At 71.3% G+C, this 55,342-nt stretch carries 58 protein-coding genes (2 of these 58 running past the window's edge); 21 read left to right on the forward strand and 37 right to left on the reverse strand.

Annotated elements, in window-relative coordinates:
- The 5 genes in view from paaE to paaA are tightly spaced (at most 55 nt apart) and all read right to left on the reverse strand, a layout consistent with a single transcriptional unit that may run on beyond the window.
- On the reverse strand, positions 1-280 hold the beginning of the coding sequence (gene paaE, locus O7620_RS23195; RefSeq protein ID WP_278125116.1) for a 1,2-phenylacetyl-CoA epoxidase subunit PaaE. The gene continues 830 nt to the left of window position 1, outside the view; 280 of the gene's 1,110 nt are visible here — the first part of the coding sequence; the start codon lies at positions 278-280; the stop codon falls past the left edge of the window.
- The gene (paaD, locus tag O7620_RS23200; RefSeq protein ID WP_151489177.1) at positions 277-753 is read right to left on the reverse strand and encodes a 1,2-phenylacetyl-CoA epoxidase subunit PaaD; all 477 of its coding nucleotides are present in this window, start codon (positions 751-753) and stop codon (positions 277-279) included. The genes paaE and paaD overlap by 4 nt, the downstream gene beginning before the upstream one ends.
- Positions 747-1,472 (reverse strand): 1,2-phenylacetyl-CoA epoxidase subunit PaaC, encoded by a 726-nt coding sequence (paaC, locus tag O7620_RS23205; protein ID WP_151489176.1) that lies wholly within the window; start codon positions 1,470-1,472, stop codon positions 747-749. The genes paaD and paaC overlap by 7 nt, the downstream gene beginning before the upstream one ends.
- 55 nt (positions 1,473-1,527) lie before the next feature.
- Positions 1,528-1,812, reverse strand: a complete 285-nt coding sequence (gene paaB, locus O7620_RS23210) for a 1,2-phenylacetyl-CoA epoxidase subunit PaaB (RefSeq protein WP_151489175.1) — start codon at positions 1,810-1,812, stop codon at positions 1,528-1,530.
- Positions 1,809-2,888, reverse strand: a complete 1,080-nt coding sequence (gene paaA / locus O7620_RS23215; RefSeq protein WP_278125119.1) for a 1,2-phenylacetyl-CoA epoxidase subunit PaaA — start codon at positions 2,886-2,888, stop codon at positions 1,809-1,811. Before paaA ends, paaB begins: the two co-directional genes overlap by 4 nt.
- A 372-nt stretch (positions 2,889-3,260) precedes the next feature.
- Between paaA and O7620_RS23220 the strand changes: the two genes are divergently transcribed.
- A complete protein-coding gene (locus tag O7620_RS23220; RefSeq protein ID WP_278125121.1) occupies positions 3,261-4,238 on the forward strand; it encodes a hypothetical protein in 978 nt (325 codons plus the stop codon).
- Positions 4,238-5,206, forward strand: a complete 969-nt coding sequence (locus O7620_RS23225) for a hypothetical protein (RefSeq protein WP_278125122.1) — start codon at positions 4,238-4,240, stop codon at positions 5,204-5,206. The genes O7620_RS23220 and O7620_RS23225 overlap by 1 nt, the downstream gene beginning before the upstream one ends.
- A gap of 63 nt (positions 5,207-5,269) precedes the next feature.
- On the opposite strand, the gene O7620_RS23230 is transcribed toward O7620_RS23225, so the two are convergent.
- Genes O7620_RS23230 through O7620_RS23240 form a run of 3 tightly spaced genes read right to left on the reverse strand, consistent with a single transcriptional unit; the run spans position 5,270 to position 6,720 of the window.
- The gene (locus tag O7620_RS23230; protein WP_278125124.1) at positions 5,270-6,121 is read right to left on the reverse strand and encodes a menaquinone biosynthesis protein; all 852 of its coding nucleotides are present in this window, start codon (positions 6,119-6,121) and stop codon (positions 5,270-5,272) included.
- A gap of 56 nt (positions 6,122-6,177) precedes the next feature.
- Positions 6,178-6,396 (reverse strand): hypothetical protein, encoded by a 219-nt coding sequence (locus tag O7620_RS23235; protein WP_278127240.1) that lies wholly within the window; start codon positions 6,394-6,396, stop codon positions 6,178-6,180.
- A 48-nt stretch (positions 6,397-6,444) separates the two neighbouring features.
- Positions 6,445-6,720: a hypothetical protein gene (locus O7620_RS23240; protein WP_278127241.1), complete on the reverse strand. Its 276-nt coding sequence runs from the start codon at positions 6,718-6,720 to the stop codon at positions 6,445-6,447.
- Between O7620_RS23240 and O7620_RS23245 the strand changes: the two genes are divergently transcribed.
- A complete protein-coding gene (locus tag O7620_RS23245; RefSeq protein WP_278127119.1) occupies positions 6,631-6,993 on the forward strand; it encodes a transposase in 363 nt (120 codons plus the stop codon). The two genes, O7620_RS23240 and O7620_RS23245, sit on opposite strands and share 90 nt — an antisense overlap.
- An 804-nt stretch (positions 6,994-7,797) precedes the next feature.
- Here O7620_RS23245 and O7620_RS23250 read toward each other — a convergent pair.
- On the reverse strand, positions 7,798-8,073 hold the full coding sequence (locus O7620_RS23250) for a hypothetical protein (RefSeq protein WP_278127242.1): 276 nt from the start codon (positions 8,071-8,073) through the stop codon (positions 7,798-7,800).
- A 223-nt stretch (positions 8,074-8,296) separates the two neighbouring features.
- Here O7620_RS23250 and O7620_RS23255 point away from each other — a divergent pair, with 223 nt between their 5' ends.
- The 3 genes from O7620_RS23255 (at position 8,297) to O7620_RS23265 (ending at position 12,684) form a co-directional block, all read left to right on the forward strand.
- A complete protein-coding gene (locus O7620_RS23255) occupies positions 8,297-8,491 on the forward strand; it encodes a hypothetical protein (RefSeq protein ID WP_278127244.1) in 195 nt (64 codons plus the stop codon).
- 1,079 nt (positions 8,492-9,570) lie between these two features.
- Entirely contained in the window at positions 9,571-10,128 is a 558-nt protein-coding gene (locus O7620_RS23260) for a transposase family protein (RefSeq protein ID WP_278125125.1), read from the forward strand.
- Between the two features lie 279 nt (positions 10,129-10,407).
- Positions 10,408-12,684 carry an AAA family ATPase gene (locus O7620_RS23265; protein WP_278125126.1) on the forward strand — a complete coding sequence of 759 codons (2,277 nt, stop codon included), beginning with the start codon at positions 10,408-10,410 and terminating at the stop codon, positions 12,682-12,684.
- A 26-nt stretch (positions 12,685-12,710) separates the two neighbouring features.
- On the opposite strand, the gene O7620_RS23270 is transcribed toward O7620_RS23265, so the two are convergent.
- The 4 genes from O7620_RS23270 to O7620_RS23285 are packed head-to-tail and all read right to left on the reverse strand — an operon-like array spanning position 12,711 to position 14,997.
- The gene (locus O7620_RS23270) at positions 12,711-13,325 is read right to left on the reverse strand and encodes a hypothetical protein (RefSeq protein ID WP_278125127.1); all 615 of its coding nucleotides are present in this window, start codon (positions 13,323-13,325) and stop codon (positions 12,711-12,713) included.
- A gap of 4 nt (positions 13,326-13,329) precedes the next feature.
- Positions 13,330-13,668 carry a YbaB/EbfC family nucleoid-associated protein gene (locus O7620_RS23275; RefSeq protein ID WP_151492866.1) on the reverse strand — a complete coding sequence of 113 codons (339 nt, stop codon included), beginning with the start codon at positions 13,666-13,668 and terminating at the stop codon, positions 13,330-13,332.
- 10 nt (positions 13,669-13,678) lie between these two features.
- On the reverse strand, positions 13,679-14,605 hold the full coding sequence (locus O7620_RS23280; RefSeq protein ID WP_278125130.1) for a WXG100 family type VII secretion target: 927 nt from the start codon (positions 14,603-14,605) through the stop codon (positions 13,679-13,681).
- The gene (locus O7620_RS23285; RefSeq protein ID WP_278125131.1) at positions 14,602-14,997 is read right to left on the reverse strand and encodes a type VII secretion target; all 396 of its coding nucleotides are present in this window, start codon (positions 14,995-14,997) and stop codon (positions 14,602-14,604) included. The genes O7620_RS23280 and O7620_RS23285 overlap by 4 nt, the downstream gene beginning before the upstream one ends.
- Before the next feature lie 134 nt (positions 14,998-15,131).
- Between O7620_RS23285 and O7620_RS23290 the strand changes: the two genes are divergently transcribed.
- The 5 genes from O7620_RS23290 to O7620_RS23310 all read left to right on the forward strand — a co-directional run bounded on the left by O7620_RS23290 (position 15,132) and on the right by O7620_RS23310 (position 18,615).
- A complete protein-coding gene (locus O7620_RS23290; protein ID WP_278125132.1) occupies positions 15,132-15,773 on the forward strand; it encodes a transporter in 642 nt (213 codons plus the stop codon).
- Positions 15,770-16,081, forward strand: coding sequence for a transcriptional regulator (locus tag O7620_RS23295; RefSeq protein ID WP_278125134.1), 312 nt, complete (start codon positions 15,770-15,772; stop codon positions 16,079-16,081). Before O7620_RS23290 ends, O7620_RS23295 begins: the two co-directional genes overlap by 4 nt.
- Positions 16,078-17,004, forward strand: a complete 927-nt coding sequence (locus tag O7620_RS23300) for an ABC transporter ATP-binding protein (protein ID WP_278125135.1) — start codon at positions 16,078-16,080, stop codon at positions 17,002-17,004. Before O7620_RS23295 ends, O7620_RS23300 begins: the two co-directional genes overlap by 4 nt.
- A 13-nt stretch (positions 17,005-17,017) precedes the next feature.
- The gene (locus O7620_RS23305; RefSeq protein ID WP_151492860.1) at positions 17,018-17,755 is read left to right on the forward strand and encodes an ABC transporter permease; all 738 of its coding nucleotides are present in this window, start codon (positions 17,018-17,020) and stop codon (positions 17,753-17,755) included.
- Between the two features lie 95 nt (positions 17,756-17,850).
- Positions 17,851-18,615 (forward strand): VOC family protein, encoded by a 765-nt coding sequence (locus O7620_RS23310; RefSeq protein WP_278125138.1) that lies wholly within the window; start codon positions 17,851-17,853, stop codon positions 18,613-18,615.
- A gap of 300 nt (positions 18,616-18,915) precedes the next feature.
- Here O7620_RS23310 and O7620_RS23315 read toward each other — a convergent pair whose 3' ends face one another.
- The 4 genes from O7620_RS23315 to O7620_RS23330 form a co-directional block, all read right to left on the reverse strand.
- A complete protein-coding gene (locus O7620_RS23315) occupies positions 18,916-19,683 on the reverse strand; it encodes an ABC transporter ATP-binding protein (RefSeq protein ID WP_278127120.1) in 768 nt (255 codons plus the stop codon).
- 35 nt (positions 19,684-19,718) lie between these two features.
- Entirely contained in the window at positions 19,719-20,807 is a 1,089-nt protein-coding gene (locus O7620_RS23320; protein ID WP_278127121.1) for an iron ABC transporter permease, read from the reverse strand.
- Between the two features lie 76 nt (positions 20,808-20,883).
- Positions 20,884-21,813 carry an ABC transporter substrate-binding protein gene (locus O7620_RS23325; protein WP_278125139.1) on the reverse strand — a complete coding sequence of 310 codons (930 nt, stop codon included), beginning with the start codon at positions 21,811-21,813 and terminating at the stop codon, positions 20,884-20,886.
- 351 nt (positions 21,814-22,164) lie between these two features.
- Positions 22,165-24,042, reverse strand: a complete 1,878-nt coding sequence (locus O7620_RS23330; protein ID WP_278125141.1) for a M14 family zinc carboxypeptidase — start codon at positions 24,040-24,042, stop codon at positions 22,165-22,167.
- Positions 24,043-24,253: 211 nt separating this feature from the next.
- On the opposite strand from O7620_RS23330, the gene O7620_RS23335 reads away from it, so the two are divergent.
- A complete protein-coding gene (locus O7620_RS23335; RefSeq protein WP_278125143.1) occupies positions 24,254-25,591 on the forward strand; it encodes a C39 family peptidase in 1,338 nt (445 codons plus the stop codon).
- Positions 25,592-25,664: 73 nt separating this feature from the next.
- Here the strand turns inward: O7620_RS23335 and O7620_RS23340 are convergent, their stop codons facing one another.
- From O7620_RS23340 to mqnE, 3 genes are read right to left on the reverse strand one after another with little or no spacing between them, the layout of a single operon-like run.
- Positions 25,665-25,946 carry a DUF4229 domain-containing protein gene (locus O7620_RS23340; RefSeq protein ID WP_278125144.1) on the reverse strand — a complete coding sequence of 94 codons (282 nt, stop codon included), beginning with the start codon at positions 25,944-25,946 and terminating at the stop codon, positions 25,665-25,667.
- A gap of 60 nt (positions 25,947-26,006) precedes the next feature.
- On the reverse strand, positions 26,007-26,444 hold the full coding sequence (locus tag O7620_RS23345) for a hypothetical protein (RefSeq protein WP_151492710.1): 438 nt from the start codon (positions 26,442-26,444) through the stop codon (positions 26,007-26,009).
- 23 nt (positions 26,445-26,467) lie between these two features.
- Positions 26,468-27,637, reverse strand: a complete 1,170-nt coding sequence (mqnE, locus tag O7620_RS23350) for an aminofutalosine synthase MqnE (protein ID WP_151492711.1) — start codon at positions 27,635-27,637, stop codon at positions 26,468-26,470.
- Positions 27,638-27,875: 238 nt separating this feature from the next.
- On the opposite strand from mqnE, the gene O7620_RS23355 reads away from it, so the two are divergent.
- The 4 genes from O7620_RS23355 (at position 27,876) to O7620_RS23370 (ending at position 33,828) form a co-directional block, all read left to right on the forward strand.
- Positions 27,876-29,408, forward strand: a complete 1,533-nt coding sequence (locus tag O7620_RS23355; protein ID WP_278125146.1) for a C40 family peptidase — start codon at positions 27,876-27,878, stop codon at positions 29,406-29,408.
- A gap of 114 nt (positions 29,409-29,522) precedes the next feature.
- Positions 29,523-30,938, forward strand: coding sequence for a hypothetical protein (locus O7620_RS23360; protein WP_278125147.1), 1,416 nt, complete (start codon positions 29,523-29,525; stop codon positions 30,936-30,938).
- 264 nt (positions 30,939-31,202) lie between these two features.
- The gene (locus tag O7620_RS23365; protein WP_278127122.1) at positions 31,203-33,098 is read left to right on the forward strand and encodes a DEAD/DEAH box helicase; all 1,896 of its coding nucleotides are present in this window, start codon (positions 31,203-31,205) and stop codon (positions 33,096-33,098) included.
- Between the two features lie 109 nt (positions 33,099-33,207).
- On the forward strand, positions 33,208-33,828 hold the full coding sequence (locus O7620_RS23370) for a putative glycolipid-binding domain-containing protein (RefSeq protein WP_151489299.1): 621 nt from the start codon (positions 33,208-33,210) through the stop codon (positions 33,826-33,828).
- Between the two features lie 16 nt (positions 33,829-33,844).
- Here O7620_RS23370 and O7620_RS23375 read toward each other — a convergent pair whose 3' ends face one another.
- The 3 genes from O7620_RS23375 to O7620_RS23385 are packed head-to-tail and all read right to left on the reverse strand — an operon-like array spanning position 33,845 to position 36,313.
- Positions 33,845-34,936, reverse strand: a complete 1,092-nt coding sequence (locus O7620_RS23375) for a PLP-dependent cysteine synthase family protein (RefSeq protein WP_278125149.1) — start codon at positions 34,934-34,936, stop codon at positions 33,845-33,847.
- The gene (locus tag O7620_RS23380; RefSeq protein ID WP_278125151.1) at positions 34,933-35,799 is read right to left on the reverse strand and encodes an SDR family oxidoreductase; all 867 of its coding nucleotides are present in this window, start codon (positions 35,797-35,799) and stop codon (positions 34,933-34,935) included. The genes O7620_RS23375 and O7620_RS23380 overlap by 4 nt, the downstream gene beginning before the upstream one ends.
- Before the next feature lie 55 nt (positions 35,800-35,854).
- A complete protein-coding gene (locus O7620_RS23385; RefSeq protein WP_278125153.1) occupies positions 35,855-36,313 on the reverse strand; it encodes an Lrp/AsnC family transcriptional regulator in 459 nt (152 codons plus the stop codon).
- Between the two features lie 269 nt (positions 36,314-36,582).
- Between O7620_RS23385 and O7620_RS23390 the strand changes: the two genes are divergently transcribed.
- Positions 36,583-36,849 (forward strand): BldC family transcriptional regulator, encoded by a 267-nt coding sequence (locus tag O7620_RS23390; protein ID WP_278125155.1) that lies wholly within the window; start codon positions 36,583-36,585, stop codon positions 36,847-36,849.
- A gap of 100 nt (positions 36,850-36,949) precedes the next feature.
- Here O7620_RS23390 and O7620_RS23395 read toward each other — a convergent pair whose 3' ends face one another.
- Entirely contained in the window at positions 36,950-37,579 is a 630-nt protein-coding gene (locus O7620_RS23395; protein WP_151489295.1) for a UbiX family flavin prenyltransferase, read from the reverse strand.
- Positions 37,580-37,728: 149 nt separating this feature from the next.
- On the opposite strand from O7620_RS23395, the gene O7620_RS23400 reads away from it, so the two are divergent.
- The gene (locus O7620_RS23400; protein WP_151489294.1) at positions 37,729-38,712 is read left to right on the forward strand and encodes a terpene synthase; all 984 of its coding nucleotides are present in this window, start codon (positions 37,729-37,731) and stop codon (positions 38,710-38,712) included.
- Here O7620_RS23400 and mqnP read toward each other — a convergent pair.
- Entirely contained in the window at positions 38,701-39,675 is a 975-nt protein-coding gene (mqnP, locus tag O7620_RS23405; protein ID WP_278125158.1) for a menaquinone biosynthesis prenyltransferase MqnP, read from the reverse strand. The two genes, O7620_RS23400 and mqnP, sit on opposite strands and share 12 nt — an antisense overlap.
- Positions 39,675-41,135, reverse strand: coding sequence for a menaquinone biosynthesis decarboxylase (locus O7620_RS23410; protein ID WP_278125159.1), 1,461 nt, complete (start codon positions 41,133-41,135; stop codon positions 39,675-39,677). Before O7620_RS23410 ends, mqnP begins: the two co-directional genes overlap by 1 nt.
- 310 nt (positions 41,136-41,445) lie before the next feature.
- Between O7620_RS23410 and O7620_RS23415 the strand changes: the two genes are divergently transcribed.
- A complete protein-coding gene (locus O7620_RS23415) occupies positions 41,446-41,685 on the forward strand; it encodes a hypothetical protein (protein ID WP_278125160.1) in 240 nt (79 codons plus the stop codon).
- Here O7620_RS23415 and O7620_RS23420 read toward each other — a convergent pair.
- From O7620_RS23420 to hemL, 7 genes are all read right to left on the reverse strand, one after another.
- Entirely contained in the window at positions 41,670-43,151 is a 1,482-nt protein-coding gene (locus O7620_RS23420) for an ATP-binding protein (RefSeq protein WP_278125162.1), read from the reverse strand. The two genes, O7620_RS23415 and O7620_RS23420, sit on opposite strands and share 16 nt — an antisense overlap.
- A gap of 63 nt (positions 43,152-43,214) precedes the next feature.
- Complete coding sequence (gene ccsB, locus O7620_RS23425; RefSeq protein WP_278125164.1) at positions 43,215-44,192, reverse strand: c-type cytochrome biogenesis protein CcsB; 978 nt, start codon at positions 44,190-44,192, stop codon at positions 43,215-43,217.
- Positions 44,192-45,847, reverse strand: a complete 1,656-nt coding sequence (locus tag O7620_RS23430) for a cytochrome c biogenesis protein ResB (protein WP_151489288.1) — start codon at positions 45,845-45,847, stop codon at positions 44,192-44,194. Before O7620_RS23430 ends, ccsB begins: the two co-directional genes overlap by 1 nt.
- Positions 45,847-46,668 (reverse strand): cytochrome c biogenesis protein CcdA, encoded by an 822-nt coding sequence (locus O7620_RS23435; protein ID WP_278125166.1) that lies wholly within the window; start codon positions 46,666-46,668, stop codon positions 45,847-45,849. Before O7620_RS23435 ends, O7620_RS23430 begins: the two co-directional genes overlap by 1 nt.
- A complete protein-coding gene (locus O7620_RS23440; RefSeq protein ID WP_278125167.1) occupies positions 46,668-47,237 on the reverse strand; it encodes a TlpA disulfide reductase family protein in 570 nt (189 codons plus the stop codon). Before O7620_RS23440 ends, O7620_RS23435 begins: the two co-directional genes overlap by 1 nt.
- Positions 47,237-47,884, reverse strand: a complete 648-nt coding sequence (locus tag O7620_RS23445; RefSeq protein WP_151489285.1) for a histidine phosphatase family protein — start codon at positions 47,882-47,884, stop codon at positions 47,237-47,239. The genes O7620_RS23440 and O7620_RS23445 overlap by 1 nt, the downstream gene beginning before the upstream one ends.
- A gap of 6 nt (positions 47,885-47,890) precedes the next feature.
- Positions 47,891-49,231, reverse strand: coding sequence for a glutamate-1-semialdehyde 2,1-aminomutase (gene hemL / locus O7620_RS23450; protein ID WP_151489284.1), 1,341 nt, complete (start codon positions 49,229-49,231; stop codon positions 47,891-47,893).
- 166 nt (positions 49,232-49,397) lie between these two features.
- On the opposite strand from hemL, the gene O7620_RS23455 reads away from it, so the two are divergent.
- Positions 49,398-49,733 (forward strand): STAS domain-containing protein, encoded by a 336-nt coding sequence (locus O7620_RS23455; protein ID WP_007454492.1) that lies wholly within the window; start codon positions 49,398-49,400, stop codon positions 49,731-49,733.
- 100 nt (positions 49,734-49,833) lie between these two features.
- Here O7620_RS23455 and O7620_RS23460 read toward each other — a convergent pair whose 3' ends face one another.
- Positions 49,834-51,447, reverse strand: coding sequence for an ABC transporter permease (locus O7620_RS23460; protein ID WP_278125172.1), 1,614 nt, complete (start codon positions 51,445-51,447; stop codon positions 49,834-49,836).
- Positions 51,444-52,340, reverse strand: coding sequence for an ABC transporter ATP-binding protein (locus O7620_RS23465; protein WP_151489282.1), 897 nt, complete (start codon positions 52,338-52,340; stop codon positions 51,444-51,446). The genes O7620_RS23460 and O7620_RS23465 overlap by 4 nt, the downstream gene beginning before the upstream one ends.
- Positions 52,341-52,431: 91 nt before the next feature.
- On the opposite strand from O7620_RS23465, the gene O7620_RS23470 reads away from it, so the two are divergent.
- Positions 52,432-52,929 carry a MarR family transcriptional regulator gene (locus O7620_RS23470; RefSeq protein ID WP_278125173.1) on the forward strand — a complete coding sequence of 166 codons (498 nt, stop codon included), beginning with the start codon at positions 52,432-52,434 and terminating at the stop codon, positions 52,927-52,929.
- A gap of 10 nt (positions 52,930-52,939) precedes the next feature.
- On the opposite strand, the gene O7620_RS23475 is transcribed toward O7620_RS23470, so the two are convergent.
- On the reverse strand, positions 52,940-53,494 hold the full coding sequence (locus tag O7620_RS23475; protein WP_278125175.1) for a response regulator: 555 nt from the start codon (positions 53,492-53,494) through the stop codon (positions 52,940-52,942).
- A protein-coding gene (locus tag O7620_RS23480) for a HAMP domain-containing protein (RefSeq protein WP_278125177.1) crosses the window boundary here: on the reverse strand, positions 53,491-55,342 show its 3' end. 2,516 nt of this gene lie beyond the right edge of the window; 1,852 of the gene's 4,368 nt are visible here — the last part of the coding sequence; its start codon lies off the right edge, out of view — the gene reads right to left on this strand; the stop codon is at positions 53,491-53,493. Before O7620_RS23480 ends, O7620_RS23475 begins: the two co-directional genes overlap by 4 nt.

Here is a 55,342-nt window from a genome sequence, read left to right on the forward strand (position 1 = left end):
CACCGGGAATCTCCCGCACCCCGATCCGCAACCGGCCGTGCCGGGCCAGGTCGTCGGGGGTGGAGCAGATCGAGTACGACCGGCGCACGTCCGTGCCGTCCTCGGCGACTCGCCGCACGGTGAGGTGCTGACCCGCGCGGAACGCGAAAGTCTCCCGCAGATCCTCGGGTACGGCGAAGGTGACCGCCACCGAGTCGTCGGTGAGGCGGTCGACGGCGGAGACCGGCAGCGGGTGGAAGACCGGCCGACGGCGGACCGGACGGGTGATGGTGACAGTCACAGCGCCTTCAGGTGGTCGAAGGGTTCGGCGCAGGAGCGGCAGCGCCACAACGCCTTGCAGGCGGTCGAGCCGAAGCGGCTGACCTGCTCGGTCTCCGGTGAGCCGCACTGCGGGCAGCGGACCGCGAGGGTCAACGACACCACGCCGGCGGTGGGCACCGGGGCCGGCGGGGCGATCCCGGCGGCGGCGAGCTTGGCCCGGCCGCCCGCGGAGATCCAGTCGGTGCTCCACGGTGGGCTGTAGACGGTCCGGACCTCCGCGTCCGGGTGCCCGGCCACCGCGAGCGCGCGGCGGATGTCCGCCCGGATCACGTCCATCGCCGGGCAGCCGGTGTAGGTCGGGGTGATGGTGACGGTGACCCGGCCACTGGCCGGATCCTCCTCGACCGCGCGCAGGATGCCCAGCTCGTCGATGGTGATCACCCGGATCTCCGGGTCCACCACCGACGCGGCCGCGTCCCTGGGGTTCACCACCGCGCCCCGGGGTGCGCGCGGTGCAGCACCTGCATCTCGGCGAGCAGGTAGGACAGGTGCTCGGTGTGCACGCCGTCGCGCCCGCCGGCCGGCGCCCAGGCACCCTCGGGGCGGGTGAGCGTCGCCTCGGCCAGCACCGCGCCGACCGTCTCGTCGAACGCCGGCCGCAGGGTGGACGGGTCGACCGGCGCCGCCGGGTCCGCGCCGAACAGCTCGTGCGTGTACGGCCACACCTCGTCGACGGCCGACTGCATCCGGCGGTGCGACTCCTCGGTGCCGTCACCGAGCCGCTTCACCCACAACGCGCCGTGGTCCAGGTGGTACGCAGACTCCTTGCGGGCCTTCGCGCCGATCGCGGCCAGCCGCTCGTCGGCGCAGCCGGCCAGCGCCGTGTAGAGCGGCACCTGGTACGCCGCCAGGAAGAACAGCTTCGCCACCGTCACCGCGAAGTCGCCGTTGGGCAGCTCGACCAGGAGGGCGTTGCGGAACTCGCGGTCGTCACGCAGGTACGCCAGCGCGTCCTCGTCACGGCCGGCGGCCTCCAGCTCCCCCGCGTACGACAGCAGCAGCCGGGCCGCGCCGAGCTGGTCGAGGGCGATGTTGGCGAGCGCGATGTCCTCTTCCATCTCCGGCGCGCGGGTCGTCCACTCGGCCAGTCGCTGCGCCGCGATCAGCGCGTCGTCACCGAGGCCGAGGGTGAAGTCGAAGGGCCCGTTCACGCCGCCACCTCGCCGCGCTCGGCGGCCGCGCGGCTGAGCTGACTGGTTCGCTCGCTCACAGGTGTGCCACCCCGTCCGGCACCTCGTAGAAGGTGGGGTGGCGGTAGACCTTGTCGGCCGCCGGGTCGAAGAAGGCGTCCTTCTCGTCGGGGCTGGTCGCGGTGATCGCGGCGGCCGGCACCACCCAGATCGACACGCCCTCCTGCCGGCGGGTGTAGAGGTCCCGGGCGTTGTGCAGCGCCAACTCGGCGTCCGGGGCGTGCAGGCTGCCGACGTGGGTGTGCGACAGCCCACGCCGGGCCCGCACGAACACCTCCCACAGCGGGGTCTGTTCCGTCATGCCGCCACCTTCTCCCTGTTCTCCGCCCGCTTGGCGGCGTACGCCGCGGCGGCCTCACGCACCCAGGCGCCGTCGGCGTGGGCGGCCCGCCGGTGAGCCATCCGCTCCCGGTTACACGGCCCGTTGCCGGAGATCACCCGCATGAGTTCGTCGTAGTCCGGCTGGCTGTAGTCGTACGCCTGCCGTTCCTCGTTCCAGCGCAGGTCGTCGTCGGGGATGCGTAGCCCGAGGACCTCGGCCTGCCCGACGCACATGTCGACGAAGCGCTGGCGCAGGTCGTCGTTCGAGAAACGCTTGATCTTCCAGGCCATCGACTGGGCGGAGTGCGTGGAGTCGCCGTCCGGCGGGCCGAACATGGCCAGCGACGGGTACCACCAGCGGTCCACCGCGTCCTGGGCCATGGCCCGCTGCGCCGGCGTGCCGTGGGCCAGGGTGTGCAGAATCTCGTAGCCCTGGCGCTGGTGGAACGACTCCTCCTTGCAGACCCGGATCATCGCTCGCGCGTACGGGCCGTAGGAGCAGCGGCACAGCGGCACCTGGTTGACGATCGCCGCGCCGTCCACCAGCCACCCGATCGCGCCCACGTCGGCCCAGCTCAGGGTGGGGTAGTTGAAGATCGAGCTGTACTTCTGCCGCCCGTCGAGAAGTAACTGGACCAGCTCGTCGCGGCTGATGCCGAGAGTCTCGGCGGCGGCGTAGAGGTAGAGCCCGTGGCCGGCCTCGTCCTGCACCTTGGCCAGCAGGATCGCCTTGCGCTTGAGCGACGGCGCCCGGCTGATCCAGTTGCCCTCCGGCTGCATGCCGATGATCTCGGAGTGGGCGTGCTGGGCGATCTGGCGGATCAGCGTCCGGCGGTACGCGTCGGGCATCCAGTCGCGCGGCTCGATCTTCTGCTCGGAGCCGACGACGTCGGCGAAGTACGCCGCCAGGTCCTCGTCCGGCGCGGGTCCGCCGCGTCGCTCGCGTGCGGCGGCCGCGCGCAGCTCCGCCTCGGCCGCCTCGACCTCACCCAGCAGACCGCCGCCGGGGGTGTCGTCCGAGGCGTCCGTCGGTGCGGAGAAGTCGTTGCCATACATGAGGACAAGTGTTACAGCTTGCGCCATGATGCACCAGGGGGTGTAACAGGAAACCCGTGTCACCTTCGGTCACCTTTAGGCGGTTGTTCCTCACGTTGCGCGGCCGCGTCGGCTATGAGGTAGCTCACGATGCAAAGATGAACCCGCCCAGAAGCCGCATACCATCTCGATATCCCGTCTTCATCGCAAGTTGCCAGGTGTCGAGTTCTGGCGAGTCGCCAGTCCGGACGTAGACTTTTGCTGGTCACACGATCGGCTGCCCAGAATCGCCGTCTCCACAGAGGCCACCTCCCCCGGCCTCGGCGATCGCACCGGTCGCCCCGGACAACAAAGCCGGTCCCCCGGCCCTGACATCTGGAGCTCACCCACATCATGCGATCCCGCGTGACCACGGTGCTCGCCGTCGCGGCGACCCTGCTCGGTGGCGTCCTGCTGGTTCCCGCCGCGTACGCCCGACTGGCCGACGACACCAGCAGCGGAGGCGGAGGCGGCGGTGCCGCCTCGACCGTCCCCGCGCCCACCCCGCCACCGCCAACCCTGGCGGCGGGCCCGGTGTCGGTGAGCTTCCAGGGCGAATTCTTCTCGTGGGCGCTGATGGACCGGAAGACCGGCAAGATCTCCGGGTCGTCGAACATGACCTCGACCAGCTCCACCGAGTCGATGATCAAGGCGTGGATCGTCTCCGACTACCTGCGGCAGCTCGGAGACAGGGAGCCTCCCGCAGCGCTCAAGGAGGCGGCGCGGCTCGCCATCATCGACAGCGACGACGTCGCGGCCAACAAGATCCACGCCGCCGCGGGCGGCTCGTACAAACCCTCGACGAGCAGCACGCCCGACGCGGTGATCCAGCGGGCGATCAAGATCTGCGGGCTGACCGACACCAAGCGTGGCAACGTCGCTCCGTACACCGGGTACTGGAGCTTCACCCGGATGTCACCGCGCGACGCGGTCCGGCTCGGCGACTGCATCGCCGACGGCAAGGCCGCCGGCCCGAAGTGGACGAAGTGGGTGCTCGACCAGATGAGCGAGGTACGCGGCAGCGTCAAGGAGCAGAAGAAGACGTCCGGTGGTGGCCGCTGGGGGATCATCGACGGCCTGCCCAAGTCGATCACCGCTCAGGGGCCGGTCAGCATCAAGAACGGGTGGACCCCGATCGCGTACGACAGCAACTGGCACGTCAACTGCCTGGCCGTCAACGGAAAGTGGAGCCTCGCGGTGATGTTGCGCTACCCGCTCCGGAGCGGACTGAACTACGGTGCCCAGGTCTGTTCCAGCGTGGCCACCCAGTTGGTCACCCCGCAGCCGGGCGCCGCGCTCAAGGTCCCGCAGCAGCCGGTCGGGAAGCTTTGATGGCGGGCAGCCGTCGGGCGGACCGACGCGGCGACGGCGAGACGTCGTCCCCCCTGCGGCTGGTCGCCATCGCGGTCATCCTGATCGGGCTCGCGCTGGTGTCGCTGCGGCTGCTGCCCGGGTCGCCGTTCGAGTCGTCCGCCGCGGCCAAGTGGGGTCACTCCGGCACGGTCAGCGACCGATCCACCGGTACGGCCACCGACCGCAGCGCCCGCAAGCCGGCCTCGCCGTCGCCGAGCCCCAGCCCCAGTCCGTCGCTGGAACCGCTGCCGTTCGTGGCCAAGGGCCTCAACCTCAACATCAAGGGCTGGTACTCCTGGAGCGTGCTGGACCGGCGCACCGGGAAGATCATCGGTTCGAACAACATGGGCGAGACCAGCACCACCGCCTCGATGATCAAGTCTTGGATCGTCGCCGACTACCTGCGCCGCGCGGCCGACGCCGGCCAGACCCCGAGCGACGCGAAGCTCGCCGACGCCACCCGGATCATCCGGGACAGCGACAACACCCGGGCCGAGCAGTTCTACAACACGGTGGGCCGGGCAGCCTCGATCAAGCGGCTGATCTCCATGTGCAAGCTCACCGACAGCAGCGTCGCACCCGACGGCGGTTGGAGCCGCACGGCGCTCTCCCCACGGGACACCGCCCGCCTGGGCAACTGCATCGCCACCGGCACCGCCGCCGGGCCGAAGTGGACCAAGTGGCTGCTCAACGAGATGAAACTGGTCCGTGGCGCCGGTGACTTCGGCATCCGCAAGGCGTTCCCGGCCGCCGAGCAGAAGCAGATCGCCATCAAGAACGGGTGGATCGACCGGACCAAGGAGCAGGAGATGCACGTCAACTGCCTGGCCATCGGCGACACCTGGACGATGGGCGTGATGGTCAGGTACCCGATCGGCATGGGCTACGACTACGGGATGCAGAACTGCGAGAAGATCACCGAGGCGCTGCTCCGGCCCGGCGTCTGACGCCCGGCGTCTGGGGCCCGGCGCAGCGCGGCCCGCCGCACAAGCGTGCCGCACGCCGGCGGCTCAGCCGGCGAAGAACTCGGGGCCGCCGTCGGGCAACGCCGGTGTCTCGCCGATCGCGGCGGCGCGGCGGGCGAACTCCCGCAGCCCGGCGACCTGCCGGTCACCGAGGGAGAAGTCCAGCGTCCGGAAGTACGTGGCCAGCGTCGCGGCGTCGAACGTCTCCCACCGGGCCGCCGCCTCGGCGACCTGGTCCAGCTCGGCCAGGCAGAGGTCACGCGAGCGCAGGAACGCCTCGTGCACCTCCTTGACCAGGCCCGGGTGGGCGGTGGCGAAGTCTCGGCGTACCGCCCAGACGGCGAAGACCATCGGCAGCCCGGTCCACTCCCGCCAGGCCTGCCCGAGGTCGGTGACGGTCAGGCCCAGCTGCGGCGCCTCGTACAGCGCCCGCAACGCCACGTCCCCGATCAGCACGCCGGCGTCGGCCTCCAGCATCATCTGGGTCAGGTCCGGCGGGCAGCGGAAGTAGTCGGGCCGCACACCGTACTGGTCGGCGAGCAGCAGCTGGGCCAGCAGCACCCCGGTACGCGACGTCGAACCGAGCGCCACCCGGGCGCCGTCCAGCTCGCCCAGCGGCTTCGTGGACACGATGTTGACCGAGAGCACCGGCCCGTCGCTGCCCACCGCCAGGTCCGGCAGGAGCAGCAACTCGTCGGCGTGCTTCAGGTACTCCACGAGGGTGATCGGGCCGATGTCCAGATCACCGGCGACGAGCGCGGCACTCAACCGGTCCGGCGAGTCCTTCTGCAGATCCACGTCGAGCAGGGCACCCGAGCGCATCAGACCCCAGTAGATCGGCAGGCAGTTCAGGAACTGGATGTGCCCGACCCGCGGGCGTGCGATGCGCTCAGCCATGCCCCGACCGTATCCCCGGCGTCCGGCTCGGGCTCGGCGGGCCGGCGCGAAGTGGCTCATCCCGCATCCGCACCAGCGGGGTCCAGCGACGGCCGCCGCACGGCCCGGGTGACCACCGGCACGAACGCCAGCACCACCAGGAGCCCGGCCGCACCGGTTCCGGCGATCAGCGGCCGGGGCGACACGGCCGCGAGCAGCGCCCCACCGACCAGGAACCCGGCCATCGAACCACCCTGCACGGCGGCCCCGTAACTGGCGTACGCACGGGCGCGCATCGCCTCCGGCACCCGACGGGCGGTGAGCAGGTTCGCGAAGACGGGCCTTCAGGTCACCGAGATCACCGACCTGCTTCGCGAGCGGCTGACCGGCCTGAAACGGCCGAAAACGATGCGGGTCATCGTGCGCCGGCGCAAGCTGTTCGACCACGAACAAGCCACCCTGTTCGACACCTGCGCGGCTACCGGTACTCGGCGTTCGTCACCAACACCGGCGCCCACGGCCCGGACGGCCTGTCCGTCCAGCGCGCCGACACCCGTCACCGCGTACACGCCCGCGTCGAAGACGACGTACGCACCACCAAGGACACCGGCCTCGGGCATCTGCCGTCCAAACAATGGCAGGTCAACAAGGCCGGGTGCGCCGCCGTCACCATCGCCGTGGACCTCACCGCGTGGATGCGCCTCTACGCGCTGACCGGCGCCCTGGCCAAAGCCGAGCCCAAAACACTGCGTTACCAGATCTTCCAGACCCCCGCACGCCTGGTCCAAGCCCGCCGCTACCGGGGGCTACGCCTACCCCGAACCTGGCCCTGGGCCACCGACCTGGCCACCGCGATCGAGATCATCCGCCGAATGCCCATGCCCGCCACCTGAGCGAGCACCCACACCACCGCCCCAACGACCAGGAGGAACCCCAGGAGACCACGCCACCGGCGCGACAGCCGGCCCACAACCACACCCAACGGAGCCGATACATCCACCACCAACGATGCAGACTCGCCGGTCATCGATCGACGCCAGACCCACGAAGAATCAGGGTTGAACCTTAAGCTCGCGATGTCCGTTGTATCCAGTGGCTCCCTGTGGGGCCACGGAACCTGCGCCAGCGATGGGAGTAGCTATGGGAAAGCCGACTGCCGAAACGCTCGAGAGAATGGCTTGGGAGGAGCTAGACACGCTAATCTATGCCGATGAAGACCCACCGGCAAGTCTGCGGGGTAGTGATACCGGGTTGCACAAGTTTTGGGACGAGTGGGAAAACGCAGTCCGCATGCCTCCGTATGTGATGTGGCACCAGCGTATGGAGATAGTTGACAGTAGGGCCGACCATGAAGCGTCCGAACGAATAAAGGCAGGGACTGCGCGCTACCGCGACCATGCGCAAGAGAAGTCATTGTTGGTTTCGGTGGCTACAAGAGCTACTCACTTCGGCGACCGTATCCGACGCTTCGGGTCGAGGAAGGCTGCCCTGAGATCGAAAAAGGCGGATTTTGTAAAACCGCTGACCCGGGCCCAGGCAACATCCGCCGCCCCCCATGCCGTCGCCGCTGCAACTAGTTCTCTCAACGGCCCGCCGTCATCGGTGGCGAGGGGAAGCTCCAGGGTGTCTGGCATGGTGCGCCCGGGAGTAGCTGTCTGGGCTCCCTTTTATACTGACCCTAGTTTTTATGGCGGGCATCATCCAAGGTAACCATTTGCTCGTTTCGCGGTATGCCAGCCGGTCCGGTGTTCTGCGTGGTGGGGTGGTTTCGGCTGGTGGGTGAGTCTGGTCAGTCGTCGGGTTTCGGGGACGGTCAGGGGGATCTGGCCGGGGCCTACTGGCGGGGCCTGGTCGGGGGTGATCGCGCCGTAGAGGCGGGCCTGGCACTGGTCGAGGCTGAACTCGTCCTTGCCGAACTCGAAGTCCTCCTCGACTGACCAGCGTAGTCCGGCGGCGCGGATCAGCCGGGTCATGGCTCTTCGGTTACCCGTCGGGTTGGTCGCAGTAGTGAAACGCCAGCTCGCCGGTGCGTCGGTGGCGGCGGACCAGCAGGTCAACCGCCACCGGCACCGAGGTCCAGCAGGAACGTGGAGGCCACCCGCAGCACGTACGCTCGCTGCTGGTGTTCGAAGAACTCCCTCAGCTACGTGCAGGCGCCGCACACCTCGTCCCCGCACACGACGTCGAAGCCGACGGGTGAGTCGGGTCGCGAACCAGGCGCCGGGCAGCATGCCGGCCGACCACGCCGCGCTGACCAGTCCGAACGTGGTGGCCGAGCCACCCAGCGTCTCCCGAATGAAGAAGACCTCGATCACGTTGATGCCGCCGGGGGCGGATCCTGGCGTGGTGATCCGGTCGGTTTCGATGAGGGTGCCGTCGAGCAGGCGGTAGTCGTAGTCGGCAGCCTTCGTGGGCCAGCAGTGCGCCGTGCAGCCGGGGAGCTTGGGCGGCCCTGCGGGCCCAACGGACCGGGAGCGCCACGACGGGGCTACAGCTGGGGCCGATCTGCGCAAACGGACTACGCAATGGCCCTGGTCCGGAATGTGCCTACTCCAGACGGAGTGGTTGAACCTCAAGCTCGCGATGTCCGTTGTATCCAATTGTTCCCTATGGGGCCACGGAACCTGCGCCAGCGATGGGAGTAGCTATGGGAAAGCCGACTGCCGAAACGCTCAAGAGGATGGCTATGGAGGAGCTGTCCCAACGAATCTATGCCGGCGAGAAGCTACCGGCAAGTCTGCGGGGGAGTGATACCGGGTTGCAGAATTTTTGGAATGACTGGAAAAGGCAGCCCGCGAGAATACGGGTTCGCAGCGGGAAGAACTTCTGACGCTAATTGACGGTAGCGCCAACATTGAAGCGTCGAAAAGAATAAGGGACGGGGCTGCGCGGTTTAACGATCATGCGCGCGAGAAGGCGTTGTTGTCTTTGGTGGCTTCAAGAGCTCATGCCTTCGGCACCCTTATGCAAGATTGCGGGTCAAGGGCGGCTGCCCTGGCTTCGAAAGTGGAGGAACTAATATCGCCACTGACCAAGGCTGAGGCAATAGCCCGAATACAATCGGGCGACACCCTGCGTACCGTCGCCGCATCAACGCGTTCCTTCGCACGCCCACCATGGGTGGCGAGGGGAAGCTCCGGGGCGTCTGCCATGGTGCGCACGGGAGAGGCTGCTGCCTGGGCTCCCCATTTTCCTAATCCGCATGGTAGGACTCAGGCATGTTGACCATTTGCCCGTTTCGCGACATGCCGAGTATTTGTAGTGGTCGATAGGGGTTCCGCCACGGCCCCGGCGTTGTTCGGGCTTGAAGTGTTCTGTCCAGGTGGGGATCGAGCAGAGCGGTAGTTGTGGACGAGCGCAACTTCTGATGATCTTTCGGGTGCTTACGCCAGAAGATCGTTTCAAGAGTTGCGCTCGTGTCGTCATCTTCCCCAATCAGCCCTGTTGTCGACCACCTCGCGGAGCTGGCCTTGTGGGAAGCCGAACTCGCGGTAGACCCGGGTGGGGTTGGCCCGTTGTCGGTGGCGTCGTCGCTGCTCGACCGGCTCCGGCAGGTGCCCGACCCGCAGCGGTTACGAGGACTTCGGCATCCGCTGCTGGTGATCCTGGTGCTGACCGCCTGCGCCACGCTGGTAGCGGGAAACGACTCGATGACTGCGATCCGGCAGTGGGCGGCGCGGACCCCGCAGGATGTCCTGCACCGCCACGGGGCCCGGTTCAACCCGCTGCTCGGCCGGTACACGCTGCCCAGCGAACGGACGTTCCGGCGGGTCCTGGCCGGTCTGGACGGTGACGCCATCGACGCAGCGACCTGCGGATACGCCGCCGACGTGGTCCATGGCGACGTCCCGATCCCGGTCATCGCCGCCACCGAAGACGAGCCCGTGGAACGCGAGCAGCGCCGCGCTGCGGGCGGTGACCCGGCCCGTCCCGACCGGGCTGCTGCCCGCCGTCGCGGTCGATGGGAAACTGCTGCGCGGCACCCGCACCACGACCACCGGACGCTCCCAAACAACGCCGGGCCGTGAGCCCGCACCGGCACCGGACCCGCCGCCCTCGCCGGGCGAGGGAGGTGGGTGGGGTGGGTTGCGGTTGGGGCGGGACAGTGTTCCGGGTGCGCCACGCCGTCACGCGCGGGTGGTTGCGGTGGTAATTCGGTGGAAGGGGTGGCGGGGAGGGCGTAGGGTTGCAGCCCGCTTGACGGCCGAGGTGAGCTGCACCGGAACGGACGTCCCCGCGCCGGGCGGCCGGCCAATCCGCCCCCGGACACGCGAGCGCGCAGCAGGTGTGAACGATGGGACGTCAGCATGCCCGCACTTGACCTCGACACCCACCCAGACGACACCACACCCGACGGCACCACAGCCGACGGCACCCGCCTCGACGCGGATCTGACCGCCGAGCGCGCACACCTGGACACGTCGCGGGCGGCGCTGCGGCGGATGCGGGAACGGGCCGAAGCGCTCTTCTCGACCGGTGATCAGGTCGCCGGCGACGCGTACGCCGCGGAGACCCTCGGCCGCACGCTGGCCCGCCGGGTGGCCGAACTCGCCGATGACCCGACCACGCCCCTGTTCTTCGGCCGCCTCGACTTCGCCGGAACCCCGCACCCCGAGGAAGCAGCCCTCGCGGAGGCAGGCCGCACGAAAGCAGCCTTCGCGGAGGCAAGCCGCACGGAAGCAGCCGGCCGGGACGCGGCCAGCGCGACCACGACCCACGAAGCCACCAGCACCAGCACCAGCACCAGCACCAGCACCAGCACCAGCACCAGCACCAGCACCAGCACCAGCGATCATGACGGGCACCGCTATCACGTGGGACGGCGGCACGTCACCGATGAGCATGGTGAGCCGTTGGTGCTGGACTGGCGGGCGCCGGTCTCCCGGTCGTTCTACCGGGCCAGTGCGCGGGATCCGCAGGGGGTGGCGGTTCGGCGGCGGTTCGGGTTTAGCAACGGGGTGCTGACCAGCTTCGAGGATGAGCGGCTGGATCGTGGCGAGGAGTTGGGCACGACCAGCCGGATCCTCACCGCCGAGATCGAGCGGCCGCGTGTCGGGCCGATGCGCGACATCGTCGCCACGATCCAGCCGGAGCAGGACGAGCTGGTCCGGGCAGACCTGGCCGACTCGATCTGCGTGCAGGGCGCCCCGGGCACCGGGAAAACGGCGGTCGGTCTGCACCGGGCCGCATACCTGCTCTACCTGCACCGCGAGCGGCTACGGCGGGCCGGCGTGCTGATCGTGGGGCCGAATCGAGCGTTCCTGTCGTACATCGCGGCGGTGCTGCCGGCCTTGGGCGAGGTCGAGGTCGAGCAGGCCACAGTAGAGGAGTTGATCTCCCGGGTGCCGGTCCGGGCGGTCGAGGCGCCGGCGGTGGCCGCCCTGAAGCACGACGCGCGGATGGCGCGCGTGCTGCACCGCGCGGTGCAGGCGCAGATCGGCACGCCGACCGAGTCGATCACGGTGTCCGACGGGTCGTTCCGGTGGCGGATCGGGTTGGAGCCGCTGCACCGGATCGTGGAGGAGACCCGACGGGAGGGACTGCCGTACGGCACCGGCCGGGAGCGGGTCCGGGCGCGCGTGGTGAGCCTGCTGCAACGGCAGGCCGAGGCGCGGCGTGCGGAGTCGCCGAGCGACGCCTGGCTGCGCCGGATGGGCCGGTGCCGACCGGTGGTCGACTTCCTGGATGCGGTCTGGCCGGCGCTCACCCCCGAAGGGCTGGTGTACGGCCTGCTGTCCGACCCGGCCCGTCTCGCCGCGGCGGCGGACGGCCTGCTCAGCGACACCGAGCAGGCGCTGCTGGTCTGGGCGAAACCGGCCCGCACCGCGAAGGCGACCCGTTGGACCGCCGCCGACGCCGTGCTGGTCGACGAGGCGGCCGGGCTGCTGGAACGGCCCTCCGGGTTCGGGCACGTGGTGGTGGACGAGGCGCAGGACCTCTCCCCGATGCAGTGCCGTGCCATCGGCCGGCGCAGCGAGCACGGTTCGGTCACCCTGCTCGGTGACCTGGCGCAGGGCACCGCGCCGTGGGCGGCGACGGACTGGCGGGAGTCCCTGGCCCACCTGGGCAAGCCGGACGCCGTGGTGGTCCCGTTGACGGTCGGCTTCCGGGTGCCCGCGGCGGTGGTCGCGTTCGCGAACCTGCTGCTGCCGGCGCTCGCTGTGGACGTACCCCCGGCCGAGTCGCTGCGCCGTGACGGTGGCCTGGACGTGCGTACGGTGACCGACCTGACCTCGGCGACGGTGGCCGAGGTGCACGCGGCGCTCGCGCACGACGGCTCGGTCGGTGTGATCGCCGCGGACGACGCGGTCGACGGGCTGCGCGCGGCACTGGCCGCCGCCGGTGTCGCAACCGCGACCGCCGACGACGTGACGGCCGCGGAGCGCGTCACCCTGGTGCCCGCGACGCTGGTCAAGGGCCTGGAGTACGACCACGTGGTGGTGGTCGAGCCGGCCGCGATCGTCGCGGCCGAACCGCGCGGGCTGCACCGGCTGTACGTGGTGCTCACCCGAGCCGTGTCGCGGCTGTCGGTGCTGCACAGCGAGCCGCTGCCCTCGCCGCTCCTGGCCGAAGCCGCCGAGTGACGCGGCTCAGCGACCGGCGACGCGGCTCAGCGGCTGGTCAGGGCGGCGGCGATCTCGCGCAGCGGCTTGCCGGACTCGGCGATCGGCACGGTGAAGGCCAGCCACGACCCGTCGGTGAACTCGACCCGGAGCCGCTTCGGGTTGAGCCGGTGCCAGCCCACCCGGGCGTCGGCGACCGCCGTGCGGGGAGCCGACCAGACGATCCTCGTCTCGGCCGCTGCGCGCTCGTCGTCGGCCCGGCTCGACCAGAGCTTGACCGGCCCGGACGCGCAGACGAGGAACCGCTGGTCGGTGACGGCGAGGATGGTGTCCTCGATCGTGGTCGCAGGCGGCACCGGCCGGCGGGAGTGCTGCAGTGTGGACGCCGCCGAGCCGGATGCGCCGCGACCGGCCACCCCGTAGGTGATGCGGTCGACGAGCCGGTCTCCCGCCGCGAAGGAGACCAGCGGCGAGATCAGGTTGAGCAGCACCCCGGCCACGACGCCGCCAGCGCCGGGTGCGTCCGGCCGCTGCGGGTCGGCTGGTTGGGGCGGGTCGGGCGGCAGGACGCCCTGGGCGATCCCCGTCTTCGCTACGGCGAGCACCTGCTCAGTCGGCTCGACGAGGTGGGTGAGCCGTTCCGGGTAGCTGAGGTCCGCCATCGGCTCAGTACCGATCCTGGTGGGGCTGACTCGCGCCAGGCGCGTCGGCCATGACCTCGCCCACCAGTTCGCGTACGCGGGCGGCGGCCGCCTCCTGGGCGCGCTTGGCAGCGGAGGTGAACTCCTCGGCCAGCGTGTACGAGTCGAACCGCATGGCCCGGGCGTTGACATCGGTCGAGACGATCGTGCCGTCCGCCGACGCGGTGACCCGGACCAGGCCGGAGTCGCTCACACCCTCGGCGCTGCTGTCCTCCAGCTCGGCCATCTTGCCGGCCAGCTCACGCTGCCAACCGTCCAGGTTGCGGGCCAGCGCCTCGATGCGGTCCAGACCGGGAAAGGTCATGTCGGTCCCCTCAGGTCAGGATTGAGTCGAAGACATTCTGCACGCCCTTGGTGTAGGGGCCCAGATCCTCGCGGTAGGTGCCGTCCACCAGATAGTTGCGGTCCTTGGTGCCGTCGGAGACGTCGTGCAGCCCCACCCCGGTGTCCAGGAGGGAACCTCCGAGGCCGGGGATGTTCACCGGGGACGCCTGGTTGATCAGGAACTTGCCCGGGAAGAGGGTCTTGAACTTCTCGATCTGGAAGGCCCTCGCCTCGGCGGTCCAGCCGGACTTGTTCCACGCCCGGTACGCCTTCTTCGCCTTGCGGATCTCCAGCACCGCCCGGCGGTACCTCATCAGCAGCTCGGCGACCTTCTGCATCTTGGTGGCCAGCTTGGTCAGGATCTCCGCGAAGCGCGCCACGATCTTGACCATCCGGCCGACGGTGGTGGCAAGCTTGGCCAGCACCCGGACGACCGTCGCCGCGAGCGAGATGCCGGCGCTGAGCGCCGCCGCCACCGCCGCGATGATCACCTCGGTGAGGAACCAGAGCAGGAACTCGAGGATCAGCTCGACCAGCAGGTTGAACGCGTCGACGGCCGCGTTGGCCGCGTCGACCAGCACCTCCTTGGTGCCATCCAATCCCTTGGCCAGCTCCTCGATGGCCTCCTCCACCGAGGCCATCGAGGCGTGGAAGCTCTCGGCGGCGTCGCCCGTCCAGTAGCCGCGCAGCCGGACCCGGTCCTGGATCTGCTCGCCGGCGATCTCGCGGACCGCCGCGCCGGTGTCCAGGCAGAGTTGCGCCGCGCGCATCAGGTCGTCCGGCTCGCCCGCGACCAGTTCAAGGAGCTGCTCGAAGGGCCAGAGCACCGCGTTGGACAGCGGCTTGAACGGGTCGGGGGTGCCCGAGACGATCTGCTCGAAATAGGTCTTGTTGCGCTGCAACGCCTCGGTGCTCATGCCGGCACCGGCCCGGTCGTGCCACCGGTGCCGGGCGACCAGGGGCCCGGCGCGATGACATCGGGGGCGGCCGGGCGGCCCGGTACGAACATGTCGGTGTTGGCCACGTCGGTGCCCGTGTACGCCCCGGCGGTGTCACGGAGCCCCTCGGCGATGTCCGCCATCACCTCGGCGCCGTCGGCCAGCCCCTGCAGGCACGCCTCGAACTGCTCGGCGTACGTCGCGGCGAGGCTGAAGGACGCGGGCATCACCCCGAAGGCGTGCCGGGGCACGTGACCGTCGCCGAACGAGCGGTGCAGCTCGCGAAAACGGGCCGCCCGGTCGGTGGACGCCGCGGCGAACGCCATCAGGGCCTCTGGCTGGACGTCCAGTTCTCTGTTCGGGCTCGACACGGACCCTCCCCTGTGTCCTGTGCGACGGGTCAGCCGCTACAGCCACCCACCATAGGCACTGCGTGCCGCCGTCGGTGACCCCCCTGCGGAACACGGGGCACACGACGTTGACTTTGTATTTTAAAGTAGTTTGCATGAGCCCCGACGACGACGACCTGCCGCCGGCCGACGCCGCGGCCGCGCTCCGGTTGATCGAAGACCAGCGATCAGAGACGGTACGCCGGCTCGAGCCGGACTCCCGGGTGCTCTACTGGCCGTGGGGCGTCGCGTGGCTGATCGGCTTCGGGCTGTTTTTCCTGCGCTTCTCCCCCGACGGTCGGGTGCTCGTCCGGCTGCCCGACTGGCTGCCGCTGACCGCCCTCTTCGTCCTGCTGCTGTGCGCCGCGGCGATCCAGGCGGTGGCCGGCGCGCGGGCGTACGGCCAGGTGACCGGCGACTCGGCCCGGCGCGGGCGCTGGTACGGCTGCGCCTGGGCCCTGGGCTCGGTGAGCGTGTACGCGGGGCTCGGCCGGATCAGCGAGCACCTGCCCCACGACCAGGCGGCACTGCTCTGGTCGGCGACCGCCGTCGGGCTGACCGGCGCGCTGCACATGGCCGGCGGTGCGATCTGGCTGGACCGCGACCTCTTCCGGCTGGGCGTGTGGATCAGCGTGATCAACGTGGTCGGCACGTTCGCCGGGCCGGGCTGGCACTCGCTGGTGATCGCGGTGGCCGGCGGCGGCGGCATCCTCGTCGCCGGCACGCTCGCCCACCTGCGTCGACGGCGGGCCCGATGACCGACCTCGACCCGGTCATCCACGCCCAGGCCCGGCTGCGCGTCGTGGCCAGCCTCTCCGCACTCGGCGACGGGGACCGGATCACCTTCCCCCGCCTACAGGAGCTGCTGGGGATGACCGCCGGCAACCTTTCCGTGCACCTGCGCAAGCTCGAGGACGCCGGGTACGTGGAGGTCAACAAGACCCACCGTGGACGTACCCCGACCACGCTGATCCGGCTCAGCCGGCGGGGCCGGCTGGCGTTCGAGGAGTACACCGAAGCCATCCGCACTCTGCTCGACCCCACCCCGTCGAAGGAGCAGTCATGACCCTCGCCCGAGCCGACCAGGCCAGCCGCCGGTACGGCGACGTCCTCGCCCTGGACCGCGTCGACCTGGAAGTCCGGGCCGGTGAGCTGGTCGGCCTGCTCGGCCCGAACGGCGCCGGCAAGAGCACCCTGATGAACCTGCTGGTCGGGCTGCGCCGCCCCAGCTCAGGCCGGGTCGAGCTGTTCGGGGGCGACCCCCGCGACCCGGCGTCGCGGCGACAGATCGGCGTCACCCCGCAGGAGACCGGCCTGCCGGGCACGCTGCGCGTCGGCGAGGTCGTCGACTTCGTCTCCGCGCACTACCCCGACCCAGTGCCCCGGGGCGAACTCCTCGACCGTTTCGGCCTCGGCGACCTGGCCCGGCGGCAGACCGGTGGGCTCTCCGGTGGGCAGCGCCGCCGGCTGGCCGTGGCCCTGGCGTTCGTCGGCCGACCCCGGCTGGTGCTGCTCGACGAACCGACCACCGGCCTGGACGTGGCCGCCCGGCACACCCTGTGGGACGCGATCCGCGCGTTCCACGACGACGGCGGCACCGTCCTGCTCAGCAGCCACTACCTGGAGGAGGTGGAGGCGCTGGCCCACCGGGTGGTGGTGATCGGGCAGGGCCGGGTGCTCGCCGACGACACCGTCGACGCGGTACGCGGCATCGTCGGCGTACGCCGGGTGAGTCTCGTCGCGGACGAGCTGCCCGACCTGCCCGGCGTGGTCCGCACCGAACGGATCGACGGTCGGCTGCACCTGCTCACCACCGACGCCGACGAACTGGTCCGGGCGCTGGTCACCACCGGGACCACCTTCACCGACCTGGAGGTCCGCCCGACATCGCTGGAGGAGGCGTTCCTCGCGATCACCGGCGAGGGCCAGCCCGCCACCGACGGTCAACCCGCCACCGCCACCGCCGGCGGCCGACCCACCACCGTCTGAGGAGGCGACCCCCGTGCAGCTCGCCCTGGTCCACGCCCGCTACCAGCTCCTGGAGATCATCCGGATCCCGGTGGCCGTGTTCGGCAGCGCCTTCTTCCCGGCCGCCGCCATGATCTTCTTTGTGGTGCCGTTCGCCGGTGAGGATCCGGTCGGCGCGACCTTCGCCACCGCGTCGATGGTCACCTTCTCGGTGATGAGCGCCAACATCTTCCAGTACGGCGTCGGCGTCGCCGAGGACCGCGACCAGCCGTGGAACCCGTACACCCGGACCCTGCCGGCCGGCCCGGCACCCCGCTTCGCGGGCCGGGTGCTGGCCGGACTGGCGCTGACGTACCTCTCGCTGATCCCGGTCGTGGTCATCGGCGCGACGCTCACCGCGGCCCGGATCACCCCGGCGGCATTCCTGCTGACCGCCGTCACGGTGGCCGTCATCTCGGTGCCGTTCACGCTGATGGGGCTCGCCATCGGCTACTCGCTGCCGAGCAAGGCCGCGATCGTCGTGGCGCAGGTCGTCTTCCTGCCGCTCGCGTTCGGCGGCGGGCTGCTCTCCGCACCCGGTGAGGCACCCGGGTTCATCGAGACGATCGCACCGTTCCTGCCCACCCGGGGCGCGGCCGAACTGATGTGGTCGGCGGTCGGCGACTACCGCGTCGAGCCGCTGGCCCTGATCATGCTCGGCGTCTGGGTGGTGCTGCTCGCGTCGCTCGCCGGCTGGGCGTACCGGCGGGACGAGGGTCGCCGGTTCAGCTGACGATTCGTCCGTTTCCGCCCCGTACCGACGCGGGACGGTGCCAGGATTCCGGGCAGGGGGGCCGCCGTGGCCGCCCGCCGAGAGGGGTCTTGACCGTGAGCACCGTCCCGCCGGGCACGCCCTGCTGGGCCGACCTGGCCACCCCGGACCTGACCGCCGCGCGGCGCTTCTACCCCGAACTGTTCGGCTGGACCGGCCGGGTGATGCCGGAACCCGAGGCGGGCGGCTACACGGTCTTCCAGCTCGACGGCAGGGCGGTCGCCGGGGCGGGACCACCGGCGATCCCGGACCAGGTGCCGATCTGGTCGACGTACATCGCCACCGACGACGCCGAACTGGTCACCGGCCGGGTCGAACGGGCCGGCGGACAGGTGGTGGTGCCGCCGTTCGAGGTGTTCGACCGAGGCTGGATGGCGGTCTTCGCCGACCCCGCCGGCGCCACGTTCAGCGTCTGGCAGCCACTGACCATGGCCGGCGCCGAAGCGATCGGCGTACCGGGCGCGATGAGCTGGAACGAACTGGTCACCCCCGACCCCGAAGGTGCGAAGGTCTTCTACGAGCTGGTGTTCGGCTGGCAGCCGGACGACCAGTCGGTCGCCGGAACGACGTACACCGGGTGGCGGCTCGGGGCGCGGATCGTCGCCGGAATGATGCGTCCACTGGCCGAGGACTTCCCGGCCGACCTGCCGGCGTACTGGACGGTGTACTTCGCCGTGGCCGACGCGGACGCCGCCGCAGCCCGTGCCGCCGAACTGGGCGGCACGATCCTGGTCCCGCCCCGCGACATCCCGTCCGGCCGCTTCGCCGCCCTACGCGACCCCCAGGGCGCCCTCTTCTCGGTGATCGACCTAGGCCCCTAGCCCCGCCCGACGACCCGCGCGCCCCTGCGCCCCTGCGCCCCTGCGCCCCTGCGCCCCTGCGCCAAGATCGCGCTCGATCCTTGATGGAGTGGCCTCCCCACGCCAGGACCCCACTGTTTCCACGATTGAGCGCGATCTTGCTGCGCCAGCCTCGGTGATCATGAGGTTGACCGGAGGATTCGCCCGATTGCCGCACGCCAACCCCATGATCAACTCCGAGTGGCGGGTGCGAGGTCGGGGGTCTGGATGTGGGGCCCGGGGGGGCCAAGGCGGCGGGCGAGGACGGGGGCGCGGTGGGGGTTAGGGGCGGGGGCGGACGGGGACCACCAGGGGGCCGTGGGCTCCGGGGACCACCCGGACGCTGGCCCGGTAGTGGGTGGCCAGCAGGTGCTCGGTCAGCACCTCGTGCGGTGTTCCCGACGCCACGACCCGGCCGTCGGCGATCAGCACCATCCGGTCGGCGTACTCGCCGGCCAGGGAGAGGTCGTGCATGGTGGCGAGCACAGTGAGGCCGTGCTCGCGACGCAGCTGGTCGACCAGTTCCAGCACCTCCTGCTGATGGCCGATGTCGAGTGCGCTGGTCGGCTCGTCGAGGAGCAGCAGCGTCGCACCCTGGGCCAGCGCGCGGGCGAGGAAGACCCGTTGCCGTTCACCTCCGGAGAGGGTGGCCAGTTCCCGGCGGTGGAAGCCGATCAGATCCAACCGGTCGAGCACCTCGTGTGCGGCGGCCACGTCGGCGGCCGACTCCCGGCCCAGCGGCGGGATGTACGGGGTGCGGCCGAGCAGCACGTAGTCGAGCACCGACATGCCGGGCGGTACGACCGGGGACTGCGCCACCGTGGCCACCACCCGGGCGCGGTCCCGTCGACGCAGGGCGGCGCTCGGCGTACCGAAGAGGGTGATGGCGCCCGGCGCGGGCAGTAGGCCACCGACGGCGCGCAGCAGGGTCGATTTGCCGGCGCCGTTCGGACCGATCACGGTGACCCATTCGCCGGCCGCGACGGTGAGGTCGATCCCAGCGAGGATCGGCGTGCCGTCCAGGCTGACGTGCAGCCCCCGCACCTCGATGGCCGGGGCGCTGGCGTCGACGACGGGTTCGGCGCTCACGTGAGGACCCGCCGTGCCGTGCGCAGCACGAGTACGAAGAACGGGCCGCCGAGCAGTGCGGTGACCACCCCGATCGGCAGTTCGGCCGGTGCGACCACGGTGCGGGCCACCACGTCGGTCAGGGCCAGGAACGCGGCGCCGAACAGCAGCGACAGCGGCAGGATCACCCGGTAGCTCGATCCGGCGAGCAGCCGGACGGTGTGCGGCACGATGATGCCGACGAAACCGATCAGCCCGGTCGCGGAGACCGCTGCGGCGGTGCCCAGCGAGGCGGCGGCGATCAGCAGGTAGCGGGAGCGTTGGGGGTGCAGGCCGAGGCTCTTCGCCTCGTCGTCGCCGACCGCGAGGACGTCCAGTTCTCGGCGGTGCAGCAGGACCACCACGGTGGTCAGCGCGGCGTACGGCAGCACCAGCAGCACGTCGTGCCAGCCGGCGGTGGCGAGCCGGCCGAGCAGCCAGGAGTAGACCGGCTGGATGCTGTCGGCGTTGCGTTGCAGCAGGTACGTCTGCCCGGCGGAGAGGAAGGCGGAGACCGCGACCCCGGCCAGGATCAGCATCGCCGGGGATCGGCTTCGCCCGCCGGCCGCCCCGAGCGCGTACGTCATCGTCACGGCGAGCAGTGAGCCGGCGAACGCGGCTAGCGGGATGCTCACCGGCAGGCCGGTGAGTGCGCCCTGCCGACCCACGCCGCCGAGGGCGATCACCGCGGTGACGGCGAGGCCGGCGCCGGCGGCGACGCCGAGCAGGTACGGGTCGGCCAGCGGGTTGCGGAACACGCCCTGGTAGCAGCCTCCGGCCAGGGCGAGCAGCCCGCCGACGAGCAGGCCGAGCACCACCCGGGGCAGCCGCAGCTCGGTGACGATGGCGATCTCCCGCTCGGAGAGCCCGCTGTCGAGATGCACGCCGGGGATCAGGTTGAGCAGTTCGGCGGCGACGCTGCCCGGTGGCAGGCTGACCGGACCGAGCGACACCCCGGCGATCAACGCCACGAACACCGCGACCACACCCGCGACCAGCCAGCGCTTACGCAACCCGGCAGGCCGCGACCCGGCCAGCAACCCCGCCGGCCGGGCCTCGGCGGGCAGCCCGGCGGGCTGGGTGCCGGATCGCAGCCCGGCCCGCCGGGACGGAGGCGGTGTCGCGGTCACCGACGGTTCGCGGTCACGCGGGCACCTTGGCGACCGCGTCGATGATCACCCGGAGAAGGTCGACGACCCGTGGGCCCCAACGGGAGGCGATGTCGTCGTCCAGTGCGACCACCTGGCTGTTCTTCACCGCGGTGAGGCCGGCCCAGCCGCTGCGCGCCTTGACCGTGTCGGCGTTCTGCTGGCAGCACTTGGAGTCGGCCAGGAAGACGAAGTCCGGGTTGGCGTTGACGATGAACTCCTGGGACAGCTGCGGGTAGCCGCCGTTCTTGCCGTCCGCGTCGACGGGGTCGGCGATGTTGGTGAGGCCGACCTGGCTGTAGAGCGAGCCGATGAAGGTCTTGCTGGTGGCGCTGTACAGCTCCGGGCCCAGCTCGTGGTAGTAGGTGAGCTTCGTGGTGCGCTGCGGCAGGTCCTTGACCAGCTTGGCGATGTCGTCCTTCATCCGACCGGTGACGTCGGCGGCCTGGTCGGCGTGCCCGGTCAGCGTGCCCAGCTCGGTGATCTGCCGGTACGAGTCGTCGAGCGTGGTGGCCGCCGGGGTCAGGTACACCGGGATCTTCAGCTTGCTGAGCTGGTCGACGATCTTGTTGGTGTCGTTGGAGAGCACGACCAGGTCGGGGTTCTTGCCGGCGATCGCCTCGGCGTTGGGCTGGAAGCCGGACAGGTCGCTCTTGGGGGCGTCGGCCGGGTAGTTGGACTGGTCGTCGACCGCGCTCACCTGCGGGCCGGCGCCGATCGCGAACAGCATCTCGGTGGCGCTGGGCGACAGCGACACGATCTTCTCGGGACGCTTGTCGAGGGTGAGCGAACCGACCGCCACGGGGTAGCTGGCGGCCGCGGTGCCGGCGCTCGGCGTGTCGTCGGCCTTCTCGGCGCAGGCGCCCAGCGCGAGTGCGGCGACCGCGAGGGTCGTGGCGAAGAGCCGAGGGGTACGTCTGGACATGGGTCCTCCTGTCGGTCGAGGAGTGTGCTTCGCCGACAGGGACTTTCGTACGCCCGCCCACGAGGCGCCCTTCCTCGAGAGCGCGTGTCGCGATCGGTCCGCAGGCGACCTGGCTCGTCCCCACCGTCGGGCGGGGCATCACAGTTGCGGGACAGCGCCGGGTTTCGCACCGGCTTCGCTGCGGACTGGTCGGTAAGACGGTAGCGCACCGCCGGGACGTGCCGGATCGATCAAGAGCGGATCAGCTCTGGTCGATCGATCGGACCGCCATACACGACGGATATGTCCCGGATCCGGAGGCTCGGGATCGGGGGGTGGGGCCCCGCCGGGGCGGAACGGGGCCCCACCCGATCAGGAGGAGGTGATGGTGACGTTGTCCACAGCCGCCTCGACCAGGCTGGCGCCGGAGGCGTCCGCCGCCTCGACGAGGATGCGGACGGACTGGCCGGCGTACGGGGTGAGGTTGAGGTTCGCCACCGCCCAACTGCCGTCGCGGTTGGTGGCCGCTCCGGCCTGGGTGAGCAGTGCGGTGGTGCCGCCGTTGTGCACCACGCTCACCCGCAGGTAGTCCGCCGACGAGGCGTTCGAGCCGTGCGCCAGGTACCAGGCCAGCGAGAGGGTCAACGTGCCGGACGACGGCAGGGTCACCGCCGGGGAACGGGCGCTCGTCACTCCACCGTCGACGTCGTAGTCACCGGCGGCCGAGCCGGCGAGCCGGCCGGTGACCAGGTCGTTGGCGCCGGCGTACGGGGTGAGCTGCTTGGCGCCGGAGGACGTGGTCGCCTGGGCGGCACCCCGCTCGAACGCCCCGAGGGTCGCGGTGTCGGTGCCGGCCGGGTTGATGGTCCAGCCGGTGGCGGTCTCGAAGGTGTCCGACCAGACCGTGGTGCCGCCACCGCCGCCGCAGTACTGCGCCTGCTTGCCGATGGCCCGGTAGGGGCAGTCGGCGTACTCGCTGAGCATCAGCACGGCCTCGCGGTTGCGGGTGGTCTGCGCGGGGATGACCTCGTCGGGCGGGTAGAAGCCGCCGCCGCTGGACGAGCCGGGGTACATCTCGAAGGTGTACGCCCAGATGCCGTGGGTGGCCCACATCCAGTCGATGCTGGTGCCGTCGGCGATGTAGAGGTCGCTGGACTGCTCCGGGGTGTAGCTGTTGGTGGCCGCCATCTGCTGGCCGATGGTGGCGAAGGTGGTGTACTGGTCCGCGCTCATCCCGGACGGGTTGTTGGCGGTCGTGTAGCCGAAGGGCCAGAGCACCAGCTGCGAGTACGTGTGGAAGTCGATGTTCGCCTTGATCTGCTGCGCGCCGCCGACGACCCGGCTGTTGACGAAGTTACGCAGCGCCTGTGTCTCGGGCGCGGAAAACGCCGACGGGCCGCGGTAGGTCTCCGACGAGGTGGTGCCGGACGAACCGCCGCAGCAGCCCCACTGGTAGGACCAGTTGCGGTTCAGGTCGGTGCCGACGTTGGACGAACCGCTGTTGGGCTGGCGGTTCTTGCGCCAGGACCGGTACGACCCGGTGGCGATGTCGTACTCGCTGCCGTCCGGATTGACCGTCGGCACGATCCAGATCTCCCGGCTGTTGACGATGTTGGTGATCCGGGAGTCGCCGCCGTAGCTGTCGGTGAAGAGGTTGAGCAGGTAGATCGCCATCTCGACGGTCAGGTGCTCGCGGGCGTGCTGTTGGGCGTTGAACAGGATCTCCGGTTCACTCTCGTCAGTGCCCACGTTGTCGGAGATCTTCACCGCCATCAGGTCCCGACCCTCGTACGACGTACCAATGCTGATCTTGCGGGCGATGGCCGGATGGTCGGCGACGGCCTGGTTCACGACGGCGGTCAGCTCCGCGTAGTCGTGGTAGTTGGAGTCGGCGGGCGGGAACGCCAGCGTGCCGACGTCGCCGGCCCCGCGCTCGGCGCTGGGCGGCGGGGCGAGCGGTTCCAGCCGGAAGCCGAGCTTGCCGATCGCGGCGGCCTCCCCGGCGGTGGCCGAGACGTGCAGAACGCCGTGTTCGGAGTAGTCGATGGCGGCTCCGGTGCGGGCCACCGCGCTGCGGTCGGCGGAGGTTCGCGGTCCGAGCACCCGGTAGCCGGCGGCGGCCGGCTCGGCGGTGCGGTCCGGCGCCGGCTGGGCGGCGACCGGTCCGGTGGCGACGGTGACGATTCCCAGCCCGGTGACGACGGCGAGCACCAGGACGCGGCGGAGAGTGATGGGCGTGCGGAGGGCCATGGACTACCTCCTCGATCGGCGGGAGATCCCGCTCGGTGGAGGACACTTCACCATCTGTCACATGGTCATATCAATATGCTTGATTGCCCAATGCATCCCAGGTGGATCATCGTGGCGGCAATGATTTTCCACCCGCGAACATCTGGCGAAACTTCCTTCCAGGCGGAACACTGACCAGCGACGATGTCCCTCTCGACACCGCGGAGCACCCATGGCCAGATCCCGCCTGCACGCGGCCGCCCTCGCCGGCGTCACCGCGTTCACCCTGCTCGCCACCGCCGCGCCCGCCACCGCGGGCCGCCCGCCCGCCACCGTCCACGACGAGCAGATCACCTTCCAGGACTGGTCCGGCCCCGCCGACTGGCACCGGGGAAGCCGGGACGGCACCCGCGTCGTGCCCGGTGCCCGAGCGGGCGTCACCCTGGCCCGTCCGGCCGGCACCATCGAGTACGCCGACCCGCACACCGGCACCACCCGCACCTGGGAGTACGGCACCTGGACGTCGCCGGTGACCCGGATCGGGTTCGACGCCACCGAGTTGATCGCCTCGTGGAACGCGGAAACCCCCGCCGGCACCTGGATCCAGGTGGAGATGCAGGGCAGCTACACCAGTGGCGACCAGACCCCGTGGTACGTCCTGGGTCGCTGGGCCTCCGGCGACACCGACATCAAGCGGACCAGCGTCAACAAGCAGGGCGACCCCTGGTCGACGATCTGGACCGACACCTTCAGCATCGACGACGCCGACGCCGGGGTGCTGCTGCGGTCGTACCAGCTGAAGCTGACCCTCTACCGGGCACCCGGGCAGGCCGCCGCGCCGGTGGTCCGGATGCTCGGCGCGATGAGTTCCACCGTGCCGGACCGCTTCACCGTGCCGCCCAGCGCCGGGCACATCGCCTGGGGCGTCGAACTCCCGGTGCCGCGCTACTCGCAGAACGTGCACGCCGGGCACTACCCCGAGTACGACGGCGGCGGCGAGGCCTGGTGCTCACCCACCTCCACGGAGATGGTCGTCGAGTACTGGGGGCGCAAGCCGTCGGAGGCCGACACCTCCTGGGTGGACCCGACCTACCCCGACCCGACGGTCAACCACGCCGCCCGGATGACCTACGACTACGCGTACGACGGCGCCGGCAACTGGCCGTTCAACACCGCGTACGCGGCCAGCTTCCCCGGCCTGGAGGGACGGGTGACCCGGCTGCACTCGCTGGACGAGTTGGAGCGGTTCATCGCCGCCGGGATCCCCGTGGTGACCAGCCAGTCCTTCCTGGCCAGCGAACTGGACGGGGCGAACTACGGCACGTCCGGGCACCTGTTCGTGGTGGTCGGCTTCACCGCCGACGGTGACGTGATCGTCAACGACCCCGCCTCGTCCAGCAACGACGTGGTCCGCAACGTCTACAAGCGTGCGCAGTTCGAGCAGATCTGGCTGCGGACCAAGCGCACCAACGCCAGCGGCGGCACCTCCGGCGGCTCCGGCGGCATCGCGTACCTGATCAAGCCGACGTCCAAGCCCTGGCCCAAGGTCCAAGGCTCCACCAACTGGTGAGCCCGGCGCCTGAACGCTGTTGATCAAGAGGTTTGCGTCACCGGAAGCCCTCCTGGTGACGCAAACCTCTTGATCACCGCTGCGGGTCGGGGCCTTCCGTGGTGGGGTCCTGGTCTTCGCCGGCCAGGGCCGAGCGGAGGCGTTCCTTCTCGGTGCGGCGGCGGTTGGCCGCGTCGGCCATCTCCCCGGCCATCTCGTCCCGCCAACCGCGCAGCAGAAAAAAGGAGAGCGCGGCGGAGAACACCAGCGCCAGCATCAGCTTCAGGAACACGTTCATGTCGATCAGCCAGAGGGCCGCCAGCACGGCGACGAACAGCCCGATCCGACCCAGCGTGTACTTGACCGCCGCGCTCACCCGCACCACTCCGTTCTCTGCGTCAGCCGCCGTACGGCGGAAGGGTCGACCCGGCCGCGATCAGCCGGTCCGACGGGCCAGCCAGCGGACGCCCGGAAACCAGACCGTCGCGTACGCCACGGTGAACGCCGCAGCCGCCAACGACCCGGACAGCAGCGGCGGCAACCCGGCGCCCAGCCCGGCGACCACCAGCCCGACGAACACCCCGACAGCCGCGGCGACCAGCGCCGCCACCACCCGGGCCGCGCCGAACTCCCAGGCCCGGAAGTCGTCCCAGAACAGCCAGGCCGGAAGGATCACCGCGAGCCAACCGTTGGTGTGCCCGAAGTCGCCGGCGCCGATCGACGCGAACGCCCAGTCGAACAACACCAGCGCCAGCACGCCGATGACGACGCCGGCCAGGCACACCCCGAGCAGGTCACCCAGGGTACGGACGCGCCCCTCGGCGTCCCGCCGGGGAAAGCCGCCCTGCTGCTCGGATCCGCTCTGCTCGGTCATCGACTGCGAGGGTACGTGGTGGCTCAGGCCCAGACCTGCTGCGGCTCGGCGCGGCGCTGCGCCAGCGACGGGGCCTTGTCGTACTCCCGGACCACGTTGTAGCGGGTGTCCCGCTCGACGGGCTGGAAGCCGGCGTCCCAGATCAGGTGCAGCAGGTCGTCGCGGTGCATGGTGTTCGGGGTGCCGTACGAGTCGGCGTCGTGGGTGATCTTGTATTCGACGACGGAGCCGTCCAGGTCGTCCACGCCGAAGTTCAGCGAGAGCTGGGCCACCGACAGCCCGTGCATCACCCAGAAGTTCTTCACGTGCGGCACGTTGTCGAACAGCAGCCGGGAGACCGCGAAGGTCTTCAGCGACTCGGCCGGCGAGGCCATCGTGGTACGCGCCTGGATCCGGTTGCGGATCTTGCCGTCCGCCGAGTCCACGAAGTCGTGCTGGTAGCGCAGCGGGATGAAGACCGCGAAACCACCGGTCTCGTCCTGCAGCTCACGCAACCGCAGCACATGGTCGACGCGGTGCCGGGGCTCCTCGATGTGGCCGTACAGCATGGTCGCCGGGGTCTTCATGCCCTTGCGGTGCGCGAGGGCGTGGATCCGCGACCAGTCCTCCCAGTGGCAGGCGTGGTCGACGATGTGCTGCCGGACCTCCCAGTCGAAGATCTCCGCGCCACCGCCGGTCAGCGACTCCAGGCCGGCGTCCATCAGCTCGTCGAGGATCTCGTCGGCGCTCAGCCCACTGATCTTCTCGAACCACTGCACCTCGGTCGCCGTGAAGCACTTGAGCTTGACGTTTGGCAGTGCCGCCTTCAGCTCGCGCAGCACCTTCGGGTAATACCGCCAGGGCAGCGTCGGGTGCAGGCCGTTGACGATGTGCAGCTCGGTGAGCTGCTCACCCTCCATCTCCTTCGCCTTGCGGACCGCCTCGTCGATGCGCATCGTGTACGCGTCCTTCTCGCCCGGCTTGCGCTGGAACGAGCAGTACGCACAGGACGCCGAGCAGACGTTGGTCAGGTTGAGGTGCCGGTTGACGTTGAACATCACCCGGTCGCCGTTCAGCTCGGTGCGCTTGTGGTGCGCCAGGCGCCCCAACCAGGTCAGGTCGTCGCTCTCGTAGAGGGCGACCCCGTCCTCCCGGGTCAGCCGCTCACCGGCGTACACCTTCGCTTCGAGCTCACGCTTGAGTCCGGCGTCCATGGCACGTCCCTTCCACCTGCGGTCGGATCGAGCGTACGTCGGGACGCCGGACGGGCCTGCGGCACGGTCGGCAGCAGCGACCCACTTCACCAGACTCTCAGCCTCCCGTAACCCGGCCACGCATCGACATGAGTGGCGAGGTGCGGTAGTAACAAGGTGGGGCGGAACACACACACTGGTACCGTCCCGACGGCCGCGCCCACCGAGCGCGGCGACGAGCAGGTGGACGGGGAGCGGAATGATCTACAGCGGGCGCGGGCGACGGCAGCGACGACGGAGCCCGGTGATCTCGCCGGTGCTACGTCCGAAGCTCTGGGCCGCCCTGCTCGGCGCGATCGCCGCGGCCGTGCTGGCCACCCCCGCGTACGCCGAGCCCGGCGTGCCGACCACCGTGCCGGACTCCGGCGCGCGCCCGGCGGTGACCGGCTCATTCCAACTGCCCGGCGGCGTACCGGTCGCCGGGGTCCCGGCCCCGCCGCTCGCCAACATCGGCACCGGCCCGCTGGCCGCCCAGATCTCCGCCGGCGAGATCCAGGTCGGCGCGCTCGGCGAGGCGTTGCTGCTGAGTCAGCAGAAACGCACCGGCGCGCAGGCCCAGCTCGACGCCGCCGGTAAGGCGCTGGAGAGCGCGCAGGACGCCCTCCTGCGGGCCCAGCAGGCGGCGGACGCGGCCGCCGCGGACGCGGTGAAGGCCGCCGCCGCACTGCCGCCCGGTGACCTCGCACGCGACATCCGGGGACTGAGCCGGCTCCAGCAGATCACCCGTGGCGAGAAGGTGGAGGGTGGCACCACCGGCGTGGCCGGGGAGCTGTCCCGCGCCCGCGCCGCCGAGCAGACCGCCTACCAGGCGCACTCGGCGGCCAAGGCCCAGGTCGACGCCGCCCAGGCCGAGTTCACCGCCGGCGAGACGGCATTGCGCACCGCCGAGGCCAGCCTGCTCAAGCTGCGCCGGGACAACGCCGCGCAGCTGATCGCGATCGAGCGCCAGCAGGAGGCCACCGAGCAGCAGCTCGGCGCGGGCTACGTCGCCGGCCAGAGCAGCAGCGGCATGGCGGCACACCCCCGGGCGCTGGCCGCCGTCCGGTACGCGCTCGCCCAGCTCGGCGACCCGTACAAGTGGTCGGAAGAGGGTCCGGACCAGTTCGACTGCTCCGGCCTGATGTGGGCGGCGTACCGGTCCCCCGGGGCCGACTACTTCGACCTGCCCCGGGTCGCGCGCGACCAGTACAGGGCCACCCGCGAACGGACCGTGCCGCAGAGCGGCCTGCTCGCGGGCGACCTGCTCTTCTTCGCGTCCGGCAGCTCCTGGGAGACGATCCACCACGTCGGCATGTACATCGGCAACGGCAAGATGGTGCAGGCGCCCACCACCGGCGACGTCGTGAAGATCTCGGTGGTCAGCTGGTCCCGGCTCTACGCCGCCACCCGGGTGATCGGCGCGGTGCCGGCACCGCCCGCCCCGCCCACGACCGGTCCGAAGCCGCCGACGTCCACGCCGAAGCCGACGCCGAGCACGACGCCGACCACCAAGCCGACGCCGACGCCGACCGGATCGGCCACGCCGACCCCCACGCCCACCGCCAGCGCGACGCCCACACCGACCAAGTCGGCCGATCCGACCCCCTCGTCGACCGCCAGCGAGACACCGACGACCCCGCCGTCGGCGCCGACCACCGCACCGGCCACCACGACCCCGCCCGGCACACCGGAGGCCAGCCGCAGCGGTTCGGCCAGTGACAGCCCGTCGGGCAGCCCGAGCACCGGGAGCTGAGGCGCCACAACCCACTCCGGCTGTCCGCTCGCGACGATCTGTGGCACCGTGACATCCAGGCACATCCGGTCCGACGTCACGGGTCCGGGTGCGATCGTGGCACGGAGGGCGGAGATGGCCGAGCAGAAGGATCCGGCGGAGACTGTCGACCCCGTCGTCGATCGGGCTGACCCGCCGGAGACAGGCGTCGACGAATCGGCGTCCAGCGTCGACGAATCGGCGTCCAGCGTCGACGAATCGGCGTCCAGCGTCGACGAGAGCGCGGACGAGGCTCCGGCCGCCGACGCCGGGCAGTCGACTCCCGCGGACACCCGCCCCGAATCGCCGGCACCGGTGCGGGCACGGGCCACCGTCGCCACCGCCGGCGCCCTGCCCGGCGATCTTCCGGCCACCTCGCCGGCCACCGCCACGACCTACCGGGCGACCGGGTCCGCCAGCCCGGCCGGCGTACCGCTACCGGGTCAGCGGGAGGGCTCGTCCGCCCGGGCCAGCGCCACCGTGCCGGGCAGCAGTCGGGTCACGGCCGGTGCCATAGTCACCCCGGCCTCCCGGGCGAGCACGCCCGCCGTCTACCGGTCCGGCCCGGTGAACCCCGAGCCGCCCGAGCCGGCACAGCCCCCGGAGCCGGCCCAGCCGCCCACGCCGCCGACCCCGGAACCGGAGCCGGCCCCCACGCCGCCCGGCCCGGGGCCGACCGAGCCGTCGCCACCCGAGCCCGTGCCCGCGCCCAGCCCGGGGCCGTACCCGCCCGGGCCGGTACCGACGCCGGGGCCTCGCCCCACGCCACCGCCCAGCCCGGTCCCGCCCGTTCCGGGCCCGCCCGTGCCGCCGCCCGCGCCGGTGCCACCCATGCCGAGTCCGCCGTCGCCGCCGGTCCCCGGGCCGCCGGCTCCGCCGCCCGGCCCGCCGGTGCCCGGCCCACCGGCGCCGCCCGGCCCGATGCCCGCGCCTCCGTTCCCCCCTCCGCCGGCGATGCCCCACCTGCCCGGGGTACGGGCGACCGCGTCGGTCTCCGCCCCGCCGGCGGACCGGGCGCCCGGCGCTGTGCCGGGGCTGCCGACCTCCGGCGGCGGCTGGGCGGGGGCGCCCGTCTCCGCTCCGCCGGTGGTGCCCGCACCCGCACTGCCCGTGTGGCCGCCGTCCACCACCGGCGCTGCCCCGTCCACGGCCAACGACGCCCGACCGACCACGCCCACCACCGCCAGCCCGGCGGGACGGTCCACGGCCGGTGTCACCGGCGGGCGGCCGGCTACCGGCCCCGACCTGGCCGGCACCGTCTACGGCAGCGGGGAGGGGCCGGGCTTCGCCACGATCGCCCTGCCCGCCAACGCGGTGGAGACTTCGGGCTCCCTGACCGGGCACATCCTGGCCCAGGGCTGGGCGGACACGCCGGCCGACCGGCCCCGCACCACCCGGGTTCTGCTCGTCCTCGCCGCCGCGCTGGGGCTGTTGGTCGCGGTCGGCGTCCTGGTCGTCCTGCTGGCCAACAACGCCCTGGACGGCCTGATGGGCGACGTGCTCAACAGCTGAGCCGCGAGGGGACGATGGTGAGTCCGCCCACTACCGCCGGGCAAGCGGCTGGCGACTTCGCCGAACCGCCGTACACTTGTCGAGATCACTGACCCGGCGCGCGTGGTGCGCGCCCATGGGCGATCTTGCGGGCGATCCGGCGACAACAGCCGCGGCAGGCCATCGCGAAGATGCGCCCCGCTCGAAAGGCATTTGTTGACCACCTCTGCTGACTCCAGCATCGTTCCGTCCGTTTACGACACCACTGTCGAGACCTCCGACGCCATTCCGGCGCAGGCCGACGCCGCGCCGGCGGAGATCGACTTCGCCGCGCTCGGTCTGCCCGAGCCCCTGGTGCGCGCGTTGGCGCGGCAGGGCATCACCACCCCCTTCGAGATCCAGCGGGCCACCGTGCCCGACGCGCTCGCCGGCCGCGACGTGCTGGGCCGCGGGCAGACCGGGTCGGGTAAGACCCTCGCCTTCGGCCTGCCGCTGCTGGCCCGGGTCGCCGCCGGTAAGCCGGCCCGACCGATGCGGCCGCGCGCCCTGGTCCTGGTCCCGACCCGCGAGTTGGCCATGCAGGTCAACGACGCGCTGCTGCCGCTGGGCAAGTCGCTCAACGTGTTCCTGAAGACCGCCGTCGGCGGTGTTCCGTACGACCGTCAGATCGACGCGCTGCGCCGCGGCGTGGAGATCATCGTGGCGACGCCGGGCCGGCTCGGCGACCTCATCGAGCGGGGCATCTGCCAGCTCGACGACGTCGAGGTGACGGTGCTCGACGAGGCCGACCAGATGGCCGACATGGGCTTCCTGCCCGAAGTGACCGAGCTGCTGGCGAAGACGCCCGCGAACGGTCAGCGGCTGCTCTTCTCGGCCACCCTGGACGGTGACGTCGACGCGCTGGTCAAGCGGTTCATGAACGACCCGGTGACCCACTCCACCGCGCCGTCCACCGCCTCGGTGTCCACCATGGATCACCACATGCTGTTGATCCCGCCGCACGAGAAGTTCCCGGTGGCCGCCTCGATCGCCGCCCGGGACGGCCGGACCATGGTCTTCGCCCGCACCCAGCTGGGTGTGGACCGGCTGGTCGAGCAGCTCGCGGCGGTCGGCGTACGGGCCGGTGGCCTGCACGGCGGCAAGACCCAGCGGATGCGTACCAAGACCCTGGCCGAGTTCCGTGAGGGCCGGATGAACGTCCTGGTCGCCACGGACGTCGCCGCCCGGGGCATCCACGTCGACGGCGTCACCCTGGTGCTGCACGTCGACCCGCCGAAGGACCCCAAGGACTACCTGCACCGCGCCGGGCGCACCGCCCGGGCGGGCGAGTCGGGCGCGGTGGCCACGCTGGTGCTGCCCAAGCAGCGGCGGACCACCCTGGCGATGATGGAGAAGGCGGGCGTCGCGCCCGCCGAGACCCGGGTACGGCTCGGCGACCCCGCGTTGGCCGAGCTGATCGGCGCCCGCGAGCCGAGCGGCGTTCCGGTTCGGGTCGAGGCGGAGCCGCGCGGGTACGGCGACCGCTCCGGCGGCTCGCGTCGTTTCGACGACCGGTCCGGCGGCCCGCGCCGCTTCGGTGACCGGGACCGGCCGCAGGGCGAGCGCCGCTTCGGCGACCGGCCGCAGTTCGGTGACCGGGACGGCCGACCGACCGGCGAGCGCCGCTACGGCGACCGCCCGACCGGTGAGCGGCGCTTCGGTGACCGTCCGCAGGGCGAGCGGCGCTTCGGCGACCGCCCGACCGGGGACCGGCAGTATGGTGACCGGCCCAGCGGCGAGCGGCGCTTCGGCGACCGACCGCAGGGCGAACGCCGCTACGGCGACCGGCCGCAGTTCGGCGACCGGGACGGCCGACCGACCGGCGAGCGCCGCTACGGCGACCGCCCGACCGGGGACCGGACCTACGGTGACCGTCCGCAGGGCGAGCGGCGTTACGGCGACCGGCCGACCGGCGAGCGGCGCTTCGGCGACCGGCCGCAGGGTGAGCGGCGGCAGGGCGACCGGCCCGCCGACGAACGACGGTTCACCGACCGGCCGGCGGGTGAGCGGCGCTTCGGCGACCGGGACACCCGGGGTGGCTTCCGCTCCGAGGGCCGTGGCCGGGACGACCGGCCGCGCGACGACCGGCCGCGCGACGACCGGCGTGGTTTCGGCGGGCGTCCGCCGGCGCGTACCCACTGATCCTCTGATCGACCCCGAACGCCGTCGCGGAGCCCACGCTCCGCGGCGGCGTTCGCGCATGGCCCTGCCGAGGTCGACCCGGTCGCGTAACGTCCGCCTCATGCCGACCATGCCGAAGTCACTCTTCTGGTCCCGGACGGACACCGCGGGCAGCGAGCAGGCTCTGCTCGACGACGGCAACGGGTTGGCGGCCCGGGGCACGCTGCTCGCCGTCGACCCGATCCCGTGGACGGCCCGCTACCAGCTGACCACCGCACCGGACTGGAGCACCACGCGGGTGGAGGTCGAGGCCGAGGGGTCGGGCTGGCTGCGCCGGGTGACGCTGGAACGGGCCACGGGCCGGTGGCGGGTGACCACCGCCGAGCAGGGCGATCTGGACGCGGCTCTCATCGCGGCCGGCCACCCTCGGGCCGGCCTGCCGGGCACCGACGACCCGGACCGGCTGGCCGACGCCCTCGACGTGGACCTGAGCGGGTCGCCGCTGTTCAACGCCCTGCCGTTCCACCGGCTCGGGATGGCCGCCCAGGCCGCCGACATGCCCCGCCGGATCACCGTCGCGTGGGTGCTGCTGCCCGGCCTGGAGGTGGTGGCGGCCGAGCAGATCTACACCGGGCTCGGGCCGGGCCGGGTGCGGTTCGCCAGCGGCACCTTCACCGCCGACATCGACGTGGACGCCGACGGGTACGTGGTGCGCTACCCGGGGCTGGCCGAGCGGATCGACCCGCGCTGAGGGCGCCCGCGGGGGTTCAGGTGGGCCACTCGCCGCTGGCCAGGAACCGCTCGACGGTGGCCAGGTGGGGTGCCAGGTCGAGGCCCTGTGCGGCCAGCCAGTCGTCGGCGTAGTAGGTGTCGGCGTACCGGTCGCCGGGGTCACAGATCAGGGTGACCACCGAGCCGGTCCGGCCCTCGGCGAGCATCCCGGCGATCAGGCCGAACGCGCCCCACAGGTTGGTGCCGGTGGAGCCGCCGACCCGACGGCCGAGCACCGCCGAGCCGGCCCGCATGGCGGCGAGCGACGCCGCGTCCGGCACCTGGACCATCCGGTCCACCACCGAGGGCAGGAACGACGCCTCCACGGTGGGACGGCCGATGCCCTCGATCCGGGAGCCCTTGCCGGTGCGGATCGACCAGTCGGCGGCGAGCCACGCCGGGTAGAACGCCGAGTTCTCCGGGTCCACCACGCAGAGTTTGGTGGGCAGCCGGCGGTAGCGGGCGTACCGGCCGATGGTCGCGCTGGTGCCGCCGGTGCCGGCGCCGACCACGATCCAGGCCGGGATGGGGTGCCGTTCCAGCTCCAACTGCGCGTAGATCGACTCGGCGATGTTGTTGTTGCCCCGCCAGTCGGTGGCCCGTTCGGCGTAGGTGAACTGGTCCATGAAGTGCCCGCCGGAGTCCTCGGCCAGCCAGCGGGCCTCGACGACAACGGTCGCCGGGTCGTCGACGAGGTGGCACCGGCCGCCCTGGAACTCGATCTGCGAGATCTTCTCCGGGGAGGTGGAGGCGGGCATGACGGCGATGAACGGCAGACCGAGCATCCGGGCGAAGTACGCCTCGGAGACGGCGGTGGAACCCGACGACGCCTCGACGATCGTGGTCCTCGGCCCGATCCAGCCGTTGCAGAGCCCGTAGAGGAACAGTGAACGGGCCAGCCGGTGCTTCAGCGAGCCGGTCGGGTGGGACGACTCGTCCTTGAGGTAGAGGTCGATCCCCCATGCCCGGGGCAGCGGGAACGGCAGCAGGTGGGTGTCGGCCGACCGGTTCGCGTCCGCCTCGACGGCGGCGATCGCGTCGGTCACCCAGGTCCGGCTGGCCTCGTCGCACCGGTCGAGATGAGTCACGCCGGAAACCTAGCAAGCAGGTCGGGGGTGGTCAGCTGCGGTCCGGTGGGGTGCTCCGGCGCAGTTGGCGGCGTTGCCCGGCCCGGCCGGCGGCCCGGACGAGCGGGGTGAGTGCGACGGCGAGTCGGGGCAGCGCGTCCAGCAGCCGGACCTGCGCCCCCCGCCAGCGGGGCAGGCTGACCACCGGGCGGGGCCGGCGGGCCAGCCGGACCGCGCGGGCGGCGACGCGCTGCGGGGTGAGCATCGAGCCGGTGAACGACGCCAGCGCCCCCCGGGTCGTCCAGCCGGTCGTGCAGCATCGGGGTCCAGATGCCGTCCGGGCAGAGGCAGGAGACGTGCACCCGCCGGTACCCGGCCATCCGCAGGTCGGACAGGGTGCCGAGGCTGAACGCCAGCAGGGCGTGCTTGCTGGCCGCGTACACCGTCTCACCGGGCGCGGCGATCAGCCCGGCCAGTGACACGACGTTGAGCACGTGGCCGTGGCCCTGCTCGCGCATCAGCGCGAGCGCGGCCAGGGTGCCGTTCATCGCGCCGAACGTGTTGACGTCGAGCACCCTGCGGCGGGTCCGCCCGTCGTGGTCCCAGGCGGGGCCGGTGACCAGGATGCCGGCGTTGTTGACCCACAGGTCGAGGCCACCCCGGCTCGCCGCCGTCGCCGCGACCTCGGCGCAGGCGACCTCGTCCCGCACGTCCAGCGCGGCGGACCAACCGCCCAACGGCGCCGCGGCGGCGGCCACCGCCACCGGGTCGAGGTCGGTGAGCAGCACCGACCAGCCGTCGGTGTGCAGCGCGGTGGCGATGGCGCGGCCCAGGCCGCCGGCGGCGCCGGTCACCACGGCCGTGCCACGTCGCGGCGGGGTCATCGGCGCACGCTACCGCCGGGTCGACGGGCGGCACCAGGGGTACGCGGCGCGGCGGTCAGGAAGCCGGCGGGCCGACCGACTGGGGGCGGTTCTCCCACTTGGTGCTGAGCGCGATGGCGGTGCGGGTGGAGGCCACCCCGGGTGTCCGGTTGAGCCGCACGATCAGCTGCTCCAGCTCGACGATCGTGCCGACCCGGGCCTTGAGCAGGAACGACTCCACGCCGGCCATGAAGTAGCAGGATTCGATCTCGGGCAGCACCCGCAGCGATTCGAGCATGTCGTCGGAGTCCGCCCCGGAGTCCTCGACGATGCCGATCAACGCGGTGACGCCCAGCCCGATCGCCTCCGGCTCCACCTCCGCGCGGTAGCCACGGACCACGCCGCTGCTCTCCAGCTTGCCGACCCGCTCGTGGACCGCGGGGGCGGAGAGACCAACCTGCCGGGCCAGTTCGGCGTACGAGAGGCGGGCGTTGCCGCGCAGCAGGTCGACGAGGCTCAGGTCGATGGCGTCCACGGAGAGTGACCTTAACCGGTTGGGCGTAACGCGATCCCTTCGGTATCCGTTGCACACAGCAGTGAGTAACTGTTCACAAACTGACGGTCCAGGTAGGGGTTGCGCCAGTACCATTTACTAACTTCCCACTCAGTGCGTTTTTCGCGTTTGGCGGACAGGCCAGGTCCCTGGTGCTGTAATTGCCATACGTCCCTCATGACGGCTCTGGGCTCGCACCAGCCGGGGGCAGTGTGTTCAGCCAGGGGCTTCGTCGACGCGAGGAGGGGGCTGTGGACACTGGAGATCGCCTGCTGACACCGGGTGAGGTCGCCGCGCTGTTTCGGGTGGACCCGAAGACTGTGACGAGATGGGCGGCGGCCGGCCGGATAGGAAGCATCCGGACTCCAGGCGGGCATCGCCGGTTTCGGGAATCCGAGGTGCGAGCCCTGCTTGAGGGGGAGGGCATGCTGGACGAGGTGGACGAGGTCGGAAAGCAACGCAATGTGGGACCGGCCGCCTCCACCGGGCCGGGTCCGGCCAACGCCGGCATGTACTGAACTGGTGCGGACAACGTCAGGCGGACCGGACACCAGTCCGGTCCGCGTCCCGCTGGGCCGATCCGGCGGGCAGCCCGGCCGAGCGGGCTGAGCCGACGGCTCAGCTGCGGGCCGCGCCGAGCTGGCCGGACCACCGTCGGAACAGGGTGTGCGGGACGCCGAGCGCGTCCAGCACCTTGCCGGCGACGAAGTCGACCAACTGCTGGGCGCTGGCCGCCGCGCCGGCTCCGTAGAAGCCGGGGCTGGCGGGCAGCACGATCGCACCCGCGTCGTGCAGGCCGATCAGGTGCTCCAGGTGGCTGCGGGTCACCGGGGTCTCCCGGGGAACCATGACCACCGGGCGGCGTTCCTTGAGGTTGACCTCGGCGGCACGCTGCAACAGATCCTTGGAGAGCCCGATCGCGATGCCCGCGCACGCGGCCGTGCTCGCCGGCACCACGGCCATTCCGCGTACCCGGTAGGAGCCGCTGCTCGGCCCGGCCGCCAGGTCGCCGGCCGGCCAGTGCCGCACGTCCGCGCCCGTCAGGTCCCGACCGAGCCAGGCGGCGAGGTCCTCGGCCCAGTGGGCGTCACGGAACGGCCGACCCGTCTCGTCGAGCACGGTGAGCCGCGCCGCCCGGGACACGATGAGGTCCACCGACTCGCCGGCGTCGAGCAGTCCGCCGATGACGGCCGCCGCGTACGGCGTGCCGGAGGCCCCGGAGACACCGACCACCCATGGTTCCCGCATGCCTCCAGCCTGCCTGGTCGTGCCGGCGCGCTGGTGGGCACCCCCGGGCCGGCCGGTCCGACATGTCCGGCGGGCGTGTGGGCGTCCCGTCGACCTGACATGCTGCCGGTGGCGATTCGCACCGGGAGCAGTTCGTACAGGAGGCATCGGTGACGACCGGCGAAGTCCTCTGGACGTTGCGCGCCGAGTGCCCTGTTCCGGCCCGGCTGTCGCCGTACGCCGACCAGGTCCAGGAGTGGCTGCTCGACCTGCTGCCCGGGTTGGGTCTGGCACTGGACGACGCCGCGCTGCACCGGCTGGCGCGGGGGGCCTTCGCCCGGTACGCCGGACGGCTCTACCCGGATGCGACCGAGGCCGACCTGCGGACGCTCACCGCACTGTTCACCTGGTTCTTCCTGGTCGACGACGCCTGCGACGGGCCGGGCCGGCTCGCGCCGGAGCAGATCCGGGCGTTGCGCAACGGCACGTTGGCGCTGCTGCACGACGGTCCCCGGCTGCGGCAGGCCGGTCTGAGCGGTCCGCTGCGGCGGCTGCTGGTGCTGGCCTGGCGGGAGCCACGCCGCCGGATGCCGGCCCGCTGGCGGCTGCGCTTCGCCGACGCGGTGGCGCGGCATCTCGACGGCACCTGGCAGGAGGCGGTCAACAAGGAGGTCGGCCGCCGCCCGGGGGTTACCGAGTACGTCGAGCTGCGTCGGGCGACCTCGGCGGCGGAGGTGTCGTACCCGCTTGTGGAGTTCGTGACCGGACGGCCACTGCCCGACCCGGTCTACCACCATCCGCTGCTGCGCGAGATCGCCCGCACCGGCAACGACCTGCTCTCCTGGTACAACGACCTGGCCTCACTGGATCGGGACCGGGTCACCGCCGGCGGGCACAACCTGGTCCTCGCCATGCAGGGCGAGTGGGGTGTGCCCACGGCGGCGGCGGTCGACCGGGCGGCCGAACGCTGGCGGGAGTCGATGCACCACTTCGTCGCGCTGCGGGACGCGGTGCCGTCGTTCGGCCCGGCGTTGGACGAGGCGGTCACCGACCATCTCGACGGGGTGGCGTACGCGGTCCGCGGCACCATCGACTGGACGTTGGAGAGCGCCCGCTACCCGACCAGCGCGGGGCAGCCGGTCTCAGGGGCGTAGGTCGAGGCGGATCACCAGGTCCAGCAGGGCGAACACGAACAGCACGATGCCGACGAAGCCGTTGGCGGTGAAGAACGCCCGGTTGACCTTGCTCAGGTCGGTCGGCGTGACCACCAGGTGCTGGTAGGCGAACGCGACGGCGGTCAGCGCCAGCCCGATCCACCAGAGCCAGCCGAAGCCGACCAGCGCGCCGAACCAGATGAACAGCGCGAACGTCACCACGTGCGCGACGGTGGAGGCGTGCAGCGCGAAGCGCCGGCCGTAGCGGGCGGGCACGCTGTGCACGCCGATCTCCCGGTCGATCTCGGAGTCCTGGCAGGCGTAGATCAGGTCGAAGCCGCCGATCCACAGGCCGACCGCCGCGCCGAGCAGCCAGGCCGGCCAGGAGCCGTCCAGGGTGCCGGTGACGGCCAGCCAGGCGCCGACCGGGCCGACCGCCTGGGCGATCGCGAGGATGGCGTGCGGCCAGTTGGTGAACCGCTTGCCGTACGGGTAGACCACCAGCGGCACCACGGCGAGCGGCGCCAGCACCAGGCAGAGCGGGTTGAGCAGGGCGGCGGCGACGAGGAACACGACAAGCGCGACGGCCGCGCCGGTCCAGGCCGTCCGCACGCTCACCGCCCCGGTGACCAGTTCCCGGCCGGCGGTACGCGGGTTCCGCGCGTCGATCCGCCGGTCGAGGATCCGGTTGGCGGCCATCGCGAACGTCCGCGCACCGACCATAGCCACGGTGATCAGCAGCAGGTCGAGCCACCGTACGTGCCCGCCGGAGACCCGCATGGCGGTCAGCGCCGACAGGTACGCGAACGGCAACGCGAAGACGGAGTGCTCGATGGTGACGAGGTCCAGGAAGGCCCGCACCCTCCCCTGCGATCGTGCAGTTTCGGTCGCGCCAGAAGGGGAGGAAGGGGACGAATCAGCAACCGGAGGTGCAAGATCGCGAGGGTTGTCGGTGGTGGCCATCAGATTCCGTACTCCTTCCAGCGCTTGTCGACGAGGGCAGCCACTTCCGGACTCATGGTCATCTCCTCGGGCCAGCCGCGGGTGTAGCCCTCGGTGGGCAGTTTGCGGGTCGCGTCGACGCCCACCTTGCCGCCCCAGAACTGCTGGTACGACGAGTGGTCGAGGTGGTCCACCGGCCCCTCGGTGAGCAGCAGGTCGCGGGCGTAGTCGACGTTGCCGAAGGCGCGGAAGGCGACCTCGTTGTAGTCGTGCACGTCGCAGTCCTCGTCGACGATCACGATCAGCTTGGTCAGCGACATGAGGTGCGCGCCCCAGATCGCGTTCATCACCTTCTGCGCGTGCTTCGGGTAGCGCTTGCGGATCGACACGATCGCGCAGTTGTGGAAGACGCCGGCGGCCGGCAGGTCGTAGTCGACGATGTCCGGGACCAGCAGCTTGAGCAGCGGCTGGAAGATCCGCTCGGTGGCCTTGCCGAGGCCGTGGTCCTCCTGCGGCGGCTTCGAGGTGACGATCGAGTGGTAGACCGGCTTGCGCTGCATGGTCATCGCCTCGATGTGCAGCACCGGGAACGGCTCGACCGGCGTGTAGAAGCCGGTGTGGTCACCGAACGGCCCCTCGGGCAGCCGCTCGCCGGGCTCCAGGTAGCCCTCCAGCACGATCTGCGCGTGCGCCGGCACCTGCAACGGCACGGTGAGGCAGTCGACCATCTCCACCCGTTCGCCGCGCAGGAACCCGGCGAACAGGTACTCGTCGATGTCGCCGGGCAGTGGCGCGCTGGCCGCGTACGAGACGACCGGGTCGCAGCCGATCGCGACCGCGACCGGCAGGCGCTGCCCGAGCCGCTCGGCGACCGCGTGGTGTGCCGTCGAGTCCTTGTGGATCTGCCAGTGCATGCCGAGGGTGTTGCGGCCGTGCTGCTGGAGCCGGTACAGGCCCAGGTTGCGCTTGCCGGTCTCCGGGTGCTTGGTGTGGGTCAGCGCGTAGTTGTGGAAGATCCCGCCGTCGCCGGGCCACACCTGCAACCCCGGCAGCCGGTTCAGGTCGACGTCGTCGCCCCGGTAGACCACCTCCTGGCAGGGCGCGGTCTTGACCTTGCGCGGCGGCACCGACTTGAGCTGCATGACCTTGCCGAGGCCCTCCCGGATGCCGGACCAGCCGACCGGCAGCTCGGGCTTGACCAGCGCGCCGATCCGGGCGCCGATCTCGTCCAGCGACTCCACGCCGAGCGCCATCGCCATCCGCTTCTCGGTGCCGAACAGGTTGATCGCCACCGGCATCTCACCCCGCGTGGGGTGCTCGAAGAGCAGCGCCGGCCCGCCGGCTCGCACCGTCCGGGTGACCACCTCGCTGATCTCCAGGGTGGGGTCGACCGGGACGTCGACCCGCCGCAGCTCCCCCGCACGCTCCAGCGCCGCGAGGAAGTCCTTGAGATCGGTGTACGGGAAGCCACGAGCCGCCATGCCGCCAGTCTCCCGCACCGGGTGCCGCCCGACCCAAGCCGGGTGGTGTGACGCCCGCGATGGCCCGAAGGCCAGCGGCGGGTCAGTGGGTGCGGGCCGATCGACGGCCCACCATCGCAAGATCCACTCAGTTTCGCCGCAAACGTGGTATCCCAGGCCGCAGGACACTCCGACTTCATGAAACCCGAGTGGATCAACGGCCCACTGGGCGCGGGGCGCCGCCACATCACCGACCAGGGGCGGGTCAAGCCCGGCGGACACATCTCACCGTGCCTGGCCGAACGGCGGGACGCCGAAGGAGAGTGGACCCATGTCGGACGCGTATGTCGTCGGCGACCCGGACGGGTTGTCGCCCCTACAGGTCGAGCTTCGCGACGCCATCGCCCGCGAGCTGCACGCCCAACTGGCGTTACGCGGCGAGCGGGTCGAGCTGGCCGACCTGCCGGAGGTGTCGTACCAGATCACGCTGCGCGTGGACGAGACCCTGCGCGGCAACCGCAGCCGTCGACATCCTTCCGTGCGGCCCGGACGCCGTCAATCGCCGGAATAGAGCCGCGACGGGTCGACGAGGACGACATCGGGACGCTGACCGGCCGCCCGCCGAAGCTCGTCGGTGAAGCCCGCCGCGCTCGCGAGCAGCAACCGGGCGTCCCGCACGTCCAGACCGGGACGCGCGGCGAGCAGGTCCCGTGCCCGTCCCAGTCGATCCAACTCGGGCTGCCCCAGCGTGCGACCCCACTTGACCTCGCCGATGGCGAGCAGCGGCCGAGGGCCGTCGCCGAACGGCGGCTCGCCGAACGCCACCAGGTCGAGTTCCAGACTGGTACGGGTGGAGGGATCGGTGAGGACGGCCGCGCTGGCCTCCGCGACGACACCGCCGAATGTCTCCGGCGCGGCGAAGCGCAGGGCCCACTGTCGGACGATCTCCTCGAACGCCGGCCCCAGCACCCCGCTTGAGTACCGGCGGTTGGAACGCCTCCAGACGTCCGGACCACGCCGCTGCTCCAAAGCCGTCCAGGAGGGACGCATGACCGCCTGGTAGAAGGTGATCAGGGGTTCGGCGATGCGGTAACGGCTACGCCCGCTGCGAAGCGGATCGGGCTCGCGGATGAGGAGACCGGCGTCCTCAAGGACGGTGAGCGGGTGCTGGAGGTCGGTGGCCTTTCGCCCGATGTACCCGGCGATACCCCCTCGGGTGCCGTTGCCTTCGGCGACCGCGGACAGCACGGAGTGGTAAAGCGCGGTGTCCCGCAGGTCGGGATCCTCGGCGAGCAGGTAGCGGGCCTCGCGGAACAACGGGCGGGCCGGATTCAGCACCGCGCGCACGACCCAGTCGTCGAAGTCGTCTGGCCCGTCGGGTACATCGTCCTGGACGTATTCTCGCCGGTAGGCCGGCGTGCCCCCGACGATGGCGAACACGCGGGCAGCGAGTGAAGGATCATCGATCCCCCAGAACGTCGCGGCGGCCCGATAGTCCAGCGGCGGCACAGGCAGTTCCAGCCCAGCCCGTCCGCGCAGCGGGGCCGAACCGGCAAGCAGGCCGCCCATGAACGACAGTGCCGAACCGCACAACAGCAGGCGCGTACGAGATTCGGTGCGCTCGACCCGGCCCGGCGTGAGGGCGTGCTGAATGATCGACGGGAGGTGCCGGCTGGATCGGGCAAGGTAGGGGAACTCGTCGATCACCACGGTGACTGGCCGGCGCTGGCCCAGTGCGAGCAGCGCGTCGACCGCACCCGACCAGTCTTCCAGGCGAAGCGGACCAGGCGCGTCGGTGTACCGGCCGAGAGCCTCTCCGAGTCGACGCAGCGACTCTGCCGGCGTCGCCTCGGTAGCCCCGAAGTAGAAACCGTCGGTGGCACGGGTCAGCTCGTACAACAGCAGAGTCTTGCCCTGCCGGCGACGGCCGCTGACCACGCCCAGCGTCGCACCGGGCCGGTCGTCCGTGGCAAACCGGACCAGCTCCGCCCATTCGACGTCACGGTCAAAGATTTCCGCTGGCTTGGAGAGCTTCACTGCCACATCCCACAGAATGTAGAACTACGATTCTTAGAAGTGTAGTTCTACATTCTGTGAGGATTAGTCCAACCCGCCGTACGAGTGCAGGCCGGTGAAGAAGATGTTCACGCCGAACAGGTTCATCAGCATGGTGAGGAAGCCGAGCACCGCGATCCAGGTGGCCACGTTGCGCTTGACGCTGGGCGTGGCGCGAGCGTGCAGGTAGCCGGCGTACACCACCCAGGAGATGAACGCCCAGGTCTCCTTCGGGTCCCAGCCCCACGGCCGACCCCAGGCCGCCTCGGCCCAGATCGCACCGGCGATCACCGCGAACGTGAAGATCGGGAACGCGAAGGCGTGCAGCGCGAAGGTGAGCCGCTCCAGGCCGAGCGCGCCGGGCAGCCGCTTGGCCAGGGTGTACGGGAAGCTCCGCTTGCCCTGCTCGTACCCGTTGCGCATCAGGAAGCCGACCGCCGGCACCACGCCGAGCAGGAAGATGCCGGACGCGAAGACGATGGTCGAGACGTGGATGACGAACCAGTACGAGTTCAGCGCCGGCACCAGCGGCACGATCGGCACGTACAGCACCAGCTCGGCGGTGGCGACCAGCAGCACCATCACCAGGGTGAGGAACAGCCCGAGCTTGCGCAGCAACGGCCGCTTCCAGAGCACCACCAGCCAGGCGGCGACCCCGATGAACGTCACCGTGAGCACGAACTCGTACATGTTGCCCCACGGCATCCGGTCGGCGGCCAGACCCCGCGTGACCAGCGCCGCGAGGTGCAGCACGGCGGCCAGCGCGGTGGCCCCCACCGCGACCAGGCCGGCGATCCGGGCACGACGTGCCGCGCCGTCGACCGTCGGCGGGACCGGCGCGGGCGGCTCCGGGATGACGCCGCCACCACCGCCAACCCCCGCCCCCACCAGCTCGCGGGCGGGCGACACCACGGCGACCCGGGTACGCGCGTTGCCCAGCGCGTACTCGACGGCGTGACTGATCATCGCGATCAGGTACGTCAGGATAGCGAAGGTCACCAGATTGTCGGAGAGCGCGGACATCACTCGGTCCCTTCTCGCACACCGGCCCGGTCGCTGGAGTCAGCGTCGGTGTCGGCCCGCTCGGCAGCCCCGTCGGCACCGCTCACAGCGGTGACGAGTTGGGCGAACTCGTCGGCGAACCCTGGATAGTCGGTACGCGGCAACCCACCGACCTCCATCAAGCTACTACCGCTTGTCGGAGATTCGTGCGTCGGGTCGGCCGATGTCACCCGGAACCACACCCGGCGGCGCTTGCCGAACAGCGAGCCCATCAGCCCGACCAGCAGGACACCGCAGCTCACCAGCAGCATCGTCGAGCCGGGATCGTGCCGGACGGAGAGCGTGACGTACCGCTCGGTGCCCAGGAACTCGACGGTCGTGCCGTCGTCCAGCGTCCAGGTCTCGCCCTTGCGGAGCAGCTTGGTGCCGACCTCCTTGACCTTGCCGGCGCGCACCTGCCGCTGGTCGAGCTGGTAGACCGAGCCGGGGATGCCGGCGTCCAGGCCGAGGTTGCCCCGGTACGCGACGAGGTTCAGCGTCGGATTGCGCTCGGTCGGGTACTCCGAGCGGACGAACGGGGCCTTCTGCGGCGCGGTCGGCAGGTAGATGCCGGTGAAGGCCACCTGCTGATCCGGTGCGCGCTGACCGGTCGCCGGGTCGACGTTCGCGTCCGGGAAGGCGGCCAGACCCTCGCTGGTCAGGCCCATGTCGCCGGTCGTCAGGAACGGTGTGGTGCTGGTCTGACTGCGACCGAACCGGTCGGTGTAGCGAATCACCGGGGCGTACCCCTGGCCGAGCAGGTAGACGCTCGCGTCGGCGAGACGCAGCGGCGAGTTCACCGAGAAGTCCGCCCTGCGGGTCGGCTCGTCGGGGCCGTCGACGGTCACCGTGGCGTTGAAGAACTCCGGCTGACCGGACGGCAGGAACCGGGCCTGGAAGTCGTCCAGCCGCAGGCAGAAACGGGGCAGCTCGGCGCTGTCCACCCGAGGGCCGAGCTTCGCCTCGGCGTACTGCTGGCGGGTGTTGCAGAACGCGTTGTCCGCGCCCGCCACGAGCAGGCGGTTGCCGCTCCAGCCGTACCAGGAGCCGAGCGCCACGCCGAGCAGCACCGCGATCAGCGAGGTGTGGAACAGCAGGTTGCCGGTCTCCTTGAGGTAGCCCTTCTCGGCGGAGACCTCGTCGCCGCGTACCTCGACGCGCCAGCGCCGCTTGCGCAGCACCTGGGCGATGGCCGCCGTGCCACCGGCCGGAGCGGGCAGCACGGTGTGCTGCGGCAACCGCGCCATCCGCTTCGGCGCGGCCGGCGGCCGGGACCGCAGCGCTCGGACGTGGTCGCGCAGCCGGGGCAGGATGCAGCCGATCAGGGACGTGAACAGCAGCAGGTAGATCGCGGAGAACCAGACCGAGCCGAAGACCTCGAACGCGCCGATCCGGTCCAGCCGGGGTGCCCAGTCCGGGTGGTCGACGAAGTACTGGTTGACCTTCTCCGGGCTGATCCCGCGCTGCGGCAGCACCGAGCCGGGGATGGCGGCGATCGCGAGCAGGAAGAGCAGGATCAGCGCCGTACGCATGCTGGTCAGCTGCCGCCACGAGTTGCGCAGCAGGGCCAGCAGCCGGTTGGGACGGCGCCCGGGCGCCGGTGCAACGGTCTCCGGCCGGTCGTCGACGACCGTCATCAGATGCTCACCTCGCCCACCCCGACGGTGGTCTGCAACCAGATCACGAAGCTCTGCCATCCGCCGGTGATCAGCGCCAGGCCGATCACGATGAGCAGGACGCCGCCGACCCGGGTGACCCAGCGGCTGTTGCGCCGGATGGCGCGGAAGACCCCGAGCAGGCGCTGGAAGCCCAGCCCGAAGACGATGAACGGTATCCCCAGCCCGAGGCAGTACGCCACGGCGAGCACCACGGCACGGTCACTCTGGCCGCTGGTGGCCGCCATGCCCATCACCGCGCCGAGCGTGGGGCCGGTGCAGGGCACCCAGCTGAGTGCGAAGACCGCACCGAAGATCGGTGCGCCGAGCAGCCCCGCCGACGGCAGCCGGGAGATCCGGAACTCGCGTTGCAGCGCCGGGATCATCCCGAGGTAGCCCAGACCGAGCACGATGATCAGGGCGCCGACGACGATCTCCAGCTGCCGCTCGTACTCGAAGAAGACCCGGCCGATGCCGGCGAACAGGATCGCGGTGGCGACGAAGACGACGGTGAAGCCGGCGATGAAGAGCAGCGTCCCGGCCAGCACCCGGCCCTTGACGGCCGCCGTCGCGGCCCGCTCGCGGACGGCGACTCCCCCGCCGCCCTCGGCGGGCGCGGGATCGGCCGCCGGCCGACGGCCCTCCAGGTCGGCGCCGGCCAGACCGGTGACGTACGAGAGGTAGCCGGGCACCAGCGGCAGTACGCACGGGGAGAGGAAGCTGAGCAGGCCGGCGAGCGCCGCGGCGCCGATGGCGAGCAGCAGTGGCCCGCTCAGGGCCAGCTCCCGGAAGGTCTCGCCCATCAGTTCGACGCCGGCTTCTCGGCGGCGACCCGCTCGACGATCGGTCGCAGACCCTCCTGCTTGACCGCCGCGCGGATGACCGCGGCGACCCGACCATCCCGGTCGAGCACCACGGTCGCCGGCACGGTGTTCGGCGGGATGTCCAGGTCGAGGGCGAGCCGGCTGGACGGGTCGAAGAGGCTCGGGTAGGTGACCCGGCCCTCCTCGAACGCCTTGGCCTTGTCCCGCGAATCCTGCACGTTGATGCCGAGGAACGTCACCCCGGTGGCCTTGGTGGCCTGGTAGGTGGCCTCCAGGTCGTCCGCCTCGGCGCGGCACGGCGCACACCAGGAGCCCCAGAAGTTGACCACCACCACCTGGCCGCGGGCCTGGTCGACGTCGTAGCTGCCGCCGGTGAGCAGCTCACCGGCGAGCTTCGGGGGTGCCGAACGCTGGTCCGGCGCACACTCGATGACCCCGTCGGTGGTGGTCGTGCAGGTCTTCTCCTGACCCTTCGACGACGTACAGCCGACCAGCGCCACCGCGGCGACGGTGGCGAGCAGACCGGCGGTCCACCTGCGGGCGTTCATCAGGCCCCCTTGGCCGTCCGGGCTGTCGCGGAGAGGGCGATCAGGTGGGCGGCCGGCTCGCTGTAGCCGATACCCACCACCTTCGCGCCGTCGAAGTGGAAGGAGGTGAGGCTCGCCAGGCCGCACTGCCGCTTGCGCGGGTCGTGCCAGAGCCGCTTGCGCTCGACGTAGCGGCGCAGCGTCCAGATCGGCAGCTGGTGCGACACGAGCACCGCCTCGCGGCCCTCGGCGGCGACCCGGGCGGCGTGCACGGCGGCGAACATCCGCTCGGCGATGACCCGGTACGCCTCACCCCAGGACGGCGTCACCGGGTCGCGCAGCACCCACCAGTTGCGCGGGTCACGGAACGACCCGTCACCCGGGGAGACCTTCTTGCCCTCGAACCAGTTGGCGCTCTCGATCAGCCGCTCGTCGACACCGACCGGCAGCCCGAACTGGGCGGCGATCGGCTCGGCGGTCTGCTGGGCGCGTTCCAGCGGGCTCGCCACCACGTGCACGACCTCCCGCTCGGCGAGGCCCTGCGCGGCGGCCTTGGCCATCTGCACGCCCAGCTCGGACAGGCGGAAACCGGGCAGCCGGCCGTAGAGGATCTGGTTGGGGTTGTACACCTCGCCGTGCCGGAGCACGTGGACCACCGTCTTGCTCACCGCTCGCTACCCCCCGTGACCAGCCGCTGCCGCCGCCGCGTTCGCCGCTGTCGGCAGCGCGGCGGCGATGTGCTCCAGAGCGGCGTCGTCGATCGCCGCCGACACGAACCACGACTCGAACGCGCTCGGCGGCAGGTAGACGCCGGCGGCGAGCATCGCGTGGAAGAACGCCTTGAACGCCGGCACCTGCTGGGTGCGGGCACTGTCGTAGTCCACGACGTCGGCGTCGGTGAAGAAGATCGAGAACATGCTGCCCGCGTACGACAGGCGGTGCGGCACCCCGGCGGTGGCCAGCGCGTCCGACGCCAGCTTGCCCACGACGGCGGCCGTCTCGTCGAGGCGGCGGTACAGCGCGTCGTCGGCGAGCCGCAGCGTGGTCAGGCCGGCAGCGCAGGCGAGCGGGTTACCGGAGAGCGTGCCGGCCTGGTAGACCGGGCCGGCCGGGGCGAGCCGCGCCATGATCTCCGCGCGCCCGCCGAACGCCGCGGCGGGCAGGCCACCACCCATGACCTTGCCGTACGTCCACAGGTCCGCGTCGGAGGCGTCGAGGCCGTGCCATCCGGCGCGGGAGACCCGGAACCCGGTCATCACCTCGTCCACCACGAGCAGTGCGCCGTGCGCGTGCGCGATCCGGGCGAGCTGCTGGTTGAAGCCGTCGCGGGGGGCGACCACTCCCATGTTGCCGGCGGCGGCCTCGGTGATCACCGCGGCGATGTGCGGGCCCTCGGCGGCGAATGCCTCCTCGACGGCCCGGATGTCGTTGTAGGGGAGAACGATCGTCTCGCTGGCCGCCGCGCCGGTCACACCGGGCGAGTCGGGCAGGCCCAGGGTGGCCACGCCGGACCCGGCGGAGGCGAGCAGCGCGTCGACGTGACCGTGGTAGCAACCGGCGAACTTGACGATCTTGGAGCGGCCGGTGAAGCCGCGGGCCAGCCGGATCGCCGACATGGTCGCCTCGGTGCCGGAGTTGACCAGGCGGACCTGCTCCACCGGGGTCCGGTCGACGATCTCGGCGGCCAGCTCCACCTCACCGGGGGTGGGGGTGCCGAAGCTGGTGCCCCGGGCGGCGGCGGCCTGCACGGCGTCCACCACCTCGGGGTGGGCGTGCCCGAGGATCAGCGGACCCCACGAGCAGACCAGGTCGACGTAGCGGCGGCCGTCGGCGTCGAACAGCCACGGACCCTCGCCACGGACCATGAAACGTGGCGTGCCACCGACCGCCTGGAAGGCGCGCACGGGGGAGTTCACCCCGCCCGGCACGATGGCGCGGGCGCGGTCGAACAGGGCCTCGGAGGCCGGCGCGTCGGCCGGGTAACGGCCAGATCCGGCGGAAACGATGTCGGTCACGATGGGGCCATTGTGTCAGCGCCGGACGGCCAACCAGCAGCCACCCCGGGCCGGGGTTACCGGGCTCACCCACCATCGGCGCTCGTCGGAGGCTGCCGACACCGGGGTCGGGAGTGGCTCGCGGCCTCGACAGGCCGGGCCGGCTGGATCGCGCTAGGCTGACCGGGTGGATCGTGCCGAACTGTCCATCACGCTACACCGGACGGGCGACGAAGCAGTGCTGCGCCTGGCCGGTGAGATCGACATGCTCACGGCCGCCCAGCTCTCCACGGTCGTCAACGAGGTGCTGGCCGACCCGCCGCCGCGCATCGTGCTCGACCTCGGTGGCGTCACCTTCTGCGACTCGCAGGGCCTGGGCACGCTGGTCGTCCTCAGCCGCAAGGCCAGCCACGCGCAGAGCCTGCTGATGCTCACCCACGTGGGCGATTTCCTGATCCGTGTCCTGGACATCACCGGCCTGCGCAGCGCCCTGATGATCCGCAACGACCAGCCCACCGGCTGACCCCACCCGGGCTACCGCCCCCTCGCCTGCCTTGATTGATCATGAAGTTGACGGGTCGTCGGGGCAGCGGATCGCCCGCCAACCTCATGATCAACGCGGGTCAGGGGGTGGGAACGTCTCGGGACTGGAAGGTTCTCAGGGCCAGGGTTAGCAGGGCTGCCGCGATCACCGTCAGGGCTGCCAGGGGCGTGGCCGTCCAGTTGTCGCCCAGGACCTGCGGGGTGTGGGTGAACGGGGAGACGTCAAGCGCCCACTGGCTCAGCTCCAGCACCGCGCCGAGCTGACCGAGCAGCAGGCAGCCGGCGAGGACCGCCCAGGCCACCAACGACAACCGGGGCAGCCAGCCCACCAGCAGCGCCGCGAGCCCGGCGAGCACCCAGGCCGCCGGCACCTGCGCCAAACCCACGCCGAGCAGCCGGGGCACCTCGCCGCCGACGTCGCCGACGCTGACGCCGTACGCCAGCCCGGTCGCGAGCCCCGTTACGGCCAGCACCACCACGGGACCGAGCAGCGCGAAGACCAGGTGCGCCGCCAACCAGCGGGTCCGGCTCACCGCCGTGGCGAGCAGCGGTTCGGCCCGCCCGGCGGTCTCCTCGGCCCGCGCGCGCAGCGCGGCCTGGATGCCGTACCCGGCGGCGGCCAGCGCGGTCAGGCTCAACGTGCTCCCGAGGTACGCCTCGGCCAGGGTCGACGAGCCGCCCAGGCGGGCCAGGATCTCGGCAACCTGCTCGTTGCCCTCCACCGCGTCGCCGGCCGCGTCGGCCGCGCCGCCCAGCACCAGGCCGAGCAGCCCGAAGCCGACGGTCCAGCCGAGCAACTGACCCCGGTGCAGCCGCCAGGCCAGTCCGAACGGGCCGGTCAACCCCGCGCCCGCGGAGGCCGGGCCGAGCCGGGGCGGGAACACCCCGGCGCCGAGGTCACGGCGCACCGAGACGGGGTACGCGACGAGCGCGAGCACCGCGCTGAACAGCACCGGAAGCAGCAGCACCCACCAGCGTTCGCCGGCGAAGGCCCGACCCCGGGCCGCCCAGCCCAGCGGTGACAGCCAGCTCAGCCACTCCGCGCTCCCGCCGGTGCCACCGGAACCCCCGGCGTCACCGCCCAGCCGCAGCGCGAACGCCAACCCGAGCACGCCCAGGCCGATCCCGCGCGCCCCGCCGGCACTCTCGGTGAGCTGCGCGGCCAGCCCGCCGACCGTGGCGAACACGATGCCGGTCAGCGCCATCCCGGCGCCGAAGAGCAGCGAGCCGGTGCCGGGCAGGCCCGCGGCGACGAGGCCGCCGGCCGTGAGCAGGCCGAGCAGCACGTTCGCGGCGTACGTGACGAGCAGCGCCGCGGTCAGACCGGCGTACCGGCCCAGCACGGTCGCGCCGAGCAGCTCCCGCCGGCCGGCCTCCTCCTCGGTACGGGTGTGCCGCACCACCATCAGCACGCTGACCAGCGCGGCTATCACCGCGAGCAGGCCGGCCCGCTGGACGGTGAGCGCGCCGATGCTGTCGCCGTACACCGGGCCGAGCAGGGCGACGATCGACGGGTTGCTCGCCGTCCCGGCCAGGTAGGCGGCCCGCTCGGCGGCGGTCGGGTAGAGGCCGGTGTACGCGCTGGCGTAGCTGGCCGGCAGCACCGCGAGCAGCAGGATCCAGATCGGCAGCACGACCCGGTCCCGGCGCAGGATCAACCGCACCAGGTGCCGGGTGCCGGTGAAGGAGGTCATGACCGCACCTGCTCGGCCTGGTAGTGCCGCAGGAACAGCTCCTCCAAGGTCGGAGGCTGACTGACCAGACTCCGTACGCCGATCTCGGTGAGCTGACGCAGCGCGGCGTCCAGCGCGGCGTTCTCCACGTCGAAGCGCACCCGGTGCCCGTCCACCCGCAGGTCGTGTACGCCGGCGAGCTGACCCAGCCCGTCCACCGGGCCGATCAGCTCCGCCTCGATCGAGGTGCGGCGCAGGTGGCGCAGCTCGGACAGGGTGCCGGTCTCCACGTCCCGCCCGTTGCGGATGATCGTCACCCGGTCGCAGAGCGCCTCCACCTCGGCCAGGATGTGACTGGAGAGCAGCACGGTACGGCCGTCGGTCCTGGCCCGGCGGACCCAGTGCTGGAAGACCTCCTCCATGAGCGGGTCCAGGCCGGAGGTCGGCTCGTCCAGGATGAGCAGTTCGGCGTCGGAGGCGAGGGCCGCCACCAGGCCGACCTTCTGCCGGTTGCCCTTGGAGTACGCCCGGCCCTTCTTGCGGGGATCCAGCTCGAAGGAGTCGAGCAGCTCCGCGCGGCGGGTCGGGTCGAGGCCGCCGCGCATCCGCCCGAGCAGGTCGATGACCTCGCCGCCGGACAGGTTGGGCCAGAGCGTCACGTCACCCGGCACGTACGCCAGCCGGCGGTGCAGGGCCACCGCGTCGCGCCACGGGTCACCGCCGAGCAGGCGGACCGTTCCCGCGTCCGCCCGCAGCAGGCCGAGCAGCGCCCGGATGGTCGTCGACTTGCCGGCCCCGTTCGGGCCGAGGAAGCCGTGCACCTCACCGGCGTGGACGGTCAGATCCAGGCCGTCGAGCGCCCGGGTCCGGCCGAAGGTCTTGACCAGGCCGGACACCGAAATGGGAGTTTCCATATATCGGAAGCTACACTCGTTTCACAAAGTTGTGAAGACTGTGAGAGTCGGGGCACCATCGGTGCCCACGACACGCGTAGAAGGGACCACCATGGCAGCCGTCGACGGCCACGACCCGGTGCACCTCTTCGTCGAACGGATGGCGTTGACGTTCGCCGAGGTCGGCTTCCCCCGGATGGCTGCCCGGGTGCTGTTCACCGTGATGAGCGCCGACGACCCGCTCACCGCCGCCGAGATCGGCGAGCGGCTCGGGGTGAGCGCGGCGGCGGTCAGCGGCGCCGTGCGCTACCTCACCCAGTTCGGCATTCTGATCCGCGAGCCGGTCCCCCGCTCCCGCCGCGACCGTTACCGGATTCCGGACAACCCCTGGTACGAGGGGACCATCACCAAGACCGCGATCTACAAGACGTTCATCGACGTGGCCAGCGCCGGGGTGGACGCCCTCAACGGCCCGCAGACGCCGGCCGGCGAACGGGTCGCGGAGATGCGCGACTTCTTCCTCTTCGTTCAGGAAGAGATCGACTCGCTGGGTGAACGTTGGCGAATCCGCCGGGCCGAGACCGGCCACCTGCGCCCCGGCGAGGTCTGAGCGGCGCCGGTCAGGCGGTGTTGCCCCAGCGGGCCTGCTCCAGCAGACGGACCGCCCGGTCGCGGACCTCGTCGTCGTCCGAGCGGAGCAGGGCGGTCGCCTCGTCGACCGCGTCGGTGAGCCGCCGCCACTGCGTGTCGCGCTCCCGGACCAGGTCCGACTGGGCGGCCAACTGCCGGGTCTTCACCCACAGTTCGACGAAGACCGACACCTTGGCCCGAAGCACCCACGGGTCGAACGGCTTGGTCAGGTAGTCCACCGCACCCACCTGGTAACCCCGAAGGGCGAGCTGGGCGTCCCGGTCGGCGGCGGTGAGGAAGATGATCGGCACATGCCGGGTCCGCTCGCGGCGCTTGATGTGGCTCGCCGTCTCGAAGCCGTCCATGTCCGGCATCTGCGCGTCCAGCAGGATCACCGCGAAGTCGTCCACCAGCAACTGCTTGAGGGCCGCCTCGCCGCTCTCCACCGCAACGGACTGGACCGGCAGGCCCTGAAGGATCGCCTCCAGGGCCATCAGGTTCTCCCGGCGGTCGTCCACGAGCAGCGCCTTGGCCATCTGGGTCACGAATTCTCCTCGGTCCGGCTGCCGTTGATCCAGGACGACATCAACTCGATCAGGTCGTCCAGGTCGACCGGCTTGGTGATGTAGTCGCTGCCCCCGGCCGCGAGCGCCGACTCGCGGTCACCCGGCATCGCCTTCGCGGTCAGGAAGACGACCGGCAGGTCCGCGAAGCGGTGGTTACGTCGGATCTGGCGGGTGGTCTCGTACCCGTCCTGGTCCGGCATCATGGCGTCCATCAGCACGATGTCCACCTCCGGATGCTCGGCCAGCAGGCGGACACCGTCCGCCCCGTTGTCCGAGTACAGCACGGTCATCCCGTGCAGCTCCAATGCGCTGGTCAGGGCGAAGACGTTACGCACGTCGTCGTCCACGATCAGCACGGTCGCCCCGTCCAACTGGCGAGTGGCCGGCGCCTCGGGTCGCTCCGGCAACAACTCCAGCGGCGGCATCAGCAGCGACGACGGCAGGCCGGCGCGCTGCGGAGACGGTGACTGAGGCGCGACCACGGCGTCCGGGGCCAACACCTGCGGCACGAAGAGGGTGAAGGTCGAGCCCTGACCGGGCGCCGACGAGACGGTAATGGTGCCGCCGATCAGTCGGGCCAGATCGCGGCTGATCGACAGCCCCAGGCCGGTGCCGCCATAGCGGCGACTGGTCGTGCCGTCGGCCTGCTGGAACGCCTCGAAAATGATCGACAACTTGTCGTCGGAGATGCCGATCCCGGTGTCGATCACGGTGAACGCGATCACCTGCTGAGCGTTCGTCAGCGCCGGGACGTCGAAGACCACGTTCTCCGCCGCCGGGGCGATCCGCAGTGTCACCGCACCGTTGTCGGTGAACTTCACCGCGTTGGAGAGCAGGTTGCGCAGGATCTGCTGCAACCGCTGCGCGTCGGTCACCAACGCCGGCGGCAGATCCTTGCTCACCCGTACCTGGAAGTCCAGGTTCTTCTCCTCGGCCTGCGGCGCGAACGCCTGCTCGACGAAGCCGCGCAGCTCGGAGAAGCGGATCTCGGTCGGCTCGACGTCCATCCGGCCCGCCTCGATCTTGGACAGGTCGAGGATGTCGTCGATCAGACGCAGCAGGTCGGAGCCGGACCCGTGGATGGTCCGGGCGAACTCGATCTGCTTCGGGCTGAGGTTCTGCTCCGAGTTCTCGGCCAGCAGACGGGCCAGCAACAGCAACGAGTTCAGCGGGGTACGCAGCTCGTGGCTCATGTTGGCCAGGAACTCCGACTTGTAGGCCGACGCCCGGGTCAACTGCTGAGCCTTCTCCTCCAAGCCCAGCCGCGCCAGCTCGATCTCCCGGTTCTTCGTCTCGATGTTGCCCTTCTGCTCGGACAGCAGAGTGGCCTTCTCCTCCAGCTCGGCGTTGGTGCGCTGCAACTCCGCCGACTGCTCCTGCATCTCGTGTGCCAGCCGCTGCGACTGGGCCAGCAGTTGCTCCGTACGCCGGTTGGCCTGGATGGTGTTGACCGCGATGCCGATGGTGAGCACCAGCCGCTCCAGGAACGACAGGTGCAGCTCGGAGAAGGCCGACACGCTTGCGAACTCGATCACCCCGAGCAGCTCACCCTCGAACAGCACGGGGAGCACCACCAGGTCGGACGGGGGTGTCTCGGCCAGACCGGACCGCAGGGTGAGCCGGCTGTTCGGTGAGGCGCTGACCCGGATCGTCCGGCGCGAGAGGGCGGTCTGCCCGACCAGCCCCTCACCCGGCCCGAAGGTGACGTCGTGCCCCCGCGCCACGTACCCGTACGAGGAGGTCAGCCGCAGCCGCATGCTGCCGTCGGTGTCGTCGGCGAGGAAGAAGGCGCCGAGCTGGGCGTCGACCAGCGGGGTCACCTCCATC

The sequence above is a fragment of the Micromonospora sp. WMMD710 genome (assembly GCF_029626045.1).
Classification (GTDB): domain Bacteria; phylum Actinomycetota; class Actinomycetes; order Mycobacteriales; family Micromonosporaceae; genus Micromonospora.

What these genes read in the sequence shown, in the direction of transcription:
- paaB (WP_151489175.1), bottom strand. Translation starts at nt 1,812, where the DNA reads ATGACGGAACAGACCCCGCTGTGGGAGGTGTTCGTGCGGGCCCGGCGT.
- paaA (WP_278125119.1), bottom strand. Translation starts at nt 2,888, where the DNA reads ATGTATGGCAACGACTTCTCCGCACCGACGGACGCCTCGGACGACACC.
- O7620_RS23220 (WP_278125121.1), top strand. Translation starts at nt 3,261, where the DNA reads ATGCGATCCCGCGTGACCACGGTGCTCGCCGTCGCGGCGACCCTGCTC.
- O7620_RS23225 (WP_278125122.1), top strand. Translation starts at nt 4,238, where the DNA reads ATGGCGGGCAGCCGTCGGGCGGACCGACGCGGCGACGGCGAGACGTCG.
- O7620_RS23230 (WP_278125124.1), bottom strand. Translation starts at nt 6,121, where the DNA reads ATGGCTGAGCGCATCGCACGCCCGCGGGTCGGGCACATCCAGTTCCTG.
- O7620_RS23235 (WP_278127240.1), bottom strand. Translation starts at nt 6,396, where the DNA reads ATGCGCGCCCGTGCGTACGCCAGTTACGGGGCCGCCGTGCAGGGTGGT.
- O7620_RS23240 (WP_278127241.1), bottom strand. Translation starts at nt 6,720, where the DNA reads ATGCCCGAGGCCGGTGTCCTTGGTGGTGCGTACGTCGTCTTCGACGCG.
- O7620_RS23250 (WP_278127242.1), bottom strand. Translation starts at nt 8,073, where the DNA reads ATGACCCGGCTGATCCGCGCCGCCGGACTACGCTGGTCAGTCGAGGAG.
- O7620_RS23265 (WP_278125126.1), top strand. Translation starts at nt 10,408, where the DNA reads ATGCCCGCACTTGACCTCGACACCCACCCAGACGACACCACACCCGAC.
- O7620_RS23270 (WP_278125127.1), bottom strand. Translation starts at nt 13,325, where the DNA reads ATGGCGGACCTCAGCTACCCGGAACGGCTCACCCACCTCGTCGAGCCG.
- O7620_RS23275 (WP_151492866.1), bottom strand. Translation starts at nt 13,668, where the DNA reads ATGACCTTTCCCGGTCTGGACCGCATCGAGGCGCTGGCCCGCAACCTG.
- O7620_RS23280 (WP_278125130.1), bottom strand. Translation starts at nt 14,605, where the DNA reads ATGAGCACCGAGGCGTTGCAGCGCAACAAGACCTATTTCGAGCAGATC.
- O7620_RS23290 (WP_278125132.1), top strand. Translation starts at nt 15,132, where the DNA reads ATGAGCCCCGACGACGACGACCTGCCGCCGGCCGACGCCGCGGCCGCG.
- O7620_RS23295 (WP_278125134.1), top strand. Translation starts at nt 15,770, where the DNA reads ATGACCGACCTCGACCCGGTCATCCACGCCCAGGCCCGGCTGCGCGTC.
- O7620_RS23300 (WP_278125135.1), top strand. Translation starts at nt 16,078, where the DNA reads ATGACCCTCGCCCGAGCCGACCAGGCCAGCCGCCGGTACGGCGACGTC.
- O7620_RS23325 (WP_278125139.1), bottom strand. Translation starts at nt 21,813, where the DNA reads ATGTCCAGACGTACCCCTCGGCTCTTCGCCACGACCCTCGCGGTCGCC.
- O7620_RS23330 (WP_278125141.1), bottom strand. Translation starts at nt 24,042, where the DNA reads ATGGCCCTCCGCACGCCCATCACTCTCCGCCGCGTCCTGGTGCTCGCC.
- O7620_RS23335 (WP_278125143.1), top strand. Translation starts at nt 24,254, where the DNA reads ATGGCCAGATCCCGCCTGCACGCGGCCGCCCTCGCCGGCGTCACCGCG.
- O7620_RS23345 (WP_151492710.1), bottom strand. Translation starts at nt 26,444, where the DNA reads ATGACCGAGCAGAGCGGATCCGAGCAGCAGGGCGGCTTTCCCCGGCGG.
- mqnE (WP_151492711.1), bottom strand. Translation starts at nt 27,637, where the DNA reads ATGGACGCCGGACTCAAGCGTGAGCTCGAAGCGAAGGTGTACGCCGGT.
- O7620_RS23355 (WP_278125146.1), top strand. Translation starts at nt 27,876, where the DNA reads ATGATCTACAGCGGGCGCGGGCGACGGCAGCGACGACGGAGCCCGGTG.
- O7620_RS23360 (WP_278125147.1), top strand. Translation starts at nt 29,523, where the DNA reads ATGGCCGAGCAGAAGGATCCGGCGGAGACTGTCGACCCCGTCGTCGAT.
- O7620_RS23370 (WP_151489299.1), top strand. Translation starts at nt 33,208, where the DNA reads ATGCCGAAGTCACTCTTCTGGTCCCGGACGGACACCGCGGGCAGCGAG.
- O7620_RS23380 (WP_278125151.1), bottom strand. Translation starts at nt 35,799, where the DNA reads ATGACCCCGCCGCGACGTGGCACGGCCGTGGTGACCGGCGCCGCCGGC.
- O7620_RS23395 (WP_151489295.1), bottom strand. Translation starts at nt 37,579, where the DNA reads ATGCGGGAACCATGGGTGGTCGGTGTCTCCGGGGCCTCCGGCACGCCG.
- mqnP (WP_278125158.1), bottom strand. Translation starts at nt 39,675, where the DNA reads ATGGCCACCACCGACAACCCTCGCGATCTTGCACCTCCGGTTGCTGAT.
- O7620_RS23410 (WP_278125159.1), bottom strand. Translation starts at nt 41,135, where the DNA reads ATGGCGGCTCGTGGCTTCCCGTACACCGATCTCAAGGACTTCCTCGCG.
- O7620_RS23415 (WP_278125160.1), top strand. Translation starts at nt 41,446, where the DNA reads ATGTCGGACGCGTATGTCGTCGGCGACCCGGACGGGTTGTCGCCCCTA.
- ccsB (WP_278125164.1), bottom strand. Translation starts at nt 44,192, where the DNA reads ATGTCCGCGCTCTCCGACAATCTGGTGACCTTCGCTATCCTGACGTAC.
- O7620_RS23430 (WP_151489288.1), bottom strand. Translation starts at nt 45,847, where the DNA reads ATGACGGTCGTCGACGACCGGCCGGAGACCGTTGCACCGGCGCCCGGG.
- O7620_RS23435 (WP_278125166.1), bottom strand. Translation starts at nt 46,668, where the DNA reads ATGGGCGAGACCTTCCGGGAGCTGGCCCTGAGCGGGCCACTGCTGCTC.
- O7620_RS23440 (WP_278125167.1), bottom strand. Translation starts at nt 47,237, where the DNA reads ATGAACGCCCGCAGGTGGACCGCCGGTCTGCTCGCCACCGTCGCCGCG.
- O7620_RS23460 (WP_278125172.1), bottom strand. Translation starts at nt 51,447, where the DNA reads ATGACCTCCTTCACCGGCACCCGGCACCTGGTGCGGTTGATCCTGCGC.
- O7620_RS23465 (WP_151489282.1), bottom strand. Translation starts at nt 52,340, where the DNA reads ATGGAAACTCCCATTTCGGTGTCCGGCCTGGTCAAGACCTTCGGCCGG.
- O7620_RS23470 (WP_278125173.1), top strand. Translation starts at nt 52,432, where the DNA reads ATGGCAGCCGTCGACGGCCACGACCCGGTGCACCTCTTCGTCGAACGG.